A 56,987-nucleotide genomic window follows, 5' to 3' on the forward strand; every position below is an offset into this window, starting at 1 on the left:
GTGTAAATAATGGTTTTTTTCTCTATTTTTGGCCCAGCGTTAACCAGTCAAATCCACATGTCAGAACAAAGCCCTTCCGTATTGGATCAATTGAGTGCATCCGGCCATAAAAAGGTCGTTTTCTGCAATGATTCAGACTCAGGATTGAAGGCCATCATAGCCATTCACGACACCACCCTGGGCCCTGCGCTGGGCGGTACACGCATGTATAATTATGCGTCAGAGGCAGAGGCGCTTGAAGATGTGCTGCGCCTTTCGAAACGGATGACCTATAAATCTGCCATTACGGGCCTCAATCTCGGGGGCGGCAAGGGCGTCATTATCGGCGATTCGAGAAAAGACAAATCAGAAGCATTGATGCGCAGCTATGGCCGCTTCATCAAAAACCTGAACGGTGAATACATCACAGCAGAAGAGCTGGGTACCACCGCCCGCGACATGGAATACATCCGCATGGAGACCCAGTATGTAACGGGCGTTCCTGAATCACTTGGTGGAGCTGGCGATCCGGCTCCATTTTCAGCCCAGGGTGTTTACTACGGGATCAAAGCCTCGCTGAAGGAAGTTTATGGCTCAGACATGCTGGCCGGCAAAACGGTTGTAGTGCAAGGCATAGGAAAAGTGGGCGAGCACCTGGTATCCCTGCTCAGAAAAGAAAACGCCGTTGTGCTGATCAGCGACATCAATAAGGACCTGACCATGCACGTGGCATCGAAATACAAGGCGAAGCCCATAGATGCAGACAAAATCTTTGGCATTGAAGCCGATGTGTACGCACCCTGTGCACTGGGTGCTACCATCAACGACAAAACCATCGATAAAATGAAATTCGCAGTGATTGCGGGCTCTGCTAACAATCAGCTGGCCGATGATGAAAAACACGGGCGGGCATTGCTTGAAAAAGGGGTGGTCTTCGCACCCGACTACCTGATCAACGCCGGAGGTCTGATCAGCTGTTATTCGGAGCTGACCGGCCTGGGTAAGAAACGGACCATCCAGCTTACTGAACACATTTACGATGCCACACGCGAAGTGCTCAGAATGTCGAAAAAAGAAAACATACCTACATTGGAGGCTGCCAACAGGATCGCCGAGCAACGCATTGCTTCGATCAAAAAAATCAAGTCATCGTATTAATAAATTAAATAAACAGGTTTTTTAACCGAATCGTTCTTTTCATGTTAAACAGAAGACACCTTAGAATCAAAGCGCTGCAAACAATATTTGCATGGCAGATGGACAGCAAGAAAGACATCAGGGCTTTCGAGAAAATTTTGATGCAAAGTATAGACAGCGTGTATGAAATGTACATCTGGATGCTTTCCCTTATTCTCGATGTAACCGAGTATACAAGTAATGACGCTGCCGAACGTGCCAATAAATTCCTGCCCAGCGCTGAAGATCTGAACCCGAACCTGAAACTGCTGCACAATAAATTCGCAAATCTGCTCAAGCAGAACCCTGAATTTGCAGCTGCCGTAAAAAAATACAAGATAGACTGGGGTTTTGATCCTGAAATTACCAAGACTGCTTTCTCTGAACTGAAAAAGTCGGCGGAATATGCCGCTTATCTGAACGATGAGAACGATGACCTGGAGTCATCAAAAGATATTATCAAATACCTTTTCCGGAAAATTATCCTGAAAAACCCGAACATTGTACAGGTTTTCGAGGATAAATTTATCAACTGGCCGGTAGACCATGAGGTTATGAAAGGTATGGTAGCCAAAACACTGAAGAATTTTACTTTTGATGATCCGTTCAAGAACAAACTGACCGTTATTAGCCAGGATTGGGAAGAAGACAGCAAGTTTGTGCGCGACCTGTTTGTTTACACGCTGCAAAACGATGCGAAGTACAATGAATTGATAGCGGAACGTACAAAAAATTGGGAGTCTGAACGGATTGCGATCGTTGACACCATCCTGATGAAAATGGCGATCTGTGAATTGCTGAATTTTCCCTCTATTCCGGTCAAGGTAACCATTAATGAGTACCTCGATTTATCAAAAGATTACAGTACACCGAAAAGTAATTCATTCATAAACGGTATTTTAGATAAAATTCTCGCCGATCTTAAACGTACGAACAGCATTAAAAAGGCAGGCAGGGGTTTAATTGAAGACTAACGATAAAAAACACATGAAAAGGATCTTTTTAGCCGTGCTTCTTGCCGGCGCACTGGCTTCCTGCCAAAGCAACCAGAAGAATGAAACAAGCCAGGCCGAAACATCGGCTGTGGCGAACAATGCAGCAGACAACGGTTCTGCTGTACCTGATAAAGACGCGCCTGTTATTACCTGGGAGCGCGAGACCTTCGATTTTGGAACCATTAAACAAGGCGAAAAAGTTCAGCACGATTTCAAGTTCAAAAATACAGGCAAGACACCGCTGATCATCAGTAATGCATCTGCCAGCTGCGGCTGCACAGTACCAGAGCCGCCAAAAGAGCCGATCAAACCAGGTGCAGAAGGTGTTATCAAGGTTGTATTTGACAGCAACGGCAAAGAAGGAATGCAGGATAAAGGCATCACCATTACCTCAAATGCGAACCCGACCATGTCAGTGATCCGCCTGGTGGGCGAGATCAAAGCCAATTAGAATCAATTTTATATTAAATACAGCGTTAATGACAGCAGCAATTTTATTACAGGCTCAAGGCGGCGGGCTCGGAATGATCGTTCCGATGGTCCTGATCATGGTCGTGTTTTATTTCTTTATGATCCGGCCACAGGTTAGAAAAGCCAAAGAGCACAAAAAAATGATCGGCGAATTGAAAAAAGGCGATAAAGTCGTCACAACCGCAGGCATTCACGGTCGCATTGTTGATATGAACGAAACCACCTTCCTGCTCGAGGTAGAAGGCGGTACGAAAATCCGGTTTGATAAAACCGCAGTTTCTCTCGATGCTACAAAAGCTGCCCAGCCAAAGGCTTAAACAGGCAGATTTTTAATAAGATAGCGGGATGCAGCAGCGTCCCGCTTTTTTTTGCCGCCTTTGACCTTGGCGCTTTCTTTGTTACATTTGACCGGAAATAATCTCCATCACGTACATGCCCATCATCAAACTCACTAAAGTTGAAAGAAGGCGGTTTCTCACCTTCGTGTTGTGTTTGCTGCTGGCCCTTTCGGGCTGGATGTTTCTGGCGCTGAAAAATAAGTACGTTTACACAGCCAAAACTGTTCTTGTTTATAAGAACTTTCCTCAAAACAAAGCTTTTCACCCCCTGCAATCAGATACAGTCGATTTGCAGGTGGAAGGGACCGGCTGGCAGCTCTTGTTTGCGCGGCTGCGCATCAATCCCCAGTCTATTGCCGTAAGCCTGAATTCGCTCAACATCCGCAACTTTGTGGTGTTCAGCGATCAGCTGTACAACATCAATAAACAGCTGGAAACCTCGCAAAAGGTGATCAGCATTAAACCGGATACCCTTTATTTCGATTTTTCAAAGCGAACGGTTAAACGTGTACCGGTCAAACTCGTATCTGATCTTAAGTTTGTTAAACAGTATGAAGTCTCCGGACCAATAGAGGTTGTTCCCAGGTATGTGACCATATCCGGCCCGCAGGAGGAGATCGCAGGCATACGTGAGTGGCGTACAGATACCCTTTCCCTCGAGAAGATACGGCATACAACGATGGCCAAGGTCGCGATGGAGGCTAAAAAACAGAAAAACATCAATATTTTTCCAACAACTGCCGAAGTAAAAATACCGATAGATGAGTTTACCGAGAAAGAAGTAAGTGTGCCCCTGAAAATTATCAATAACCCGAAATACCTGGACGTATCCCTGTTTCCGAAAAAAGTTCGCGTGAAATTTATGGTGTCGCTGAGCGACTATGACGATATCAACGAAGACATGATGGAAGCGCGGGCCGACCTTTCTGAGTGGAGCCTGCTGCGCCACACCCAGTTGCGTGTACAGATGTCGCGTTTTCCTGAATATTGTAAACTGATCTCGGTAAGCCCGGATAAGGTCGATTTTATCATAGAACGCTGATGCTGAAGGTCGGAGTAACAGGTGGAATTGGCAGCGGCAAAACAACCGTATGCAGGATCTTTGAAGTGCTGGGTGTGCCGGTGTTTTATGCCGATGCCCAAGCGAAATCGCTGATGACGAGCGACCCGCTGCTTATTGCAGGCCTGCGCAATGCCTTCGGAGCTGAGAGTTATGATGCTAGCGGTGCGCTGAATAGTAAACACATTGCCGGCATAGTTTTTAACAGCGAGGCGGAACTGGCCAGGCTCAACGCACTTGTTCATCCGGCCGTTTTCAGGGCCTTTGAAAGCTGGGTGGCGAAAGTGGACCCGCAGGTTCCTTATGTGCTGAAAGAGGCGGCCCTGCTGTTTGAAAGCGGTTCCTACCGCCTGTGCGACCGCAACATCCTGGTCACGGCGCCGCTTGAAGTACGTATAGCGCGGGTTATGGCCAGGGACCTTTCCACCCGAGATGCCGTTCTGGCAAGGATTGCACGCCAACTTGACGATGCCTCAAAAGAAAAACTTGCCGATTTTGTTATCCGGAATGAGGAAGATACGCCGCTCATTGCCCAGGTCATGGAGCTTCATGGAAAATTTATCCAAATGGCGACATGATCCTTCAGGATTTTATCGTTTCTGTTAAAGGAGGCTTGTATTGCCGCTATGGCGACTTTTATCTGGACGCGCGGCAGCCGGCGCGTCTCGCCGTTATTTCACACGCCCATGCCGACCACGCTATTCCAGGAAACGGCAAAGTGTTTTGTACAGCAGCGACAAGGGCTTTTATGCAGCAGCGCTACGGGCCAATGGCGGCAGGCGCATTCAGTTGCCCTGCTTACCGCGAATCTTTCATGGTGGGGCCGGTGCGGGTATCCTTCCTGCCTGCGGGGCATATGCTTGGATCGGCAATGGTGCTGATGGAGTACGAAGGCGTACGTTACCTGTATACCGGCGATTTCAAAACACAGGCCGACCCGACCTGCGAGCCGCTTGAGACAGCCGAAGCTGATGTACTGATCACTGAAACCACCTTTGCCCGAAAAGACATGCTGCATCCTGATGCCGAAAAAGAGATGGTGAAATTGTCACAAACCAGGTACCCGATTCTGCTGGGCGCGTATGCGCTGGGAAAAAGCCAGCGACTGGTCAGGTTGCTGAATACCCATTGTCCGGAAAAAAGGATACTGGTACATCCGGGCATTGCGCCGTTCATGAAAATCTACACAGCGTTCGGCATTGATCTGGGAAATTGGGAACCCTATAACAAAAAGCTTCTTAAATCGGCAGAAAAAGACCTGGTATGTCTTGTAACTCCCTTATCTTATAACAGTTACGGCTACGCGCCGAACTTTGTACGTGTTTTTGCGAGCGGCTGGGAGCAGTTGCAGAATAAAAACGGGATTAAATTGTTTTTGTCAGATCATGCCGATTGGCAAGGTATTATCTTATTGATAAAAAGCGTGTCGCCAAAAGAAGTTTGGACAACACACGGCGAAGGGACAGACCTGAGCAATTTTTTTGCAGGAAAACTTGTCGTTAAAATTCTTGATTGATGCAGGAAGTAGAGGACTATTACTTCAATGAAGATGGCTTGATGGTTTTTACTAAAGCGTATCACCTCAAACGGGGATCTTGCTGCAAAAATAAGTGCCTTCACTGTCCCTGGCAGTATGGCCGGAAAAAAACCGGGCGACGCGAGAAAAAATAAAGTTTTATGAAGTCAATCAAAGAACCAGTATCAGGCGCACTCCGCCTGGAATGTGACCAGGCTTTAATTAACCTTTTATCTGCCGCCAGCCGGTGCAACCTCGAAATACGCGAAATGCTCAGAGGATTCCAGGTCACCTCCCAGCAATTTAACGTGCTACGGATCCTGCAGGGCCAATACCCTGCGGCGGCAACGATCAGTCTGCTCAAGCAGAAGATGATTGATAAGATGAGCGATATCTCCAGGATCATTGATCGCCTGCTACAGAAAAAATTTGTGGTCAGGCAGCCCGGCCATGCCGACCGTCGGACTGTCGATATCAAAATCAACGAAACGGGACTGGCACTGCTTGAGAAAATAGACCGCGCCGTCAGCCTTTCAAGCTTTATTTCTGAACGCTTGAGCCTGGATGAAGCAAAAACCCTGAACCGCCTTCTGGCTAAATTGCACACGACCGCTTAAAAGTGTCCGCCTGCAAGCGCGATCGATATACCCAGCAACACAGCGATCATTTTACGTTTGTTCACTTTGTGGTCAACGCTCGACTCGAACAGGATTGTCGTCGAAATGTGCAGGAAAATGCCGATCACCAGGCCCATGATCTTATTAAAATAAGATTCCACCCCGCCAATACTGCCATTGCTGAGGCCGAGGCTTACATAATAACCCAATGGCGCCATGAAGGCAAAAATGCCGACGCAAATCAGGAGCAGGGTGCCGCGATAATGGTTTTGCAGCAACATGCTGGCCAGGGCAAATGCAGCCGGAATGTGGTGCAGTGAAATGCCGAAAATGAGTTCGTTCTGGCGGTCCCGGGCCAGCGGCATGCCTTCCAGGAATGCATGCAGGCAGAGGCTGAACATAATGCCCCAGGGAAACTGCCTGCCTTCATGGTGCCTGTGAATGTGGCCATGTTCCACGCCGTGCGAAAATTGCTCGAGGAGCACCTGGAACAGGAAGCCCGCCAGGATAAAAATGCCGATCTGTTCAGAATCGCTGCCGCTATAGGCCTCAGGAATCAGGTGCAGCACCGTAATGGCGAAAAGATAAGCACCGCTGAAAGATAGAATGAGTTTAAGCAGCGCAGACTTGTCGCTTTTTACCAGGAATATGGCTGCGCCGCCCAGAAAGGCGCTGAAAAAGAGGATCAGGAACTTCCAGATTTCCATCAGAATTCAGGTTTCAAAGTTTTAAAGAGCTTCGATGTGAGCAGGCCAATGGTGCAGCCCAGGATTGTTCCGGTCATGACATCGACCGGATAATGTACACCAACGTAAATCTGAGCCAGGCTAATGCATACCGCCCAGGCCAGGCCGATTGGCAAAATGGGCTTCCATTTCGGATAAAAGACACAGATAATGAACACTGCCAGTGCAAAATGATTGGTGGCGTGCGCCGAAGGAAAACTGTACCCGCTGCCGCAGGGTACCCGGTGTATAATATCAAGCGCGAGCGTTGGCTCGTTGCAAGGCCTCAGCCGGGCTACGAAAGGTTTGATCAGACGCGAAGCTGTCAGGTCGCCGAGACCGAAGGTCAGCAGAAAAATGCCAAGCAGGTAATAGCCTGTTTTTTTATACTCCCTGATAAAAAAAACAATGATGAACAGATACAGCGGCGCCCAGAAATACCGGTTTCGAACCAGTGGAAAAAAGAAATCCAGAAAATCACTGCTCCACCCGCGGTGAATTTTCAGGAACAGGTCGGCGTCAAATTGCTGTATGCTTTCGATCATGCCTTTTTGCAGATAAAGATAAGCCGGTCTGATGTCGTTTCATGGTAAGGGCTGAGTGCATAGTCGCCGAAGGTAGCCGTTACCTCAAGCCCGCTCTTTTCAAACATGCGTTCAAAGTCATCGGGCATGAAAGCCTGCACCCGTTCCTCGAATGCGTAGGTCTTGTTCCTGTGCTCAAAGTTGATGTGCTTGATGATCTTGCCATCCTGCACAAACTTTTTAATATGGAACTCAATGCCCTCTACCGTCCTTGTTTCCATATGCGTCAGGTTGCTGAGAATTTTCCGGGTATTAAAATAATCAATGACCAGTGTGCCTCCATCGCGCAGCGACTTTTTAAAAGACTTCAGTGCGTTAACATGCTGCAGTTCGGTCTCAAAATAACCGAAGCTGGTAAACAAGTTCAGGGCAACATCGTAATAATTGATGTAGTGCAATTTACGCATATCATGCACAAAAAAATGCAGGGAGCGGTTTTCGAATTGCCGGGCAAACTTAATATTTTGTTCAGAGAGGTCAATCCCTGTCACGTCGAAGCCTTTTTTGTTCAGGTAAACGGCGTGGCGGCCCCGGCCGCAGGCAATGTCAAGAATGCGCTTTTCGTGTCCGGGTTTGAGGTAAGCGATCAGGTTATCAATCAGGAATTCAGCTTCAGCATCGTTCCTTTGATGATAAAGGATGTGGTAATAGGGGGAATTAAACCAGAATTGAAACCACTTTCGCTGCATAAATAGATCGCTTTTTCAGGATGCAAATATACTATTTTGACGGGTTCGGGCTACAACCTGTTGCAGCATTGCTGCATTTTGCGCTGACAGACAATAAAAACGGCTGAACCGGCGATGCTTAGCGGGGAATTTTTTATTTTTGGCGCTCACCAAATTCGTAAACCTTTGACACTTATCAAATCAATTTCCGGCATTCGCGGAACCATCGGCGGCCCTGCCGGTTCAGGACTAACGCCTATCGATATCGTAAAATTTACAGCTGCTTTCGGCGCCTGGGTCGTTGCCAAAAGCGGCACTAAAAAAATTGTCGTTGGGCGAGATGCCCGTATTTCCGGGTCTATGGTCAATAACCTGGTCCTGGGAACGCTGCAGGGACTGGGCATCGAGGTGATCGACCTCGGCTTGTCGACCACACCAACGGTCGAGATCGCCGTTCCCGGCGAAGCGGCAGGCGGTGGCATCATTCTTACGGCCAGCCACAATCCAAAACAGTGGAACGCGCTGAAACTGCTGAACGAAAAAGGTGAGTTTATCAGTGATGCCGATGGCAAGGAAGTACTTGACATGGCCGAACGCGCTGATTTTGCGTTTGCCGATGTAAACGACCTGGGTCAGATCGTTCAGAACGATACCTACCTGCAAAAACACATTGACAAAATCCTGGCGCTGCCGCTTGTAGACACAGCGGCGATTCGTCAGGCTGGTTTTCGCGTCGTGATCGATTGCGTAAACTCGACAGGAGGCATTTATGTTCCTGCGTTGCTCCGGGCACTGGGCGTAACAGAGATTACTGAACTCTACTGTGAGCCAAACGGCCATTTTCCGCACAATCCGGAGCCGCTGCCAGAAAACCTGACCGAAATATCTAAGGAGGTCCAGAAACGCAATGCACACTTCGGCATCGTCGTTGACCCCGATGTAGACCGCCTGTGTTTCGTCAATGAAGACGGCAGCATGTTCGGCGAAGAGTATACGCTCGTGGCGGTAGCCGATTTCATTCTGAAACATACCCCTGGCAATACCGTTTCGAACCTGTCATCGACCAGGGCCCTCCGCGATGTGACGGAGGCCGCCGGACAGGAATATCATGCAGCAGCTGTAGGCGAGGTGAACGTGGTTAACCAGATGAAGGCTGTGCAGGCGGTTATCGGCGGCGAAGGCAATGGCGGCATTATTTACCCCGAACTTCATTACGGCCGTGATGCACTGGTTGGCATTGCCCTTTTCCTGACGCACCTGGCCAGATTCGGTAAACCCATTTCAGTTTTACGCAGCAGCTACCCGGCCTATCACATTTCCAAGAACAAGATTACGCTTACAGACGATATGGATATTGACGGCCTGCTTGTCAGCGTGAAAGAAAAATACAGCAGCCAGCCGCTCAGCACAATTGACGGATTGAAAATAGAGTTTGACAAAAAATGGGTACATTTGCGGCGTTCAAATACTGAGCCGATCATTCGCATTTACAGCGAAGCGGAGAATGAAACCATTGCCGAAAACCTTGCTGCAAAGATCATCGCAGACATCAAGGAGATTCTCGGTACAAAATAATACGCCGGACATGGTCCGGAGGACGGCCACAAGCCGTCTGCACACCGGCCCGCCTGAAAGGGCAGGCTGGTTTACTAACTTATTAAATTCTGGAACATGCAAAGGGTTTACCTGGACAATGCCGCGACCACGCCGCTCGATAAGGAAGTTATCGCCGAAATGACAAACGTGATGGAGAATTTCTTCGGAAACCCGTCTGCCATTCATGCCCTTGGCCGCGAGGTCAGAACACTGGTTGAAAAAGCGAGAAAAACCGTTTCAGGAATCCTGAATGCGGCACCGTCAGAGATTTTCTTTACATCGGGCGGTACAGAAGCCGATAACATGGCCATTCGCTGCGGTATCGCCGCCTATGGCATCAGGCATGCCATTACCAGCAAAATCGAGCACCATGCGGTTGAACAGACCCTGCACAACTTGCTGCGGGACGGTGTAATTGACAAGCTGAGTTTTGTGGGGATCGATGAAAAAGGTAACGTCGATTACGATCATCTGGAAGAGCTGCTGCGCGAAAACGAACGGTCTTTTGTTTCCCTGATGCATGCCAACAACGAGCTCGGTACGCTGACCGACATGGAACGGGTCGGGGCAATCTGCGAAGCCTATCATGCGATTTACCATGCAGATACCGTGCAAACCATGGGACATTACGTGCATGATGTTAAAAAGCTGAAGGCCCATTTCCTGGTATGTGCTGCCCATAAGCTTCACGGACCGAAAGGAGCGGGTTTTCTGTATGTAAACAGCAAGATTAAGATTCCACCTATGATTTACGGCGGCGCCCAGGAGCGCAACATGCGCGGCGGCACCGAAAACGTGTACGGCATCGTCGGGCTGGCCAAGGCGCTGCAAATTGCCTATGCAGATATGGAGCGCCACCAGCAATACATCCAATCGTTGAAAGACTACCTGAAGAACCGGCTCGAAACAGAGGTTCCCGGGGTTACTTTCAATGGGGAAACCGATCCTGATAAAAGCCTGTATACGGTACTGAATGTGTCATTCCCGGAAATGGAAATGGCAGACATGCTGCTTTTTAACCTTGATATCAACGGTATCTGCGCCTCTGGCGGAAGCGCCTGTTCATCCGGCTCTAACATCGGGTCGCACGTTCTGAGCGGTATCGGGGCAGATCCCAACCGCCCCTCGGTGCGCTTTTCGTTCAGCAAATACAACACCCGGGAAGAACTGGATTATGTAGTGGAGAAAGTAAAACAGGTTGTACAGCAGAATGTGAATGCTTAGGCAGTCGGGCAGCCAGCTTTGAAACATTTACCGGTGGGGGCTGTTAGTCTTTTGAGTCCAGTTGTGAATCTAAAAGATAAAGACCATGAATTCAAGCACTAATCCAGACGGGCTGCATAACAGCAGCAACGAAGAACAGGAAAGATTAAATAGCCCCGGCAGCGGGGAGGGTACCGGGCAGGAAGAAAACCAGGAAAATGAAAAGCCGACCAATCCGGAAGGGATTGAATCACTGAATCAGGGCCACTTTTCGACCGGTCACACCCGGAGGCACAAGCCACTTGGTGATAGCCACGAACCGGGCACGGTTCCGGGCGCAGATACCCAACCCTAAAAAGTAAAAGGCCATTGCAATCGCAATGGCCTTTTTATGTCTGGTCTGCTCGATCAATCAGTTGATGTCTTTAACCTGGGTTTTCAGGTAATGGAAGTACTTTGGGTCTTCTGAGTCGAAAATTTCGCTTCCTTCCAACATATAGGCGCGCAGCAGGTGCTCAACCGCTGCATCATGGGCGCCAAGTTCGAACAGGGATTGTCCGAGGCGCAACTGCACAAACGGGTTGGTGATACCCTCTTCACAAACAAGCGCGGACTGTAACGCATCTGCCGCGTCATCATACCGGGCAGAGAGAAACGCCATGTCGCCAATACTGGCATACAACCAAAGGGCAGCCTCCCAGTCGGTATAAGGTTCGGGTAAGAGCGCAAGGGCCTCTTCAAATTTTGCCCTTGCACCGTTAAAATCGTCCTGGTCGGCAAGGGCATTTCCGATCTCAGAAAGTTCCAGGATCAGGTTATACGTTTCTTCTTTTAGCTCTTTTTGCATGTTGTGTATTTTGGCGCAAAATAGCTTTTTTTGGCCAAAACATGCCGGCATATTTTAGATTGATTCTAAATTACGCCAGGCGGCAAGGCTTCGTGCGGGTCGTTCGACTATCGGGAACAGGTATCCTATATTTGTTACAAATCTTAAATGCCCCGGTATATGGATGATTTTCTCGCCGCCCGTTCGCAAATGGCGCTCTCCCTCGGTTTTCACATTATTTATGCCTGTATAGGGATGGTCATGCCGTTCTTTATGGCTGTTTCCCATTACAAATGGTTGCGTACAGGCCGGCCGGTATATAAGGACCTGACAAAGGCCTGGAGTAAGGGTGTGGCGATTTTTTTTGCAACCGGTGCTGTTTCAGGAACGGTGCTGTCGTTCGAGCTGGGACTGCTCTGGCCTGAATTTATGAAACATGCCGGCCCGATCTTCGGAATGCCGTTCTCGCTTGAAGGTACCGCTTTTTTTATAGAGGCGATTGCGCTCGGATTTTTCCTGTACGGCTGGGAAAAACTGAACCGCTGGTTTCATTGGTTTACAGGTCTTGTCGTGGGTTTTAGCGGCTTAGCCTCTGGCATCTTGGTTGTTGCGGCCAATGCCTGGATGAACAGTCCGGCGGGTTTTGATTTTGTAGACGGCAAGTATCTGAACGTAGATCCCGTTGCTGCGATGTTTAACAAAGCCTGGTTCAGCCAGGCCCTGCACATGAGCCTGGCTGCTTTTGCTTCGACCGGCTTTGCAGTGGCGGGCGTGCACGCGCTGATGTTGCTGCGCAACAGGCAAAGTGAGTTTCATGCAAAGGCATTCCGCATTGCCGCTGTATTTGCCTGTATAGCCGCCCTGTTGCAGCCGCTAAGTGGTGACTTGTCTGCAAAAGACGTCGCTCAACGTCAGCCGGCAAAGCTGGCCGCAATGGAGGCCTTGTACCGGACCGAGCGCAGCGCGCCGCTAATCATTGGCGGTATACCTGACGACAAGACCGGACAGGTGCATGCAAAAATTGAAATACCCGGTTTGCTCAGCTACATGGCCCATGGCGAGTGGCAGGCAGAAGTAACCGGCCTGGATAAAATTGCTCCGGCCGACCGGCCGCCTGTAGCCGTTACCCATTATGCCTTTCAGATCATGGTCGGCATAGGAACCCTCCTCATGATCATTTCACTTGTTTATTTCATTGCACTGGCCAGAAAAAGGTCGTGGCTGGAAAAAAGCTGGTTCTTAAAATTGTTCGTATTTGCCATTCCGCTGGGTTACATTGCCCTGGAGGCAGGTTGGGTGGTAACGGAGGTGGGGAGACAGCCCTGGATTATTTACGGCGTGATGCGAACGGCCGACGCCGTAACGCCGATGCCGGGTATTGCCTGGTCTTTTTATCTCTTCTCGGCCATTTATTTGTCGCTTAGCCTTATTGTCATCTTTTTGTTGTACCGCCAGATTAAAATGGTGCCGGTGCTGTACAGCTCGGGCTCGTCTGATCTTAAAAAAACACACTAATGGAAGCTGTGGTCATCATCTTTTTTTGCGTATCTATTCTGCTTTACTTTTTGCTCGGTGGTGCCGATTTTGGGGCGGGTATCGTCGAGCTGCTTACCTCAAGGAAAAACCTGAGTAAAACGCGCAAGACCATGTACCATGCTATCGGGCCGGTATGGGAAGCGAACCACATGTGGCTTATTATTGCTGTGGTTATTCTGTTTGTCGGTTTCCCCTCCATTTACAGCGCCATGTCAGTTTACCTGCATATCCCGCTGGCCATAATGCTGATCGGCATCATCGCCCGCGGCACAGCCTTCGTTTTCAGGCATTATGATGCGGTAAAGGACCGGATGCAGCAGACATACAACCGGATATTTGTTTACAGCAGTTTTATCACGCCGCTGTTTCTGGGCATTATAGCGGGAAGCGTTATTTCCAGACATATTGATACCGGTGCCCGGAACTTTGCAGACGCCTATATCTGGGGCTGGCTGAACGGCTTTTCGATATCTGTCGGACTGTTCACGGTTGCTTTGTGCGGCTTTCTTGCTGCTATTTACCTGATCGGCGAGGCTGACGATGCTGCAGACCGGCAACGGTTTATCCGGAAGGCAAAACAGATGAACCTTGCTGCGGTAGCCAGCGGCTGTATTGTCTTTGTTTTTGCCGAGCAGGATGGTGTCCCGCTGCGAAGCTGGATTTTCGAGAATCCCGTCGGTTTATCGGCGATCACGGCTGCAACTTTGTCGCTGGTGGTTTTATGGTATCTGTTGCTGAGGGGAAAGACGAGAGTATTGCGCATCCTGGCAGGTTTCCAGGTTACCATGATCCTTGTGGCCATCAGTTATGCCCACTTTCCTTATTTTTTGCGCTTAAAGAACGGACAGGATTTATCGCTTTATGAACACATGGCACCTGAAAAGACGATCCAGACACTTGGTGTTGCATTGCTGGCCGGCAGCCTGCTCATCCTGCCGTTTCTTGGTTATCTTTTCTATAGCTTTCAGCGCAGCGCCGAAGACGATGGCACTGCCTAAGGGGAATGGCCAAACCATTTTGCAACCTTTTTCTTTAGCAGTTGGAAGGCTTCAATGGCTACAGCCAGGGCTCCTATGATCAGGGTATATTCCTCGAAGCTGTTCATATGATTGAGACATACTCAAGTCGCAAAGGTTACACTGCGCCGGCATAAATTTACAATCCGGTATTGGTGCGGAACAGTTTAATGGCAATGGCAAGCAGGATCACGCCAAAGGTCTTGCGCAAAACGTTCAGTCCGGATTTACCAAACAAACGTTCCAGCCTGGCTGTGTTTTTCAGTACGAAGTAAACAAACGTCATGTTCAGAATAATGCCGACCAGGATATTCTGGGTCGCGTATTCAGTTTTGAGCGAAAGAAGTGTGGTCATCGTTCCAGCCCCGGCTATCAGCGGGAAAGCAAGCGGGACGATCGAGACGGTTTCAAGTGCGTCTTCTTTAAAGATGGTCAGGCCAAGCACCATCTCCAGGGCAATGCAGAAGATAACAATCGAGCCTGCAATGGCAAAGGAAGCGACATCCAGGCCAATAACTCTAAGCAGCGACTCGCCTAGGAACAAAAACAGGATCATCAGCGAAAGGGCAACAAGCGAAGCCTTTTCAGACTGGATGTGTCCGGCCTTGCGGCGAAGTTCGATGATGATCGGAATTGATCCGAGAATATCGATGATCGCGAAGAGGATCATGGTCACAGAAAGTATCTGGCTGAAACTGAATTCCATTGCTTGTTTTTTGGGCAAAGATAAGCAATAATCGCCAGCGGGCACAGGCAGCCAGGCTCAGAAGACGCGGCATAAAAAAAGCCACACTTGCGGTGTGGCTTTTTGTCTTTTATTCTATTTATTTTTCAGCTAACTTTTCAGCTTCGTTCAGGCTGCGCACCTTGCTGTGGCGGCGGCCATAACCAAAGTAAATGGCTACACCCAGCGCCATCCAGATCACCAGGCGGATCCAGCTTTCTCCGGGCAGCGATGCCATTAGGTATACACAAACCACAATACCCATAATCGGTACGAAAGGCACGAGCGGCGTGCGGAAAGGCCGTACAGCGTCTGGCAGCGATTTCCGCATAACCAATACGCCGATACATACAAGTACGAACGCCAGCAGGGTACCGATACTCACCATATGGCCCAGGTCTGATACAGGCACAAACCCGGCGAAAAGGCTTACAAACACCATGAAAAACAGGTTCGTTTTGAAGGGTGTAGAAAACTTCGGATGCACTTTGCTGAAGAATTTCGGCAAAAGGCCGTCTTTAGACATGGTATAGAATACCCGCGACTGCCCCATCAGCATGACCAGGATCACCGAGGTGTAACCGGCCAGGATCGCGATAATCAGCGCATCCTGGAGGAAACCATAACCTGTAACGGCAAATGCGGTTGCTGCAGGTTTGGCGTCGCCTGCAAAGTCTTTATAATTTACAAGGCCGGTCATTACGTGGGCAAAAAGCACATACAGGATGGTACATACGATCAGTGAACCCAGGATACCGATCGGCATGCCTTTCTGCGGATTTTTAGCTTCCTGTGCAGCAGTAGAAACGGCGTCAAAGCCGATGAAGGCAAAGAACACGACCGCAGCGCCACGTGATATGCCGCTCCAGCCGAACTGTCCCGGACCTACGTTTTCAGGAATGTATGGCGTGTAATTGGCCTCGTTGATGTGGCCCCAGCCAAGTGCGATAAAGATCAGTACAACGGCAACTTTAAGAATAACCAGGAGGTTGTTCATGGTTGCAGATTCTTTTGTTCCGCGAATCAGGACAAGCGAGAGCAGGCTGACAATGAAAATAGCTGGCAGGTTGATGACACCACCGTCTATAATGGTACCGTCGCCCAGTTTAACAGTCTCCCAGGGCGATACGATCAGCTCATGCGGTAAGTGAATGTTGTACTTATGCAGCAGTTCCAGCAAGTACCGGGACCAGCTAACTGAAACGGTTGCAGCACCAAGGGCGTATTCCAGTACCAGGTCCCAGCCAATGATCCAGGCCATAAACTCGCCCATGGTTGCATAAGAATAGGTGTAGGCGCTCCCAGCAACAGGGATCATCGAAGCAAATTCTGCGTAACAGAGACCGGCAAAAGCACAGGCAACGGCTGCCAGAACGAACGAGATGGTTACCGCCGGACCGGCATTTTCGGCAGCAGCTATACCGGTTAACGAAAACAACCCCGCGCCGATAATGGCGCCAATTCCCAATGCAACAAGGTTCCAGCTGGAAAGTGACCGTTTCAGATTCCCCTCGCCACTTTGACCAGCTTCAAATAGAAGCTGCTCTATTGATTTCTTATGAAACATAGATTAGTTAAAATAATATTACGTTAGTTTGTTTATAGAAAGGCGTAAACCTAAAGAAAAATAATCTAAATAGAAAAGGGATTTATGCTAAATCCCTTTTTCAATGTGTTTTAAGTCGCTATGTTTTAAGGTTGTTGCAGTAGGGTAACCTTTTTGTCTGCAATTATTCTGTTTGCCGGTGTTTTGTGTGAGGTTTCTGACCTGCGCAGCTTCTTTGCCGCCTCGTTCTTTGCAGTCATGCTTTCTGTCGGCGAAACAGCAATATAAGGTGCTATGACAAGCGAAACGATCGACATCAGTTTGATCAGGATATTCATTGAAGGTCCGGAGGTGTCTTTGAAAGGATCGCCCACCGTATCGCCGGTAACCGAAGCTTTATGCGGTTCTGATTTTTTATAGTGCATTTCGCCATTAATTTCCACCCCTTTCTCGAACGATTTTTTAGCGTTGTCCCAGGCCCCGCCGGCATTACTCTGGAATATGCCCATCAGCACACCAGAGACGGTAACACCGGCCAGCAGGCCGCCAAGCACTTCGGGACCGAAGATGAACCCGACCACAACAGGCGTGATCAGCGCAATGCCACCTGGAAGCAGCATTTCGCGAATGGATGCCTTGGTTGAAATGGCTACGCATTTTTCATACTCGGGTTTCGCCTTGTATTCCATGATGCCGGGAATTTCCCTGAACTGGCGGCGTACTTCCTGCACCATGTCCATAGCCGCCCGGCCAACTGCCTGTATGCACAAAGCCGAAAAGACAAATGGGATCATGCCGCCCACGAACAGGCCGGCAAGTACAGGGGCTTTATAGATATCGATCGCGGTGATGCCTGCGATGCCTACAAAGGCGGCAAATAAAGCCAGCGAGGTCAGCGCTGCCGAAGCAATGGCGAAACCTTTACCTGTGGCCGCGGTTGTGTTGCCCACCGCATCGAGGTTGTCGGTGCGTTCGCGTACTTCCGGCGGAAGCTGGCTCATCTCGGCAATGCCCCCGGCGTTATCTGCGATCGGGCCAAAAGCATCAATGGCCAGCTGCATGGCTGTGGTTGCCATCATTCCGGCAGCGGCAATGGCCACACCGTACAATCCGGCAAAATGATAGGACGCCATGATACCTCCCGCCAGGACGAGAATGGGAATCACGGTCGATTTCATACCCACTGCGAGTCCGGCAATGATATTCGTTGCATGGCCTGTAGATGATTGCTGGATGATCGAATCGACAGGACCTTTGCCCATGGCGGTATAGTACTCGGTTACAATACTCATAATGGCGCCTACAACAAGACCAACCACGATGGCATAAAAGACATTCATGCTTGAGAATGCATAACCACGAAGCTCAAGGTTTTCGGGCAGCATCCATTTTACGACAAAAAAGGAAGCGATGCCGGTAATGATGATCGATGACCAGTTACCGAGGTTCAATGCGTTCTGAACATTTGACTGTTCGTTTTTAATGGTTACAAACCAGGTTCCCACGATGGAGAAGATGATACCGAGGCCGCTGATGAGCATAGGCAGCAAGATCGGCGACATACCGCCAAAGCTGTCGCCACTGGCGTCGATTTCCTGGCCAAGCACCATGGTAGCAAGCACTGTTGCCACATACGAGCCGAAAAGGTCGGCGCCCATGCCGGCAACATCGCCGACGTTGTCGCCCACGTTATCGGCAATGGTAGCAGGATTGCGCACATCATCTTCCGGGATGCCGGCTTCTACTTTACCTACCAGATCTGCACCTACATCGGCCGCCTTGGTGTAAATGCCACCGCCAACCCTGGCAAAAAGGGCAATGGACTCTGCCCCCAGCGAGAAGCCGGTCAGGACTTCGATTGCTGTTTTAACCTGGTTGGCACCAAGGTCTGCGAAAGCAGATAAAAACACGATAAAAAGGCCGCCGAGGCCGAAAATAGCCAGTCCGGCTACACCAAGCCCCATCACCGTGCCGCCGGTAAACGATACTTTGAGGGCTTTTTTAAGGCTTGAACGTGCCGCCTGCGTGGTTCTGACATTGGCTTTTGTGGCTACATTCATGCCGATATACCCGGCAAAGGCAGAAAATACCGCCCCGATCACAAAGGCAACAGAAATGATCCAGCTGGAATGGATGGCGCGGCCGTTTACTTCGTGAATCGTTCCCGAATAAGCCAGGAGCGCACCTGCAATGACGACAAAATAGCCCAGTATTTTCCATTCGGCCCTTAGAAAGGCCATTGCGCCATCGGCAATGTGTCCGGCCAGCGTGCGCATGTTCTCATCGCCCGCATCTTGCTTTGATACCCAGGCACTTTTTGTTAACATCACCAGGATGCCAACCAGGCCCAGGGCGGGGATCGCGTAGATCAGATTGTCTTGTAAAAAATTCATAGTTACTTACTCGTGTTTTGGTTTAGTTTTGACAGAAAGCAAGATAGGAATTTATTCCACATAGGCTAAAAAATGTTCAATGAAAATCGGTCCGTCATTTTGTAAAACAGAGGTTCTGTCTCATCAGCTGTGCTGCCACGGCTGGCCGCGGCACGGCTGCCGGCATATAGCCATTCGTAAATGCAATATTTTTAAATAAATTAGCGCCGACTAAACCAGGCAAATGGAAAATCAGGATCATTCTTTTAAACGCGAGCTCGGCCTTTTCGACGGTACCATGCTCGTAGTCGGGTCGATGATCGGCTCAGGCATCTTTATCGTCAGTTCAAATATGACACAGCACGTCGGCTCGACGGGCTGGCTGATCCTGATCTGGGTGTTGACAGCTCTGGTAACCATGATCGCGGCCGTCAGTTACGGGGAGCTGAGCGCCATGTTTCCCAAAGCCGGAGGGCAGTACGTTTACCTGAAAGAGGCCTACAATAAATTGTTTGCCTTCCTGTATGGCTGGAGCTTTTTTGCCGTCATCCAAACCGGTACGATTGCTGCCGTAGGCGTGGCCTTCTCCAAATTTGCTGCCTATCTTTATGAGCCGCTGAGCGACAAGAATGTGCTCTGGCAGCTGGGCAGCTTTAAACTCAACGCAGCGCAACTGGTCTCTATCGCCACTGTTATTCTCCTGACCTGGATAAACAGCCGGGGGGTCAAGAACAGCAAAACCTTGCAGACCTTCCTGACCATCATCAAGATCCTGTCGCTTTTCGGGTTGATTATTTTTGGTTTTATTCTCGGCGCAAAAGCTGAGGTCTGGAATGCAAACTGGGCAGATGCCTGGAATGCACAGGCCTGGAATGCAGATACGCAAAACTGGACGGCCATAGGCGGAACAACGTTGATGGCAGGAATTGCCGCCGCAATGGTCGGCTCTTTATTCAGTAGTGATGCCTGGAACGGCGTTACTTTTATAGCCGGCGAGATCAAGCGCCCGGAGCGGAATGTAGGTTTAAGCCTTTTCCTGGGTACGCTGATCGTAAGCATTATCTATATCATGGCCAATGTGATGTATGTAGCCGTGCTGCCGCTGCAGCAGATCGCGTTTGCCGACCAGGAACGCGTTGCCGTTGCGGCCGCTGAAGTGATCTTTGGAAATATCGGCACGAATATCATTGCCGTTATGATCATGATCTCCACCTTTGCCTGTAACAATGGCCTGATCATGGCCGGTGCCAGGGTTTATTATACCATGGCTAAAGATGGCTTGTTCTTCAAACAGGCGGGTACACTGAACCGTTTCGATGTGCCCGGTTGGTCGCTGTGGATCCAGGGCATCTGGACCTCCCTGCTTTGTCTGACCGGGAGGTACGGGGACCTGCTCGATTATGTCATTATTATTGTGTTGATCTTTTATATTCTCACCATTCTGGGTATTTTCATACTTCGTAAAAAGATGCCCCATGCCGAACGTCCGTACAAGGCCTTCGGTTACCCGGTATTGCCCGCACTGTATATTATCGTGGCTACAGTGATCAGTGTTTCGCTGCTGATTACCAAACCTGAGACCTGCGGCTGGGGCGTGCTGATCATGCTGGCCGGTATTCCCATATATTACCTGACCAAGCCAACTGCAGCACGGCAACGCTAGGCGCTTACAGTTATTAACCGTAACTTTGCGCTGAAATGGGTACGTTAATAGATCAGGGCATAAAGGGCTACAATAATTACGGGACATACCTGCGCCAGAAGTACCAGGGGCAGCGTGTATTTAAGGTAATTGTTGACGGAGGATTTACCTGTCCGAACCGGGACGGGAGCAAGGGGTATGGGGGCTGCACCTATTGCAATGTGGATTCCTTTACACCAGAACTTTCCCGCACCATGCCCACCATCAGGGAGCAGCTGCTTGCAGGTATGGAACGTGCCCGGGCGCAGTACCGTGCCGATAAATTTATCGTCTATTTTCAACCCAATACAAATACGTATGCGCCAGCACATTATTTGAAAATGATGTATGACGAGGCGCTGAGCATACAAACCGAAGATATCGTAGGGCTTTCGGTAGGTACAAGGCCAGATTGTATCGACGCCGAAAAGATCGCCTTGCTGGAAAGTTACACCGACCGTTTTGATGTAGACCTGGAAATGGGTATGGAGTCGATATATGACGACACGCTGTCGCAGATTAACCGCGGATGCACGCATGGCGAACTGGTGTCAGCGCTTCAGCTGGTTCGCAACAGCAAGCTCGACGTTTGCGTGCATACCATTTTCGGTTTCCCCTGGGAAACAAGGGAACAAATGCTGGCTTATGCGCACGAGATTAACCGGTTCCCGCAGATCAGGTTTGTTAAGTTTCATCACCTGCATATTGTAGAGGGCTCCATTATGGGCGTAAAATACAAGCGCGAGCCCTTTCAGCTGTTCAGCCTGGAAGCATATACTGATTTTCTGTGCGAGCTGATTCCGATGATCCGCCCGGATATCACCATTCAGCGGTTATTTGGCATTTCTGACTGGGATCTTCTTATTGCGCCCAACTGGGGGCTGAATAAATCTGCGATCCAAACCTATATGGACAAAGAAATTGAGCGCCGCGGTGTGGTGCAAGGCAGCGCATATACCGGGTCGGTATAAACAACTAATCATCGTTTTTTAATTTTCTGGCGCCGGTTTCGCGGCACCTGACCCGCCAATCGGGGTTAAGGCTGGGAATTATCCCTTGCCGCAGGCATGATCTGTTCGAGACCTTTGGTTGCGGCATTGCGCATCGTGGTGTTTTAATGTCAGGCCTGGTTTTCAATTTGTATCTGTGATTTCAGCTTTTTTTTGGAGAAATGCGTCTGTAAACTCATTTCTCATTGCCTGATTTGGTATTTTATGGTGTTTTTTCTATTTATTATTGATTTTTTGTCGGTTTTATAGATTGTTTCAGTAATAAATCGATAATTTAATGACGAAATTCCAATTAATATTTAATAAATGCATAAAAATATACATGTTTATGTATTTTTTATGATATTTTTATTCATAATTCAATACATTTGACTTGTTGTAAGTAAGAGTTACATCATTTTGTATTGATTTATAATTGAACAAACATATGAGTACAAGAAAAATTACCTTTAAACAGATTGCGCCTTTTATGGTGTTGGCTGTGGTGTCGGTCATGGCTATTTTTATACCATCGGCGCCCGCGTTCGCTGATTCGGCACAATACAATCCGGCTGATATTGCCTGGATTCTCGTCGCTGCTGCGCTGGTATTCCTCATGACGCCTGGCCTTGCTTTTTTTTATGGTGGCATGGTGCATCGAAAGAACGTATTGTCTACCATGATAAAAAGCGTGGTGGCTGCCGGTGTTGTTAGTGTGATTTGGGTAGTTGTTGGGTTTAGCCTTTGTTTCGGCGACACGATTGGTGGCTTTATCGGAAATCCGACGACATTTCTTTTCTTTAAAGGTGTAGCTTCAGGGGCGCCGGTGCTGCAGGGTGGCGCGCCAATGACCATTCCGCTGCTGTTGTTTTCGGTGTTTCAGCTCATGTTTGCTATCATAACCCCGGGCCTTGTGGTGGGTGCAGTTGCTGAGCGCATCCGCTTCACCTCATATATTCTGTTTACCGTTTTGTTTATCCTGTTCGTTTACGCGCCCTTGGCTCACTGGACCTGGCATCCGCAAGGCTTCCTCTTTAAGATGGGGGCGCTTGACTTTGCAGGTGGTACTGTTGTGCATATCTCTGCAGGTTGTGCGGCCCTGGTAGGCGCGCTGGTTTTGAAAAGGCGCAAGGCGCACCTGGAGCAACGGGAAATTCCGCCTGCCAACATACCTTATGTACTGATCGGAACCGGTTTGCTGTGGTTTGGCTGGTTCGGTTTTAATGGTGGTTCGGCACTTGGTGCAAATGCGCTGTCAGTATCGGCCTTTGCTACAACAAATATCGCTGCCGGCGCAGCCGGTTTGTCCTGGATGTTCTTTGATGTGATACGCGGAAAGAAACCTTCGGTGCTTGGTTTTTGCATTGGTGCGGTTGTCGGACTGGTTGCCATTACACCTGGCGCAGGGTTCGTGGCCATTCCACAAAGCATATTCATTGGTTTCCTGGCAGCAATCGTTTCTAACGGCGTTGCGCACTGGAAAGCGAAATCAACGTTGGATGATACCCTCGATGTGTTCCCTTGTCACGGTGTGGGCGGTATGGTAGGTATGTTGCTGACCGGTGTGTTCGCGACCAAAACCGTTAATGGTGCTGGTGCTGACGGTCTGCTCTTCGGAAATTTCGAATTTTTCTTTACACAGCTCAAAGCGATGCTTATCGCTGTAGGTTATAGCCTGGTCGTTTCGTTTGTTATCTTTAAGATTGTAGGCCTGGTCCAGCCGCTTCGCGTGTCTGATGAGGAAGAGGAGCTGGGACTTGATGAATCTCAGCACAACGAAAAATATACACAAGGCACGTTGATCGTTGCTGGTAAGGAAGTTGTTTATGTGGCCGATAGTACTATCGAAAAGGAATACCTCGAAGCAGGTGCGCTCGAAACCAGATAAGTTTACGTAACGATAAGATAAAGCCTTTCGCCATGCGGAGGGCTTTATTTTTTTATAAAAAGTTCGCTGATCTTGCGGCTGCGGTAGGCGAAGATGTTTTTAACACGTCTGTTTACCATAACGGCATCGGCAAATGCACCGGCTATACTCATGCCGACATCATAGTATAGGGTGTCTTTCATCAATACGCCGTCTTTGTTTTCTTCGAACTGGTGCAGGTGGTGCCAGAATGCAAAGGGCCCGATGCGTTGTTCGTCGATGAAATAGGACTTTTCCTGCATGTGTGTGATCTCGGTTACCCAATTCATCTTGATGTTTAAAACCGGCGCCACTTTATAGGTGATCAGCATGCCGGGGAACATTTTTGTGTGTTCATTGAAGTCTGAAGTGATGATGAACTGCATCTCTGCCGGCGTAATTTTTGCGAGGTTGACCGGCGAGGAAAAAAAGTTCCATACGGTCTCCAGGTCTGCAGGGATCTGCTCTGAAAACTGAAGTTGTTTTAAGCTCAATTTAATGTTTAGGGAAAAACAGGGCTTCTCTTATTTTGTTTTCGCGGCACGCTGCAATTCCTGGTCAATCAGGCTGATCAACTTGTTGAATTCATCCGGAGTATACCCGATTGACTGGTAGATGATCTTGCCTGAACGGTCTATGAGGATGTTCCTGGGTATGGATTGTGTGGCGAACTTGCTGAAAATGCCGCGGTCGGCATCAGGCAGGATAGGGAACGTGAAACCCCGCTGTTTTTTATAGGGATTCAGCTTGTTCCAGTTTTCCTCGCGCCCGAATACGAACAGTGCGAAATCCGGGTTGTCTTTGTGTTTGTTCCAGATGCGGGTCTGCATGTCGGGGAGTTCTGTGTTGCAGGGCGGACACCACGTTGCAAAAAGATTGACCAATACAAGTCTGCCTTTATAATCTGACAATTTTTCTGTTTTGCCCGGAGCGGTATGAAATCCGAAATCGGGAGCAGATTGTCCAACTTTTGTGAGGTGCCGTCGGTCTGAGCCAAAACGGCTGCCGGAATGACCAGGGTTAAAAGGAAAAAGAGAATTTTCATGGTGTTATTCGATCAATCAAAGTTACGGATGATTTTTCGATCTGAACTAGTCTGTTTTTTCTGTTTAAAAACTTGAATCCGATGCGATTTATGTATTTATTCGAGGGATTCTCTGTATTTTTTTAAGATAATACGTGAAAAAGCAATAAAATGGCCGTGATTATTTAAAAATTAATTTTTAAAATTCCATTTAACAAGTGTTTAGCAGGTAATCATATTTAAAAAATTGGATTTTTTAAATGATGTTTTGGTCAATTTTATAAAAATTAAGGTTTTACACATAATAATGATGTATAAAATAATATAGTTTTGATGTTTTGAGTATTTTAGTTGTGTTATAACCATAAAAAACAAACTAAAATTCTTAATTATGAACAAAACGTCTTTAAAATCGCTTTTGCCGTTCAGTATTTTGGCGATCGTAGCGATAATTTCGATTTTTATTCCCGTTTTTCCCAATTTTGATGTTGGTAAATACAATTCAGCAGATATAGCGTGGGTAATTGTCGCAGTTGCGCTTGTGTTTATCATGACCCCGGGCCTGGCTTTTTTTTATGGAGGTATGGTTCACCGGAAGAATGTGATTTCGACGATGATCAAAAGTGTGGTGGCCGCGGGCGTTGTCAGCGTCTTATGGGTTCTTGTCACATTTAGCCTTGCATTTGGCGAAACGGTGAACGGTCTTATTGGTAACCCGACTACTTTCTTGTTCTTTAAGGGGGTCAATTCCGGTGAAGCCTGGAGCCTTGCTCCAACCATCCCGCTTACGCTGTTTGCCTTGTTTCAGCTCATGTTTGCCATCATTACCCCGGGACTTGTTGTCGGTGCCGTAGCCGAGCGGATCCGATTTACCTCGTATATTCTTTTCATTCTGCTTTTCGCAATTTTTGTGTATTCACCGCTGGCACACTGGACCTGGCATCCGGAAGGGATTCTTTTTAAAATGGGGGTGCTTGATTTTGCCGGTGGTACGGTTGTGCATATATCGGCCGGTATGGCGGCACTGGCAGGAGCGCTTGTGTTGAAACGAAGAAACTCACACCTGGAGCGACAGGAGATTCCGCCCGCTAACATTCCGTATGTACTGATTGGCACTGGCCTGTTGTGGTTTGGCTGGTTCGGTTTTAACGGAGGATCTGCATTGGGTGCCAATTCGCTCTCGGTTTCGGCATTTGCTACGACAAACATGGCTGCCGCTGCCGCAGGTCTGTCCTGGATGTTTTTTGATGTGCTTAGGGGCAAAAAACCTTCTGTACTTGGCTTCTGCATTGGTGCCGTTGTGGGTCTGGTAGCCATTACACCGGGCGCAGGTTTTGTGGCCATTCCTCAAAGTATTTTTATTGGTGTTGCTGCTGCGATTGTATCCAACCTGGTCGTTTACTGGAAATCAAAAACCGCCCTCGACGATACGCTCGATGTATTCCCATGTCATGGCGTGGGTGGTATCGTGGGCATGCTGCTCACCGGTGTATTCGCTACGAAAACAGTAAACAGTGCCGGCGCAGATGGCTTGCTGTATGGTAATCCTGCATTTTTCTTTACCCAACTGAAGGGTGTGCTCATCGTGGTGGCTTTCAGCTTTGCGGTTTCGTTCATCATTTTTAAACTGGTTAATCTGATTCAGCCCATTCGCGTAAGCCGGGAAGAAGAGGAAGAAGGCCTGGACGCGAGCCAGCACAATGAAAAGTACATGCAGGGAACGCTCGTCGTGTCTACGCCCTCCGGAGAAGCCGGGCGCCCTGCAGCGCACTAATGGCCTGAACCTGCCATTTTTTTATTTACTCACTCAACCAAACTAAAATGAAAATAAGAAACCTATTACTCTCTTTATTCGTATGTGCAGCAACGAGCGTTTCTGCCCAAGACTCAACCGCTGTAAACCCTCTTGTCATCAGCGGCTCGGTCGATACTTACTTTAAGTATGATTTCTCCAAACGGTCAAATATTCAAACCAGTTTTGCGACCGACCACAACTCCGTTTCGCTCGGTATGGTTAATCTCACCATGAAAAAAAGTGTTGGTAAGGCTTCATTCGTGGGCGATTTGTCGTTCGGTCCGCGGGGACAGGGACAATCCATTCTCAATGCGGCCGAAGCGTACAGCGAAACTTCAGCAAACAGCTTTCATATCCAGAATCTGTATGTCAGTTATGCCTTTACTGATAAATTTTCAATGACAGCAGGCTTCATGGGTACGTTCGTAGGTTATGAGGTCATTTCGCCGGTAGGCAATTTCAATTACTCCACTTCCTATCTTTTCTCGAGCGGTCCTTTTCAAAATGCCGGTATCAAGGCAAATTATTCATTTTCAGACCGGGTCGGCATCATGGTGGGGCTTTTTAACGACTGGAATAAATATCAGGATTTTAATGGTGTTTCAGATTTCGGCGCGCAACTGATGGTCTCGCCTGTTGATGGGTGGACGGCCTATTTAAATGTCATTACAGGTTATCCCTCGGGCACCGAATTTGACCTGACAACCTCCTACCAGATCAGCAACAAGTTCAAACTTGGACTGAATGCGGCAGATTATACCATGCCGGATAAAGCAGGCGGTTTTAGTGGGGCAGCGCTATACCCGCAATATGCGTTTACCGACGCATTTGCACTTGGTTTACGCGGCGAGTACTTTAAGGCAAAAAGCGGAACAGCTATTTATAATGTAGCGGCCGGCTCAGCGGTCACGGCCCTCACACTTTCTGCTAACATTAAAGCGGGTCCCCTGACCCTGATCCCGGAACTGCGTTTCGATAATGGTGAACAGGAGATCTTTTACCGGGGCCGAAACAGCGCTGCATTTGATACGAAACAGGCTTCGCAGTTTTCGCTTGCAGCAGTTTACAGCTTTTAATTTCCATCATTCTGTTCTTGACCATCCGTGCACAACACGGATGGTTTTCTTAAATTTCAGCTTATGTTTTTACGCCTGCAGTTGTGTGGTAAACCAGTTTTCCTGCTGTGTTATCTAGTATGTATCTGTAGTACGCTGGCCGGACAAACGTCTTCGGCAGGCAGGTTTTCAAAAGATGAAAACGACAAGTTTACCTGGTACGAGGTGGTTCATGAGCCGCTTCCGAGCGATACGCTTTTTTCGCGGATGCAGGGGTTTCTGGCGGCTGAGGGCATAAAAGTCCTGCAGTCTGGACAGGAAATGGGCGGGGAAGGCCTGTTTCGGATCAGCAGGAGCGCGCTGGTTTCGGCACATCCGGCTGCACGCATCAGTTTCAGTTTTCACATGGAATGGAAGGAAGGAAAGTACCGGTACTGGTTAACAAATTTTACCAGCACACCATTTAAGCGCAACCGCTACGGGCAGTTCGAACTTCAGCAGGGTATCAGCACACCGCTGGAGGAAGAACCGGGATCACTGAACAGGAAAAACTGGGAGGCGGACCTTAAATCGGTTGAGGGGGCCGCGCGCCGGTTTTCGGTACGCATGCGGCTCGCGATGGCCAGGAGTGCGCCAGCACAGGCTTCGCAGCCGCGCGTGGTGAAAGGCTCTGACTGGTAATCGGTCTAGTGAACCATTTTGTCAGCGCATGCTGAGCTTGCAAAGGCTTCGGGCTTGGCCTTGAAAATAAAGCCCATGCTTAGAATGTATCCCATTGCGTCATTTAAGGCCTTGTTCGATTTGAACATGGGGCTGGTGTTGATGTCTGCATGGACTTCCAGCGCGACATCATAAATATCTAGCAAGTCACAGATTGAATAAGCTGTCTCGATTGATTTCTGCACTTCGGTGAGCATTCTCTCCTTGATGCCAAGACGCTGGGTACTGCGTTCCTGGCGAATGTACATGAAGCCGCCGTGGTGTTCTCTGAGCAAGACGATGACGGTGGCGAAGTCGGTGACCGGCCCCTTAACCTGCGAGTCGGTACCAATGCAGACCTTTAGCTTGTAGCCAGCCCCGGTTTCCCTCAGAATGGCTTTCTCTACTTCGTCGAGTATCGTCGACTGAATGGGTTCGCCGCTAAATTTTTTCCAATTCATAGGTGTTGAATTTGTGCCTGAAGCTTTCCATAAATTTAAGGGTTACCAGGTTAAGCTGATGTTAACCTTTGCCGGCATTTTTACACAGAACACTGGTTATCAACAATTTGTTACAGACTGGCTGACCAAATCAGGTTCAAATTCAAAAAAAACAAAACAATCTTCTTTGCAGGGGCCTTATTTGTTAGAACTGCGGAGAATGTGAATGAGTAAAACTATAATTATATCTAACCGATTACCTATCAAGATCACCGAAGAAAACGGTGAATATCAATTGAGCCGCAGCGAAGGTGGCCTTGCTACCGGCCTGGGCTCTATTTATAAAAACGGGCACAACATCTGGATCGGGTGGCCAGGAATCGAAGTGCCGCCTGAACGCCAGGAAAACGTGCGTGCCCAGTTGGAAGCGCTTAATCTTTTCCCGGTATTTCTTACCCAGGAAGAAATCAACCTGTTTTACGAAGGCTTTTCAAACGAAGTATTGTGGCCTGTGTTTCATTATGCTGTAACTTATGCCAAGTTTGAGCAGGCCTATTGGGACTGTTACCGGCAGGTAAATGGCAAATTCCGGGACGCCGTGACACAGGTGGCAGAAGAAAACGACAGGATATGGGTACATGACTATCAATTGCTGCTGCTCCCCGAAATGATCAGGGTGGAGCGCCCTGCCTGTACAATCGGCTTTTTTCAGCACATCCCTTTTCCGTCTTACGAGATTTTCAGGCTGATTCCCTGGCGCACCGAACTGATCAATGGCGTATTGGGTGCCGATCTGATCGGTTTTCATACCTATGACGACGTGCGGCATTTTATGAGTACGGCAACCCGACTGCTCCCGGTTAACAGCTCAGCCAATATGGTGGTAAAAAAAGACCGCCAGATCCTGGTCGAATCGTTCGCCATGGGTATAGATTTCTCATTGTTTGAGTCGCTGCCGGCAACAGATGCCGTCAGGGAACACGTTGCGGCCTTAAAAGAAAGCATTGGAAACGAACAAAAGATCATCCTGTCCATAGACCGGCTCGATTACAGCAAAGGCATCATCCAGCGCCTGCAGGCTGTAGAGCTGCTGCTGCAGGAACATCCGGAATATGCCGGGCAGTTTTCGCTGTATATGATCGTCGTTCCATCGCGCGATACCGTGCCGCAATACCGTGAGCTGAGGGAACAAATTGACCAATTGGTCGGCAATATCAATGCGCATTACCGTACGCTCAACTGGTCGCCTGTACATTATTATTACCGCTCTTTCCCGATGGATTTCCTGTCGGCATTGTATGCTACCGCAGACATTTGCCTGGTTACACCCATGCGCGACGGGATGAACCTGGTCAGCAAAGAGTATGTCGCATCGCGTACCAGCAACACCGGTGTGCTGATCCTGAGCGAAATGGCCGGCGCATCTAAGGAACTGAACGATGCTTTAATTGTTAACCCCAACAACATCGGTGACATCATGCAGGCTATTGTGACCGGCCTCACCATGCCGGCAGAAGAACAGCAGGCCCGCATGCAGTCGATGCGCGACCTGGTCAAAAAATTCAATATCCACCATTGGGTCAGGCTCTTCATGCAGCGGTTGGCAGAGGCCAAGAAAATGCAGCAAGACCTGCTGACCAAGTATGCCGGCGCAGCCATTCGAACCAACATCACGGGGATGTACCAGCGAAGCGGGGAACGCTGTATTTTTCTGGATTATGATGGCACGCTCATGGGCTTTAGCGGCGACATTGATAAAGTTTCGCCAGACCCTGAGTTATACAGTCTGTTGGAAACATTAACCAGCGACCCGGCAAATCGTGTCGTTATCATTAGCGGCCGGCGCCATGAAACCCTTGAGCAGTGGTTTGGGCATATGAAACTTGATCTCATCGCCGAACATGGTGCCTGGCAAAAGACCGGCGATCATTGGCACAGCCTCCCACTGCTTACACAGCAGTGGAAAAGCGAAATACGTCCGGTACTTGAAACCTATACCGACCGGACGCCGGGCTCGTTCATCGAGGAAAAAAGTTATTCGCTTGTCTGGCATTACCGCAAGGCAGACACCGGACTGGGTGATCTGCGTGCCGGCGAGATTGTTAATCACCTGAAACCTTTGGCGGCAGATAAGGGCCTTCAGGTCATGCCCGGAAACAAGGTGATTGAATTTAAAAACATTGAAGTAAATAAAGGGAAGTCGGCTTCAAACCTGATCCACGACAAAACTTACGATTTTATTCTTGCGCTTGGCGATGACCATACTGACGAGGATATCTTTAAAGCGTTGCCAGCCTCGGCACTTACCATCAAGGTTGGCAGCAATATTTCTGCAGCAAGATTTTATCTCAACGATTTCCGCGAGGTGCGGCGCTTGCTTGCAGACCTTGCCGAACAATCTGAGAAAACAGATGGCGTACGCTTAAAGGCTATTTGATAAAAAGGCGACTGCCAGACAGCAGCCGCTTTATGACAAACTTTTTGATCAGGCGTGCCTGAGGTGCGACATGACCTCATCGATATTGACATTCAGTCCACGTGCAACGCCCATACCCAGTTCGGCATTTGCGCGGAAAAAATGACACAACTGCCTGTTGATGATCTCTTCCCGTTTCGGACCTTCAATTCCACTCATGGCACCTACAATATTCGATACCAGGTTATGCCGGTCATAATCATTCATAGCCTTTGTATACAATAGCCCAGGCTGGGTATAATGGTCGTTGTCTCCGGCGCCGTTGCGATCGAACCAATCGGCCACACCCGTGCCCAGATCCCAGGCCGGCTCTTTGTAGGTCTGGTCAGCGACGATATCATCGAAGCTGTTTGGAAAGTAGTTCGGGCTGTCATCGCCATTTCCGTCTACACGCATGGCGCCATCGCGTTCATAGTTGCTGACCATATACGGACACCTGTTTACAGGGATCTGCTCATAATTTACACCAAGCCGGTAGCGCTGCGCATCAGGATAGGACAACAATCGTCCCTGCAGCATTTTGTCGGGACTGTAGCCGATCCCGTCTATGACATGGGCCGGCGCAAATGCCGACTGTTCGACCTGGGCAAAATAGTTTTTAGGGATCTGGTTCAGCTCGAGTACGCCCACATCGATAAGCGGAAAATCGGCATGGGGCCATACTTTAGTCAGGTCAAACGGGTTGAAAGGAAACTGCTCTGCCTGTTCGGTGGTCATCACCTGGATCTTCATGTCCCATTTTGGGAAGTTTTTGCTGTCAATGGCCTCGATAAGATCCCGTTGTGCAAAGTCCAGGTCTCTGCTCTTCATTTCCGCTGCTTCGCTGTCGGTGAAGTTCTTGATTCCCTGACGTGTCTTGAAATGGAATTTGACCCACACGCGCTCGTTTTCAGCGTTGATCATACTAAAGGTATGTGATCCAAAACCGTCCATGTGGCGGTAGCTGTGAGGCGTTCCGCGGTCGCTCATGAGAATGAGCACCTGGTGCAGACTTTCAGGGTTCAGGCTCCAGAAATCCCACATCATGGTAGGGCTTTTCAGATTGGTGCGCGGGTCGCGTTTTTGGGTATGGATAAAGTCGCTGAATTTTTTTGGGTCTTTTACAAAAAAGACCGGCGTATTGTTGCCAACCAGGTCCCAGTTCCCGTCTTCTGTGTAAAATTTAATGGCGAAACCGCGCGGGTCCCGTTCCGTGTCAGCGCTTCCTTTTTCCCCGCCAACGGTGCTGAAGCGCAGGAAGAGGTTTGTTTCCTTGCCGATCTTGTTAAATATCTTTGCTTTCGTATAGCGGCTAATGTCATGCGTGACAGTAAACTTTCCGAATGCACCTGAGCCCTTTGCATGAACAACCCGTTCGGGAATACGCTCGCGGTTGAAGTGCGCCATCTTCTCATGAAGGACAAAATCCTGCAGCAAGAGGGGGCCCCGCGCGCCTACACTCTGGCTATTTTCATTTTCAGCATAGGGTGTTCCCGATGCGGTGGTCAGTTTTCTTTCGTTGCTCATGACTGTAACTATTTAAATTTCTTTCTGTAAAGATGAAGAACTTGAGTTTCCAGGGCAAACTGTTATTTTCTATGGCAATATAGAGGAAACTGATAGGTCGAAAAAAAAACTCCCGGCTGGCGGGAGTTCTTCTGTTATCGCATGGGCTTATTAATTCTTGCCAGAGTAACCGGTGACGGTTACCGGCTTCAAATCCGACTGGCTGCGCGGACGAACGGCTTTCGCCGGTTTCGCACCGGGTCCGCCCGCACCATGACCGACTATAACCACTTCTTTTAGAGTAGATTGGCTGCGCGCCGGTTGGTCTGCGCTGGCCTTTTCAACCTGCGCCGTATTATTTGCGGCCTCGCGACGGGCCTTGGCCTCGGCCGGCGTGATGGTGATGGAATATCTAGGTGCCTGGTCTTGCGAGGCTATGGTTTTTGCACGAAATTCCGGATCGGTCAACTGACCGGCATCAACTTTGGCCGCATCAAAATCTACGCTTTTTGGTGGGGCAGGAGCCGCAGGAGGTGGGGGTGGAAGCGGTTTACTTTTCGATTCCGGGCCTGCTTTGGGTGCAGGAAAGCGCACTGTACGCCCTTGCGCTGCCGATTTTGGCTCAGCGGGTGGCGGTGGCGGAAAACGCATTTTGCTTTTTGCCGGAGGTGCCGGAGCGGGTGGAGGGGCAACAGGGTAGCCAAGTACCCGGGCGTTTTCACCGCTGATGACTACGGCGCCATATTGTCCTTTGTCGCCAAATCGCCTGGTCGCCTCGGCAGCACTCAGTGTCTGGACTTGCGAAGCATTTATGACACCCCCGGTCTCGCCAGTCTTGAGCGGTTTGCCGTTCAGAACGATTAACCGCTTATCTGTCGGGTGAGGTTTCCCATCAGCTCCTTTAACATAGTTAATGAAAAAATTCTTTCGCCCGGGTTGATTAGGTCCGGATAACCGAATTGTTTTCACCGTGTCCTGCGACATCATGCGGATCTTCATGGGCTCGGCAGGTGCGAGGTCGACTTTTTTGTAGCCCGCGTTCGTGAATGCCGTCGTCGAGACGACAAGCAGGGACAGGCCGATGGGTACGGCAAGCAGGTACCGGAAGCGGGCGCTGCCGCTGCTCTGTTTTTTGTTTAACATGTTGATTCTCCTTTTTAATATTGATTGATTGAATATGTGATTGGTGAGTTGAAAATCAGGAAGCCCGTACGTGCTTTTTATCAGGAAAAGGGCATAGTCGTATCGCTTGTCTGAAGGAGCAGTCCTTTCATCGGCCTCAAATTCATGCAGCAGCCTCATGTCGCGGCACAGGAGGTAGACACAGGGATTGAACCAACAGGCAATCCTGACACATTCAAAAAATACCACATCATAACTATGTTTTCGCCTGATGTGTACCAGTTCATGCCTGATGATGGTTTCGCGGTTCGGGGCCTGGGCCGATATAAATAAGGTATTGAAAAATGAAAACCCGGGATGTTTCGTGTCGTCCAGCTCCACAATCCGGACGCCTTTCCGGTAGCAATTGCGCTTGTTTCTACCCAGCTGAGCGATCTTGTAAAGGGAAAGGATCAGTTTTACGGCGAAAAGGCATAGACCTGCCATGTACACGAGCCAGAGGGCCTGACCCGACCAACCGTCATACCATCCATTTTCGGTGCTGGCTGCGGCAACCGGGGCATCCAAAATCATGTAGGTCGCAACGTCCTGCTGACCGCTGAGTAAAGCCGGTAACCTCCCTGCCTGAAAGAAGGGCAGAACAAAAGAAAACATGACTGTTGATAGCAGGTACAACCGGTTGAGGCTGTAAAATGTCTGCCCGTGCAGGGCCAGTCGGTAAAAACCGTAAAACGCGCTGATATAGAGATTCACCTCCAGCAAATAGGTCAGGGCTTCCATCAGCGTGTGTTTTTAAGTTGTTCAGCGAGACGAATCAGCTCATCCAGTTCTCCCGGATTGAGGTTTTTTTCCTTTACCAGGAAGGACACAAGGCTTTCGTACGAGTTTTCGAAGTAGTTGTTCATGACTTTATCGAAAGCAAAGTGTTTGTACTTGGCCTCGCTCACCACCGGAAAATAGATGTGCGTATTGCCGATTGCTTTGTGGTCTACAAACCCTTTCCCTTCCAATACCCTGACCACTGTTGATACGGTATTGTAAGCAGGTTTTGGTTCAGGCATGCGTTCCAGGATATCCTTAACAAGCGCTTCGCCCATTTCCCATAAAATAAGCATGACCTGCTCCTCTGCTTTCGTTAGTTCTTTCATGAATTTGTGATGTTTTACTAAAGGTATTACTATTTTTATAGTTTGCAAACTATTTTTATAGTTATTCAATTTTTTTTTAGCTGGGATTGGGACGTGACTGCTTGATTTGTTGACTAATTTGAAAGAAAGCATAGGAAATATTCTTTAAATAAATATTAATTTAATTATTATTATTTAATTTGTATATTGGTTTTTAAATTTCGTTAATAGTTAATTTGATGTATGTTACACCAGTTGGCTTTAGGTTTTACTCCTTATATCGGGCCGGTCAGCACGAAAGCACTGATCAGGCACTGCGGTACTGCAGAGGCAGTCTTTCGTGCTTCTTCAGGGCAGTTGCTTGGCATTCCGGGTATACACCAAAGAATTGTGTCTGGTTTGAAAGATCCGGTCATCATGAAGCGCGCAGAAGAAGAGCTTAAATTCATCGAGCGGCACCAGGTCGAGGTGTTGTTCTATGGAGACCGTGACTACCCGGGGCGGCTCATGAACTGCTGCGATGCGCCGCCTTTACTCTATTACAAAGGCACAGCCGATCTGAATGCCCCCAGGCTGGTCGCCATTGTAGGAACGCGCAAAATGACCAGTTATGGTCAGCGGTTGTGTGAGCAACTGGTCGCCGATCTTGGCGGCTACGGTGTCGTCACCATCAGCGGGCTGGCGTACGGAGTAGATGCGGCCGTGCACCGCACCAGTGTATTGCAGGGTATTCCAACCGTAGGCGTGCTGGGGCACGGCCTTGATACGCTTTATCCCAGAAGCCATCTTGATCTTTCAAGGAAAATGGCATGTGCCGGGGGGCTGCTTACTGAGTTTCCAACGGGTACGCTTCCAGACCGGAGCAATTTTCCCATGAGAAACCGGATCATTGCCGGCATGGCAGATGCTGTTGTTGTCGTCGAGGCTTCCAAAAAAGGCGGGGCACTGATCACAGCAGATCTGGCTAACTCTTACAGCCGAGATGTGTTTGCTTTTCCCGGCCGTGCCTCTGATGAGTTTTCTGAGGGTTGTAATTTCCTGATCAAAAGCAACAGGGCAGCACTGATCAGCAGCGCAGCAGATCTCATCCAAGCGCTGAACTGGGGCAGCAAGGAGCAGGTCTGCGCCACGCAAATCAGCCTGCCGCTGGCTTTAACCGACGAAGAACGCCTTGTAACCGAATGCCTCAGCGAAGGTCCGCTATCTGTCGATGCCCTGTGCTGCCACCTGAATATGCCGCAGAGCCGGCTTTCGGTGCTGTTGCTCAATCTCGAACTACAGGGGATCCTGATTGCACTGCCTGGAAAAAGCTACAGGCTGGCCTGATCCCTTCCGAGCGCAGGCAAATTATTAGTATATATGATCTACGTTATTACTAGTTATTAGTATAAAATTTTCACTCAGTGCCGTAGACAAAATAAAATTCTGAACTGAAAGTTATTCTTAGAATACTTGCATAGATTGCCTAATTTTGTAAGATGTGGTACAGCAATATTCTTGAAACCATTGGCAATACGCCACTGGTTAAACTAAACACGATTACCAAGGGCGTGCCTGGCACCATCCTGGCTAAAATTGAAACGACCAATCCGGGCAATTCGATCAAGGACCGCATGGCCGTTAAGATGATCGAAGATGCTGAAAAGAGCGGTAAGCTCAAACCGGGCGGCACCATAATAGAAGGAACCTCTGGCAATACCGGAATGGGCCTGGCAATGGCGGCGATCATTAAGGGTTACAAGTGCATCTTTACCACAACAGATAAACAATCAAAAGAAAAAGTCGATGCCTTACGGGCCTTTGGTGCAGAAGTAATCGTTTGCCCCACTAATGTTGAGCCCGAAGACCCACGGTCGTACTATTCGGTCTCGTCTCGGCTGGAACGCGAAGTACCCAACTCCTGGAAGCCGAATCAATATGACAACCTTGCAAATTCTCAGGCACACTACGAACAGACCGGTCCGGAAATATGGGAACAAACCGAAGGCAAAATCACACACCTGGTTGTAGGTGTGGGAACTGGCGGTACCATTTCTGGCACCGGGAAGTACCTGAAAGAAAAAAATCCGGGTATTCAAATCTGGGGTATTGACACGTATGGTTCTGTTTTTAAGAAATACAAGGAAACAGGCATATTTGATAAAAACGAGATTTACCCCTATATCACCGAAGGCATTGGAGAAGATTTTTTACCCGCCAATGTTAACTTCGACGTGATCGACTTGTTTGAAAAAGTGACTGATAAAGATGCAGCCCTGACCACCCGCGACATTGCCCGCAAAGAAGGAATTTTTATCGGCAATTCTGCCGGCGCTGCAGTAGCCGGTTTGCTGCAGCTCAAACACCTGCTGAAACCGGAAGACGTTGTCGTTGTTATCTTTCACGACCATGGCAGCCGTTATATGGGCAAAATGTACAACGAAGACTGGCTGCGCGAACGTGGTTTTCTCAAAGATGAAAAGCTGACGGCAAAAACTATTCTTCAGAAAAAAGAGCAGAAAGAAATCATTACGATCGATTCTGAAAAATCGGTTTTTGAAGCGATCAATACCATGAAATCGCTGAATATCTCGCAGATCCCGGTAACACAGCAGGGCATGGTTGTGGGCAAAATTGCCGAGAGCGATATCCTCAACGCGTTGCTGGAACGGCCCGGACTTAAATCGGCTCCAATCCATGAAATCATGACCGCAGGATTCCCGTTCGTCGACCTGAACACATCGATCGACAAGATTTCGGCACTCATTAATAAAGAAAATGCGGCGGTGCTCGTGGAGGACGAAGCCGGAGAAATCGAAATTATAACGCAGTACGACATCATTAATGCCATATCAGCGTGATCTGAACACGAAATAGCCGGAGGGGAATGCCTCCGGCTATTTTACTTTTATACGGGTGGTTGACTGCTGAATAGTCTTTTTACCTGATCTCCGCCGCAGCCAGCGCTTTTGCCGGGTTCATGATCCAGGTGCGTACGGTGTCGTCTTGAAGCAGTTCGACAATCCGGAATCCCTTGTAGTTTGTTCCCCAGTCGCCCCCAAAGTGTGCATCAAATACGAATTTGAGGTTATCCCGCGTTTTTATGCCTTCTTCGTCATGGTCATGACCGTTAAAAATGCAGCGCAGGTTGGGATAACGGGAAAGCAGTTCTAAAAAATCCGGACAGTTAATCCCGTGCACGGTGAGCTTAGCAGGATTAATGTGTACAAATACAAAAAGATTTTTTTTGCTCCTGTGCTGTTCCAGCTTTTCTGCAAACCAGGTCAGATCCGGGCAAATGTATTCGCCTTTCTCATTTGAGGTTGTCCCGACTATGAACGCTGTATCGCCGATCACAAAATCGTAGTTGACCGGCATGCCCCAGACATCGTTCCATTCTGCAGCATTTACATGGTCGTGATTTCCCTGGCTTACATACATTTTTGGCCGGAGTCCTGATAGTGCTTTCTTTACCGCTGGATAAAGGTTCTTGTCGTTGTGGATAATGTCTCCATTGATGAGACAAAATGCGAAAGGCGTTTTTTTATGCGCAGCGTTAATATGCGAGACAATGTCGGCGAAGTTTTGCTCAAAGGGAGTTCCTGGCTGGCCGTAGTGCCCGTCTGAGGCAACGGCAAAACGCAGTTTAACCTTTTGCCCGGAATGACCATAAGCACGCAGCACATCGCCGTTTGCAAGCAGCAGAATGGCCGGCAAGGTAATTCCGAGAAATTCTTTTCGTTTCATGAAGAGGATAGTTTTCCTAAAAATAGGGTTTCTCCTGTAAACAAAAAAGGAAGCCTGTGAAGCTTCCTTTTTATGATCAGGCCATTCTAATGTCCCGGACCGGCGGCGTCTACCCGTCTGATCTTGGCTCCCAGCGCCCGCAGGCGGGTGTCAATATCCTGGTAGCCACGCTCGATCTGTTCAATGTTAAATATGGTTGATTTGCCTTCGGCCGACAGGGCTGCAATAAGCAGCGATACGCCCGCCCGGATATCGGGCGAGGTCATGCTGATGCCGCGCAGCTTATATTTTTTATCAATCCCGTTCACGGTTGCACGGTGCGGGTCGCAAAGTATGATCTGTGCGCCCATATCAATCAGCTTGTCGACAAAAAATAAGCGGCTTTCAAACATTTTCTGGTGTATCAGTACCGAACCGCGGGCTTGTGTGGCAACGACCAGCACAATGCTCAGCAGGTCGGGCGTAAAGCCGGGCCAGGGCGCATCGGCGATGGTCAGGATCGACCCGTCAATAAACGTATCGATGACGTAATTTTTTTGAGAGGGGATGTAAATATCGTCGCCGCGCAGTTCGAACTGGATGCCCAGGCGTTTGAAAACGTTTGGTATGACGCCCAGTTCGTTGTAGCAGACATTTTTAATTGTTATTTCGGACTCTGTCATGGCGGCCAGGCCGATAAAAGACCCGATCTCGATCATGTCTGGCAGCATGCGGTGTTCGGTTCCGCCAAGCTTAGTTACTCCTTCAATGGTTAACAGGTTTGAACCAATGCCAGAGATCTTTGCACCCATCCGGTTCAGCATTTTGCAAAGCTGCTGCAAATAAGGCTCGCAGGCCGCATTGTAAATGGTTGTTGTGCCTTTTGCCAGCACAGCGGCCATCACGATATTGGCTGTTCCGGTCACTGAAGCTTCATCAAGTAGAATGTAGGTGCCTTTTAAGTTGGTGGCATCGACATTGAAAAATTCCTCTTTTGTGTCGTAAACAAATTTGGCGCCCAGTTTCTCAAAGCCGAGAAAATGGGTGTCCAGTCGCCGGCGACCGATCTTATCGCCCCCCGGTTTGGGAATGGCTGCTTTGCCAAACCGCGCCAGCAAGGGCCCGACAATCATGATCGAGCCGCGCAGGCCGCCGCCTTTTGCTTTGAACGTTTCAGACTGGAAAAAATTCAGGTCAATGTTTCGTGCCTCGAAGCTGTAGGTATCTTTCGATATGCGTTCAACAACAACGCCGAGGTCGCCGAGGAGTTCGATCAGTTTATTGACGTCCTTAATATCGGGGATGTTGCTGATGGTTACTTTCTCTGCGGTCAGCAAAACAGCCGAGATGATCTGCAGCGCTTCGTTTTTCGCGCCTTGCGGGGTAATCTCGCCTTTAAGCTTTACACCGCCGGTAATTTCAAATGCATTCATGCTGAGGCCTAGTGTCTTTGTTTATTGTTGTTATTATTATTGTTGTTGTTGTTGTTACTGCGCTGGCGGTTCTGGTTGTTGTTTTGCCGGTTCTTGTTGTTGCCGTTATTCTGGTTGTTGTTCTGGCGGCGGTTTTGATTCTGGTTGTTGTTGTTTTGGCGCGGATTAACCGGTCTGAATTCCACTTTATTCAGATTCACATTTTCCTGCAGCTGCAGGTTGCCTCCAGAAAGGTCGTGCAGGTCTTTCAGGATGGTTTCATCAGATACATTGTCCTTGTTCCAGGTTACATAAGCCATTTTCATAAAATTGGCAATGCTCTGAACCATCGCTGCCTTGCGCTCCGGATCGTCAATTTCCCTGGCGCGTTCGATCAGGGTTTCGACTGTTTTGCCATAATGCTTATAAGTGATGCGCTGCTGCGGGTAACCTATGTGGTCCGGCCTGATGTTTTCATTTTCGGGCAGGGGCTTGGGGTACGGACTGTCTACATCGATCTTGTAACCGGAAATGATATGCAGGTGATCCCAAAGTTTGTGTTTGAAATCGGCCACATCCCGAAGATGCGGATTTAAAAATCCCATCAGGTCGATAACTGCCTGGGCGTATCTATTGCGTTCTTCTATGGTGGGAAGTTCGCAAATATATTTCACCATGTTTTGAACGTTGCGGCCATACTCAGATAATATCAGGTGGCTGCGCGTGGTATTGTAATCGAAATTCATTGTTTATGTGCAGACAGCACGAAACTGCCTTAATTTTAAGGGTAAGTAATTTTGCTGCTGATAATTTCTTGAGAAAAGACAGCGATACCGGCGGGAATTGCCGGCTGCTTCAACTGATCAGCCAGACAAATATAACAACTTACCGGCAGCGAACAAATCAGCGAGGGCTAATCTTTTTTGATCATCAGTTTGGCAAACTTCAGCAGCAGCTGTTTGTTGCCCAGCCCCGGGAAAAACACCGTTGCCTTCACGTCTGGCAGGCTTCCTTCCAGGTTAATGATCTTCCCGAATCCGAATTTCTCGTGCTCAACTTCCATGCCGGTCTGGAAAGCAGATGGCTGGTCGGGGGCAAAACCTGGAGTAGGAATGTGCGCCTTTGGCAGAATCGACGTGGTTTTGGGTGCGGTGGCAGATTTGGGTTTGCTGAAAACTTCGCGCTGCGGCGAAGAAGTCCAGGTGCGGCGTTCATCATCAAAATTCCCTTCAAGCAGGCTGCTTTTTGCAGGCTTCATGTCCAGCTCCAGGTACCGGGGATTGATCTCATTGATGAAGCGGCTTGGCTCGCAGGTGGTCAACGTGCCCCAGCGGTATCTTGATGTTGCATAGGTCAGCGTCAGCTTTTTCTCGGCACGCGTAATGGCAACGTAAAACAGGCGGCGTTCTTCTTCCAGGTCGGTCCGTGAGCTGAGCGACAGCTGCGAAGGGAAAAGGTTTTCTTCGAGTCCGACCACAAATACGTTTTTAAATTCTAGCCCTTTTGCCGAGTGGATCGTCATAAGCGATACGGTGTCGCGGTTCTTGTCTTTTTCGTTGTCGTCGTTGGTTAGGAGGGCGACATCCTGCATGAAGACAGCCAGGCCCTTGTCTTCGATATCTTCGCGTTCGGCAAATTCCTTGATGCCGTTCAGCAGCTCCTGGATATTCTCGTAACGTGCGCGCCCTTCAATGCTGTCGTCGTTATAGAGTTCTTTCAGAATGCCGGTATGCTGGGCTATATAAAGGGCTGTTTCGTAGGCATCATTCTTTTTTGCTTCGGCCTGGAAACTCTGGATCAGGGTAGCAAAATCTTTGAGTGGTGCGGCCACCCGGCCTTCCAGGTACATGTGCGGGTGACAGATCACCTCCCACATGGTCTTGTCATGCTGGTCTGCGGCCACAACAATCCGGTCTACCGAGGTGTCGCCAATTCCCCGCTTGGGATAATTGATCACCCTTTTCAGGGCCTCCTCATCACTCGGGTTAAATGTAAGCCTGAAATAGGCAATCAGGTCCTTGATCTCCTTACGCTGATAGAAGGAAAGACCGCCGTAAATCTTGTAAGGAACATTGAGTTTACGCAGGGCCTCCTCCATGGCCCTGGACTGGGCGTTGGTGCGGTAAAGTATGGCGAAATCGTGAAATAGCAAGCCCTTCAGGCTGCGTTCCTGAACAATGGCCTCGGCAACAAGTTTGCCTTCCTCATTGTCGGTAAAGGCCCGCTGCACTTTGATCCTGTCTCCGGGTTCGTTGTCTGAAAAAACGTTCTTTTCGAGCTGGTTCTTGTTGTTTGCAATGATGCTGTTGGCCACCTCAACAATGTTCTGGGTGGAGCGGTAATTCTGCTCAAGTTTATACACCTTGAGATCCGGATAGTCGCGCTCGAAATTCAGGATATTCTGGATGTTTGCACCTCGGAAAGCATAGATACTCTGGGCATCATCGCCCACCACACAGATGTTCTGGTATGCTGCCGCCAGTTTTTTAACGATGGTGTATTGTGAAAAGTTCGTATCCTGGTACTCATCAACCATCAGGTACCGGAATTTTTGCTGGTACTTGTTCAGTACATCGGGGTGGTTTTTCAGCAGCACATTCGTCTTGAAAAGCAAGTCGTCAAAATCCATTGCCCCGGCCTTGAAACAACGTTTGGTGTAGGTTTCATAGATCTGACCGAGCATGGGGCGTTTGTTCGAGGCGTCTTCGGCCTGGATCTGGTCATTGTTTATATACTCTGAAACCGATATCAGGTTGTTCTTTGCAGAAGAAATGCGGTTGTAAACAAAGTTTGCATTGTACAGTTTATCATCCAGCTGCATTTCTTTCAGGATGGCGCGGATTAAGCTTTTGCTGTCGTCGGTATCGTATATCGTAAAGTTAGAAGGGTAGCCGATCTTGTCGGCTTCTACACGAAGAATCTTTGCAAATACAGAGTGGAAGGTGCCCATCCAGATGTTTTTGGCCTCGGCGCCTACAACTTTGGTGATTCGCTCGCGCATCTCTTTCGCTGCCTTGTTCGTAAAGGTCAGTACAAGGATGTTGAACGGATCGGTCCCTGTACGGATCAGGTGCGCTACCCGGTAGGTAATTACACGCGTTTTACCCGATCCCGCACCTGCAACGATCATAACCGGCCCGATCGTATTTTCTACTGCTGCCCTCTGTTGTGGATTAAGTCCTTCTAGGTAATTCAAAATGCAAAAAAATTGGACTGCAAAATTACGAAAATAAGGCCTAAACCCGGCGATTTGTGTAAAACTAATGCACGACAATGAATTTTTTTACAGCCTGGTGCACACCTGATTCTGTGGTGACCCGAAAAATATAAACGGCCGGCTGCAGCGTACTTACATTGACTTCAAGGGTGTGTTTGCCGTTGTTCAGGTATTCGTTCAGAACGGTGCGTACCACACGGCCATGCAGGTCATAAATGCGGATCAAAACTTTGTCGGCTTCTGGCAGGACCAGGTCGATCCGCGTGATGTCGTTTGCGGGGTTCGGATAATTCTGTGTAACCGTAAAGGCCAGGAAACGCTCAGAAATGGCCCGGTTAATGGCATCGAAAATGATAAAACTGATGAGCCGGTACCCGCGTGCGTTTGGGTGGATGGCATCCTGGTACAGGGAAAAATCGCGGCGCAGCACAATATTGATATCGGCCAGGTAAATTTTGTATTCCCTGGCCAGGTTGCGGTAAGCGGTATTCAGGGTACGTACGTGTACGTTGACCCGCGCATTGAAGCCGCTGTTGCGGTCGTCGAAATTCTGCAGCGTTCCGATTACCGGTACCAGCCCTGCACGCAGGCAGCGTTCAATGATCTGCCGCATGTTCGCGATGGTCTCGGCTGTCGTTCCCCTGCCGCCGGCAATTTGCAGGGCATCGTTAGCACCCATCATAATGAATATAAAACCGGTGCGGTTGGCAATGGCCTGGTCCAGGCGCGCCAGGCCCTGAGCGGTCGTTTGTCCGCTGATCCCCTCATTGGTAATGTTGATGCTCTTGCCTGCGTAACACCGCAAAAAATGCTGTTCCAGGTAAGATTGAAAGTTAAACCCGTTAATACCCTGCACTGTACTGGCGCCGAAGGTTACCACATTGATGCTGTCTTTTGCGTAAAACTGTGCAGCTTCAGGACAGCTTGCCGGAGTGGTTTGAGCGGCGGCATAAAAAGAAGACAACAGGGAAAGAATAATGCTTAGCGTTAAAACTTTAATCGTCATCTTCAGCCGGTATCTTTTGCTCTTTCTGAGGTATCTGCAAAGATATCAGAATATTTTATTTTTAACAGGCAGGCAGCAGACTGTGCAAAAATGTCTTTTATGATCGCTGCCTTTCATCCCTTGCCCGGCAAAACCTATATTTGTCCAAAACAGAATTGTTATGCAAGCAATTAAAAAATATATCGAAGACAACAAGCAGCGATTCCTGGATGAGCTGTTTGAACTGCTTCGTTTTCAATCGGTCAGTGCTGACCCCAAATACAAGGCAGAGGTGCTTAAAACCGCCGACTATGTGGCTCAGAAACTTCGCGAGGCCGGCGCCGATCAGGTAGAGATCTGTGAAACTGCGGGTTATCCGATCGTGTATGGAGAAAAGATCATTGACCCTGCATTGCCTACGGTCCTGATTTACGGCCATTATGATGTGCAGCCGCCCGATCCGCTCGAACTGTGGCATACGCCGCCGTTTGAGCCGACCGTTCGTGACGGCAAGATCTATGCCCGCGGTGCCTGCGATGATAAAGGACAGTTTTACATGCATGTAAAAGCATTCGAACTGATGATGCAGACAGGAACGCTGGCCTGCAACGTTAAATTTATGATCGAAGGCGAGGAAGAGGTTGGGTCTGCCAACCTGGGAATTTTTGTCAGGGCGAACCAGGAACGTTTAAAAGCAGATGTGGTACTCATTTCTGATACATCGATGATCAGTATGGAGCATCCCTCGATCGAAACAGGCCTTCGTGGCCTGGCTTACCTTGAAGTGGAGGTTACCGGGCCGAATCGAGACCTGCATTCGGGTGTGTACGGCGGTGCGGTAGCCAACCCGATCACCATGTTGTGCAAAATGATCGCCAGTCTGCATGATGAGGAAAACCACATCACCATTCCTGAATTTTACGATAAGGTGGCTGAGCTTTCGCAAGACGAGCGCGATGCGCTGAATGCAGCGCCTTACGATGAAGAGGAATACAAGAAAGACCTGGACATTGCCGAGGTCTGGGGAGAGCAAGGGTATTCGACGCTTGAGCGTACCGGTACACGCCCTACACTGGAAGTAAACGGAATCTGGGGCGGTTATATTGGCGAAGGGGCCAAAACCGTTCTGCCGTCAAAGGCCTACGCCAAGATATCGATGCGCCTGGTTCCGCACCAGAGTTCAGAAGAAATTACGGCAATCTTTACACGTCATTTTGAAAGCATTGCGCCTGCCGGCGTCACGGTACAGGTCAGGCCGCACCATGGCGGGGAGCCGGTCGTAACGCCTACAGACAGCATCGCCTACCGCGCAGCTGAGAAAGCAATTGAAACAGCCTTTGGAAAACAAGCGATCCCTACCCGCGGTGGCGGCAGCATTCCGATTGTGGCGCTTTTTGAAGAGGTGCTCGGGATCAAAACGGTGCTGCTCGGCTTTGGCCTGGACAGCGATGCGCTCCATTCGCCGAACGAAAAGTACGACATATTCAACTATTACAAGGGCATTGAAACCCTGCCGCTTTTTCACCGGTACTACGCCGAACTTAGCGCACAATAGACCAGATCCCCTTCAAAACGAAGGGGATTTTTTATGCCGCTTCTTTGACGTCCATCCAGTTTTTTCCTTCAGAGAAGCGTGCCACCAACATGGCCGCAACTGTATCGCCGGTCGAGTTGAGCAGCGTGGCAAGCGGATCTACAAGTGTGCCGATGATCATGGCCGGTGGAAGGGCTTCCGGCGGAAAGCCGTAGGCAGAGATGAACAGCAATTCGCCGACATAACCGCCATTGGGAATCCCGCCCTCCACAATACTCACCAACACGGTCATACCCAGCGCCAGTAGAATGGCGTCAGCACTGTTGAAATCACGACCAAAAAGGGCAAAGACCACGGCCATTTTGACAATGGAAGAAATGCTGGAGCCATCTTTATGCAGGGTTGCACCCAGCGGAATGGTTACATTGGTGATGTAATCAGGTACACCGATTTTTTTTGCGGCATTCAGGTTGGCCGGAATGTTGGCAATGCTGCTGCAGGTGCCAATTGCAGTAGCCGATGGAATGATGTTGTTAGCCCAGTAGCGTTTAAAGCCGCGTATGCCGCCTGCCACAAATGCGTAAACGCTGAACAGGGCGAAAAAATAAAAAATACCGAAGCCGTAATACAGGCCGAGCGATTTGGCGTAGGCGCCGAATAGCTGCGGTCCGAAAACGCCAACCTGGTAGGCAAAATAGGCACCCAGCCCGATCGGGCCCAATTTCATGATCAGGATAAATACGTGTTTGAAGACTTCGTTCCCCTCGTTCAGAAACCTGACAAAACCACTTGCCTTTTCGCGCGCGCGCAGCGTGGCAAAACCGATCAGAACGGAGAAAATAATCATGGCCAGCATACTCCGGCGGGATAACAACTGGTAAAACTCATCAGTTGTGAACAGTTGGGTAAGCTGATCTGCCAGCGGTTTGTCTTCGATCTTTTCAGTTATTTTAAGCGCCTGCAGCTGCTCGTGGATGGGGAAAAGCCTGACGGCCATAATGGTCAAAAAGGCCGAAATCAACACCGTAGCCAGGAACACGATGACCATAATGCCCATCATACGGCTCAGCTTGTTTGTCTTGCTGATGCCTGCAATTGCTGAAGCCACAGAAAAGAATACCAGCGGAATAACGGCAGTAAAAAGCAGGTTCAGGAAGATGTCTCCAATGGGTTTCAGCGCCACCACATCCTTGCCAAAGACAAGGCCGGCTATACTTCCCAGTATGATACCGCCCAGCAGGAGGATGATACCGCTATAATTCTTGTAGAAGTTATTCATAGCCGAAGATAAGAAAAGACGGTTAAAAACAGGCCGGCCACCACAGGCCTGTACAAATGCAGTGGCCGGCTGTTCTTAGCAGTTGGTGCCGCCGTCTATTGTGAACTCGGCGCCGGTAATATAGGCGCTTTCCGGACCAGCAAGAAAAGCAACGAGTGCCCCGATGTCTGCGGCAGATCCGAAATGGTCGAGCGCCATCAGCTGGATCTGGCCGCCGGCCATGGTGCCGCTGGCAGGATTCATATCGGTATCAATCGGACCAGGATGCACCACGTTCACTGTGATCTTTCGCGGACCCAGGTCTCTTGCCATGCCTTTGGTCAGCCCGATCAGGGCGCTTTTGCTCATGGCGTACAGCGACCCGCCGGCATGGGGCATGCGGTTGGCCTGGCAGCTGCCAATGTGGATGATCCGTCCGCCGGCAGGCATCGCATCAACGGCTGCCTGCGATGCAACAAATACCCCGCGCATGTTCACAGCCGAGATCTGATCGAACTGCTCAATGCTCAGCTGCTGAAAGTCATCATAAAAAGCAATGCCGGCGTTGTTGACCAGGATGTCGATACGGCCGAGGTCGGCGGTCACCCTGCCGATCGCGGCGCGGATCGAAGCAGGGTCGCCGCTGTCTGCCTGAACAGCCAGTGCGCGGACGCCAAGCTCGCGGAATGTAGCTGCCTGCGTTTCTGCCGCTTCGGCCGAACGCAGGTAAGTAATGGCAACATCTGCGCCTCCCTGAGCCAGACGAAGCGCTATGCCGGCACCGATACCACGGCTTCCGCCGGTAACCAGTGCAATTTTGTTTTCAAGTGTTTTCATACTCAAAAATACCGGCCAATTCCTACTTTTGTAAGTACTGATCAAATTGTTAGGTACTTACAAAAGGGGAAGAAATGCGAAAAGAGACGTCAACAAACAGTTTAAACCGATCTATCTTAAACCGAAACTGTGGAATGGTCAATGCACTGAGTATGGTTGGCGGCCGCTGGAAGCCTGCAATCCTGTACAGCCTTGCCGAAGGGCGGCAGCGGTACAGTGAACTGCGAAACGGGATACCCCAGGTTTCTGAACGCATGCTGGTCAAACAGCTGCGGGAACTGGAACACGACAGATTGGTTGCCCGCATTGTGCATCCCGAGGTGCCGCCACGGGTGGAGTACGAACTGACAGAACGCAGCAAAGAGTTGCTCCCCGTGTTAAACCTCCTGTCAGACTGGGGACGCAAAAATTTATAGGCATATATTAAACAAGATAAGATGGATATTACACTCAGACCGGCAGAACTGGCAGACCTCGATATGCTGCTTGAATTTGCGCGGGATATATTTTACTCGACATTTATTGTACAGAACGATGAAGCAGATATGCGCGCTTACATGGAGCAGGCATTTACGCAGGAGCGGTGGCGCAATGAACTGGAAGCTCCTGATTCTGTATTTTACCTCGCTTTAGCAGGCACGGACCTGGCGGGCTACATGAAGCTGAATCTCGGCGAAGCACAGACAGAGCTGAAAGAACAGTATGCGCTCGAAATTGAGCGTATTTATGTTGCTGCTGCGTACCAGGGCAGGTCGCTGGCCTCCCGATTGATGGACCATACACTGAAGATTGCAGCGCATATCAGGCCTGAATTTGTCTGGCTGGGTGTCTGGGAACACAATGCGCGGGCCATCCGTTTTTATGAGAAAAACGGGTTTTCGACGTTTGACCGGCATGTTTTTATGTTGGGGAAACAGCAGCAAACTGACCTGATGATGAAAAAAGAACCGGAATGGAAGCCTGAAAAAGCCTTTTCAGGTCAATCATTCAAAGCCATGTTGCGCGAAGCCGGTCTTTGAAAACCGGCTTTGAGCAAGTTCTGACTTAACGTTTCCGCAGATAAAGTTCCAGCACATCTTTGCGCACACCCTGAGATGTGGTGCGGCTTTCCTCGCTAACAAGTGTAAGGTCTGTATCGTTTAGAGTCCTGATGGCGAAAAGGTAAGTCTGCCCGTCAAACTTCATGGTGATGTGTTCTTCGGCAAGTACCCAGGAAAGCGGCGTTTCGTCGTCGCCTCCGTACACCACGCGGCCGCCGCCATTGGCAGCAAAATCAAAAACGAGATCCTCGTTATTATCCTCAGACCGGTCAGTCTCCTTGTCGTTCAGGTATTCAATCTGTACATAATTTTCAACTGCCCACTGCCCGATCAGGCGGTCTTTGTTGTTGGCAATGTCGTCTTTCTTGCATCCGAAGGCCAGGGTTCCCAAGGCGAGCAGGATAAGCAGTGTAAATTTTCTGGTCATATTTTAAGTTTTAATGCCAAACAGCGTTTGCCCATGAATGTTTGATTTTTATCCTGAAATCTGGCAACGCAGAGCGATGTCCGGTTTAAATGGAGCGTGGAATCATAGCCATGTTTGGGAGTGGAAAGCAACTGGCAGAACAGCCGGGAATTTTAAGGCATAAAAAAGAGCGCATTGTTACTGACGCGCTCTTTCTTGTGCTCCCGAAGGGATTCGAACCCCTATCATCAGAACCGGAATCTGACATTCTATCCATTGAACTACGGAAGCAGGCGTGCAAATATATAAAATTGCAGATCGTTACAACGAAAATTTGATGAAAATACCTTCAGCAGGTTGTTTACGCATGTTTCAGGATATTTTTTAACTGCCGGTGACACTCAAACTGCATGTCGGGCAATTCACCCGCAACGGAACAGTTACCAGCTCAGGCTGTGCGAACCGCCGCCGTCAAATGTGAGGGTGGCAGTGTTGCCGCCCGTAAATCTGAGCGAACCGCTGTAGCTGAATTTATTGCCGGTTGCCGTGCTGCCGTTAACCGTCAGGCGGCCAGTACCGTCCAGTATTTGTCCGCTTAGTTTGCTAATGCGGATATTTGTGGTCTCCATATTCAGCACGCTGTTCAGCAGGAGGGTTTGGCTGGCCCGGATCCGCTGTGTACCCTTTTGCTCGATGCGTTGACTCAGCGTGTACTCCCGGCTTGCGGCATCAAGGCCCAGCACGGTGGCGGTGCCTGAAACCTGCCCGTCGGCAGTTAAATTAGGCCCCTCGAACAGCGTTGTCCCGTTGAAGCTGTGATCAAATTTAAGCGGTACACGGCTGCTGCTGCAGGTAAGTTGCCGGCTCCAGTTTAGGTCGTATCCATGTGTGCCGTCTGCACCGGTAGCCCGTGCCTTAAGAACAGTATCCTGCTTCAAGCCGCAGTTGGCCGCCTTTGCCTGGCTGGCCGAAAGCACGATCGCCATTCCGGTCTGCATGGCCAGGCCGCCGTTATCAGAGCGAAAGGCGCGTGAGATAATTTCAATCGCTTCCTGTTCGCTCGCTTTCCATTCTGCGGGGTTTTCTTTACAGCCGTATATGGTGCCAAATACAAAAAGCAGGAGGGTTAAACGGACTGCGGTTTCCCTGACCGGCAGTTTTAAACGGTTTATCATGATGGCTAAATTTATTGCCGGCCACTGCACAAAGCTCAGCACACTGATCCGGACACAAAAGTGCGAAATATTTCCCGCAGGTCTACAATAAAAATAGGGTTCTAAACAAGGGTTCATTGGCTTTTTAAAAATAAAAGCTCACTTTTGCAGTCGAAAAACAATTCAGGGTATCATCATGTAAATCAGGAGGGCAAAATATGGAAGCGTATGTAGTAGATGAGATTCAGGCACTGATCGATGGAGACAACGACAGGGCCCTGAAGCGATACCTTGACGAAATGAACATTTCTGACGTCGAGGAACTCATCGACGAACTTCCGCAGTATGCCGCCCGCTTTATTGAAACCCTTAGCCTTAACCGCGCCATCAATGTTTTCCGCATCCTGGATTTTCCCACACAGGAACGTATCATTAAAAAGCTTTCCGGAAACAAACTCAACCAGATCGTTAAAGATTTGCCGCCCGATGACCGTACAGCGCTGTTCGCCGAACTGAAAGCAGACGAGGTCAAAAAAATGATCGCATCGTTGCCGGCAAATGAACGCGAAGAGGCGCTGAACCTGCTGGGTTATGAAGATTACAGTGTGGGCCGGCTCATGACGCCCGACTACATTGCCGTCAAGCCCGACTGGACAATTGCCCGGGTGCTGAACCACATCAGGCGATACGGTAAAAATTCTGAAACCATCGATGTTGTGTACGTGATTGATAAAGAAGGCATCCTGCTCGACGACATCCGGATCAGGGAGATCCTCCTGGCAGATCCCGAATCGAGGATAAGCGACCACATGGATACACGCTTCATTGCGCTCGATGCAAATGCCCCGCAGGAAGAGGCCATCAATGTTTTCAGGATGAACAACCGGGTCGCGCTTCCTGTGGTCGATGAGCACAATGTACTGCTGGGTATCGTTACCGTAGACGATATTCTCTGGATTGCCAATGAGGAATATACTGAAGACATGCAAAAGATCGGGGGTACCGAGGCACTCGATGAGCCCTACCTAGATATCCCGATTCTCCGGCTGGTAAAAAAACGTGCAGGCTGGCTGATCGTGCTGTTTCTGGGCGAAATGCTCACCGCAACCGCCATGCAACATTTTGAAGTGGAGCTTCACAAAGCGATCGTGCTGTCGTTATTTATTCCGCTGATCATGAGCAGTGGCGGCAACAGTGGTTCGCAGGCCTCTACACTGATCATCCAGGCCATGGCACTGGGCGAGGTGACCATCTCCGCCTGGTGGCAGGTCATGCGCCGCGAACTGGTATCCGGCCTGCTGCTCGGCATCATTCTCGGTACGATCGGTTTTGTACGCATCCTGCTGTGGCAGAACCTGCACCTGTATGATTATGGCGAACACGCTTTCCTGATTGCCACAACAATATTTTTTACCCTGCTGGGGATCGTACTTTGGGGCAGCCTGATCGGCTCTATGATGCCGATCATCATGAAGCGGCTGCGCCTGGACCCGGCAACATCGTCGGCGCCTTTTGTGGCCACCATGGTCGATGTTACCGGGATCCTGATCTATTTTTCGGTTGCAGTGCTTGTGCTGAAAGGCGTACTCCTGTAAACTAGAGGAAAATCGGTTTGTCCAGTTTCATTGAAATCCGGTAAGCAGCATTCATGAGCCCGACATGGCTGTAAGCCTGCGGGAAATTGCCCCACTGACTGCCGTCCTTTTCGTCAACATCTTCGCTGAATAGCCTGAGGTGGTTGGCATACTTCAGGAGCGACTCAAATTCCCTGATGGCATCCTCGACCCGGCCTACACAGGCCAGCGCTTCGACGTACCAGAACGCACAAATGAGGAACGTGGCTTTTGGTTTTCCAAAGTCGTCGTCGTGCAGGTACCTGTAAAACAGCCCGTTTTCTGTTTTTAGTTGCTGTTCAAGAGCGATCAGGTGGTCTTTGGCCCGCTGTGAGTCATGCGGCAGGTAATTCATGATGATAAGCTGCAGCGTGCTGGCGTCCAGGTAGGGGCTGCCGATGGCGTTTGTATAGACTTTTCGCTCTGCATCATAACAGGCTTCGATATACCCCGCAGCTTTGTCGATCAGTGCCTGGGCGCGTGTTTCAAAATCCTTATTGCCAATGGTTTTTGCCATTTTCAGTGCAGCATTGGCTCCGGCCCATTGGAACAGGTTGGTGTAACAGTGCCGGTTGGCTATGTTGCGGAACTCCCAGATCCCTGCGTCCTTCTCGTCAATCGTATTTTCGATTTTGCCAAGCAAATAGTTCAACCAGCGCGGCGAGTCTTTACGCTCATCGAAAATAAAGCGGTGATCGGTGTAAAGAGGCAGCATGGAAATAAGCACCTGTCCGTAAATATCGTTTTGTATATGTTCATATGCCTGGTTGCCGATCCGTACGGGTTGGTTGCCCATGTAGCCGTCCAGGTGGCCGAGCTGTTGCTCTACCAGTTCTTTTTCGCCGCCAATGCCGTACAGCGGCTGGTAGCGGATCTCGTCGTCAAAAGAGATGTTGGTAATGTAATTAAAGTACTTTTCCATCTCCTCGAAATGCCCGATGTGGTTGAGCGAGGTGAGTACATAATAGGTATCGCGCATCCAGCAGTAACGGTAATCCCAGTTGCGTGTACTGCCCGGCGATTCGGGAAGGCTGGTTGTGCTGGCGGCGATAATGGCCCCCGTGTCTTCATACTGGTGTATCTTTAAAACCAGCGACGAGCGGATGACGTGCTGCTGGAAGAAGTGGGCAATGGAAGAATGTTTCACCCAGTTGCGCCAATAGCGGGTGGTCTCCTGCAGAAAACGTTCGGCCGTGCTGCTGATCGGCGCATGGAACTCCTGATCGAACGTGAGGATGAGGTATTTGTCTTCGTTAAGTACAAAATGTTTCTGATCGAGGATATACGTCAGCGAAATGGTCGTGCTGAGCCTGATTTTTTCGTCAGCACCCGAATAATCGATATGGTTGCTGCCCCGGCCTGCTTTAAGTGCGTGTTCACCGTAACGGCCCACCGGTGTGCAGGTTACACAGACACGCGGGTTACCGGCAAGCGGCTCGATCTTTCTGATCAGCATAAGCGGTTTAAAATACCGTTCATTCATCTGAAACCTGGGGGCGAAATCGGTGACCCGGTATTTTCCGCTTGCTGTCGTAATTTCTGTACAAAGTACATTGGTATTTTCCAGGTAATACTGGGTGCTGAAGTATTCTTCGTCAGGAAGTACGGAGAACTCGCCGCCCTTCTGCTTGTCGAGCAGGCCGCCGAAAACAAAAGAGCTGTCAAAACGCGGCCAGCAGAGCCAGTCGATATTCGTATTTTGATTGATGTGGGCGAGGTAAGCGCAATTTCCTATAATTCCCGTATTGTAAGTGTGTCTGTTTATTGTATCCATTAGGGGAGGCATATTATATTCGTAGTAACAACATTATCGCAATTATGTTGCCTCTTCTGAAAAGAAATCATGACATGATGGATTCTTTTGTTCGCACAAACTTTTTCCGGCAACCACTCGTTGTAAAGAAAGAAATATAGATCTGATACTATGGAAGCACATCTTTATAACGAAATGCTTTTGCTTCAACAAAGCAGGGCAGGAGGGAATATCGATTTCAGAGACCAGTTGAACGAAGTTCCGGAGATGATCCAGGAACGGGTATCAAGGCCGGTACGGCGTTTAAAACGTTGGTTTAACCGCAGGGGGCAGATGCTGTACCGCATGGAACGTTACCGCAAATTCTTTAGCCGTCATTTTCTGCGGTAGGAGAGGTATGACAGAAACTGCTACCTTTGCTCATGGAGTTTAAGGAAGCACTCGCCCGGCTGGGCATTCAAAAACTGAATAACCTTCAGGAGCAGGCGCTCGCTGCCTTTCCGGGCGGCAAGGACCTGCTCGTGCTGTCTCCGACCGGCTCGGGGAAAACCTTATGTTTTCTGCTGCCGCTGATCAGGCTGCTCGCTCCGGAACAGGCGGGTGTTCAGGCGTTGGTACTTGTGCCCTCGCGCGAGCTGGCCCTGCAGATCACCGATGTATTCCGCAGCCTGCAGACAGGATACAAGGTGGCGGCTTTTTATGGCGGCCATGCCGTCACAACCGAAACAAACACCCTCCGTGAACCGCCGGCGCTGGTCATTGGCACACCGGGGCGTATTGCCTTTCATTTTCGCGAATGCCACATCAACGCCCAAAACCTGCACACTCTTGTACTCGATGAATTTGACAAGTCGCTGGAGCTTGGTTTCAGGGATGAAATGGCTGCTATAATCGCAAGCCTGCCCAACTTGCGCCAGCGTTTCCTGACCTCTGCAACGGCAGGGAGTGACATCCCCGCATTTGCGGGTTTTCGTTCCGGGCACATTCTGAACTTTTTGGCCGCCTCAGCCGTTCAGCCAGACCTGCAGTACCGCCTGGTCTCGGCCGCGCCGGAAGACAAGATGGAGGCACTGTATGATTTGCTGTGCCTGATTGGCCGTGAACCAGTCCTGGTTTTTGTAAACCACCGGGAAATGGCCGTCAAGGTAAGCGAATGGCTGATTGATGCTGCTGTGCCCCACGGTATTTTTCACGGAAAATTGGAACAGCAGGAGCGTGAACTGAACCTGGCCAGGTTCAGAAACGGCTCGGTCCGCATCCTGGTAACGACTGACCTGGCAGCCCGGGGGCTCGATATTCCTGAAGTTGGTGCCGTTGTGCACTACCAGATGCCGGTAAATCGCGAAGCTTTTACACACCGCAACGGGCGCACAGCCAGGATGAGCGCTTCGGGCACCGTTTACCTCGTTTGCACCGGCGCAGAACTGCCTGAATGGATCGATGTCGCGGCCGAGCCGCTCGAACGCAGCAGTCTGCCGCCCCTGCCGCCGCCCGAATGGGAAACGGTCTATGCGTCGGCAGGAAAAAAAGATAAACTGAGTAAGACTGACCTGGTCGGTTTTTTTATCAGTAAAGGCGGGCTGTCCCGGGAAGATATCGGCCTGATCGAAGTCAAAGACCAAATGTCATTTGTTGCCATTAAAAGGAATAAAGTTTCTAAATTGCTGCAATCGGTAGGAAATGAAAAAATCAAAAACAAGCGGGTACGCTTCGAAATAGCACATTAACGACCGGGCCGCAGGCTATTGTGCGGTCTGAAAAATATAGCCGATACTATAACTATCAGAATATGAGTAATAATGATATCCTGAAAAAATTGCGGGTAGCGTTATCGCTGACCACAGACGATATTGTCCATATCCTCTCGCTCGTTAACTTTAAGGCGACGAAGGCAGAGCTGGGCGATATGTTCAGGAACGACGACCATCCGAACTTCAAACCCTGTAAAGACCAGATTTTGCGCAATTTTCTGAACGGCCTGGTTATTTACAAGCGGGGTCCCCGTCCGGAGAGAAAACAGGAATAACCTCGCAGCCAAAAGCGAATGCCGATAAGAATCGAGTTTTACGGCTACACCTTTTTGCCGAACGCCTTTTGGCTTTCGCTGGCTGTGCTGTGCCTGAGCGCGTTGAGCGTTCAGGCACAGAGCGTTCACCGCTTAAGCGGCAGCCTGATCGACTCCCTCAAAAACCCCGTGCCGGGGGCGAACGTGAAGATCATCTCCGGGCGAGACACCCTGACAGGTGTTACCGATAATGATGGCGAATTCAGTATCAAGGGAATTGGCACGCAGACAATCGGACTGATCTTCGAAAGCATCGGTTACCGCATTCTCAAGGCAGCTTATACATTTAAGGAAGGCGAGCGACATGTCACCCTTAACCCGATCGTGCTCCAAAACAAGTTTACCCAGTTAAAGGATGTGGAGGTCAAGGCCCGGTTAAACCCCATTCGCATCATGAAAGACACGATCGAGTACAATGCCGCTGCTTATACGGTCCGCGAGAATGATGTTGTCGAAGACCTGCTCAAACAAATGCAGGGCATTCGGGTCGATGAGCACGGCAATGTGACAGCCATGGGTCAGCCAATGACGCGCCTGCGGGTAAATGGGGAAGATTTTTTTACAAATGACGTCAAGGAGTTTATCAGGCAACTGCCTGCGGCCATCGTGGCACGCGTACAGGTTATCGAGGACTATGGAGACGAAGCGAACTTTACAGGGGTAAAAACAGGCGAGCCCGTAAAATTGCTGAACCTGGTTACCAAACCGAACCTGAACAAAGGAAATTTTGGCAATATCAACAGCGCGGGCGGTACGAACAGGCAGCTTGCGCTAAATGCAAGCGGCAACCTCTGGCAAGACGATAAACAGATCGGTATCAATGGCGCGGTGAGCAGCACCGACAACCGCACGGGCTTCAATGAAAATAACCAGCTGGGGCTTAATATGCGCAACAAGATTAAGGAGGGGCTGAGTGCGAGCGCCAACTACCGGTACAACGAGAGCAACAACAAAACCCGCCAGGAAACCTATGTAGAAACGGTAAATACGATCGGAACGATCATCAACGAAAGTGGAAACCAGATGCAGTCTGAGGCCGACACCCACAACCTGAATATCAACGTTCAGTCGGTAACCAAGATGGCCTATTTCCAGTCTTCAGTGAATGGATCGTTTGTAGACCGCGATAACAACACCACGTTGAATTCCATGCAGCGGGGAATTATCAGGCAGGATCTCTTTACTGACAACACGGGTAATTTCAGATCGCCGAACGTAAACGGCAGCATGACCTGGGCCCGTCGCACCCGTGTTCCGGGCC

General features: G+C 49.5%; 53 protein-coding genes, 1 tRNA gene and 1 pseudogene (1 of these 55 only partly in view). 31 read left to right on the forward strand and 24 right to left on the reverse strand.

Translation table 11 applies throughout. The annotated features are described in order from the left end of the window. The first annotated feature begins 57 nt into the window (after positions 1-57). From C7T94_RS17285 to C7T94_RS17320, 9 genes are all read left to right on the forward strand, one after another. Complete coding sequence (locus C7T94_RS17285; RefSeq protein ID WP_107217152.1) at positions 58-1,137, forward strand: Glu/Leu/Phe/Val family dehydrogenase; 1,080 nt, start codon at positions 58-60, stop codon at positions 1,135-1,137. A gap of 41 nt (positions 1,138-1,178) precedes the next feature. Continuing rightward, positions 1,179-2,129 (forward strand): transcription antitermination factor NusB, encoded by a 951-nt coding sequence (gene nusB / locus C7T94_RS17290; protein WP_107216989.1) that lies wholly within the window; start codon positions 1,179-1,181, stop codon positions 2,127-2,129. 13 nt (positions 2,130-2,142) lie between these two features. Beyond that, positions 2,143-2,601 (forward strand): DUF1573 domain-containing protein, encoded by a 459-nt coding sequence (locus C7T94_RS17295; RefSeq protein ID WP_107216991.1) that lies wholly within the window; start codon positions 2,143-2,145, stop codon positions 2,599-2,601. A 28-nt stretch (positions 2,602-2,629) separates the two neighbouring features. Further along, on the forward strand, positions 2,630-2,938 hold the full coding sequence (gene yajC / locus C7T94_RS17300; protein ID WP_107216993.1) for a preprotein translocase subunit YajC: 309 nt from the start codon (positions 2,630-2,632) through the stop codon (positions 2,936-2,938). Positions 2,939-3,053: 115 nt separating this feature from the next. Beyond that, a complete protein-coding gene (locus C7T94_RS17305) occupies positions 3,054-4,001 on the forward strand; it encodes a YbbR-like domain-containing protein (protein ID WP_107216995.1) in 948 nt (315 codons plus the stop codon). Continuing rightward, positions 4,001-4,597 carry a dephospho-CoA kinase gene (coaE, locus tag C7T94_RS17310; protein WP_107216997.1) on the forward strand — a complete coding sequence of 199 codons (597 nt, stop codon included), beginning with the start codon at positions 4,001-4,003 and terminating at the stop codon, positions 4,595-4,597. Before C7T94_RS17305 ends, coaE begins: the two co-directional genes overlap by 1 nt. Beyond that, positions 4,594-5,535 (forward strand): exonuclease, encoded by a 942-nt coding sequence (locus C7T94_RS17315; protein ID WP_107216999.1) that lies wholly within the window; start codon positions 4,594-4,596, stop codon positions 5,533-5,535. Before coaE ends, C7T94_RS17315 begins: the two co-directional genes overlap by 4 nt. Further along, positions 5,535-5,690, forward strand: a complete 156-nt coding sequence (locus C7T94_RS19445) for a DUF5522 domain-containing protein (RefSeq protein WP_162618752.1) — start codon at positions 5,535-5,537, stop codon at positions 5,688-5,690. The genes C7T94_RS17315 and C7T94_RS19445 overlap by 1 nt, the downstream gene beginning before the upstream one ends. A 6-nt stretch (positions 5,691-5,696) precedes the next feature. Next, a complete protein-coding gene (locus C7T94_RS17320) occupies positions 5,697-6,152 on the forward strand; it encodes a MarR family winged helix-turn-helix transcriptional regulator (RefSeq protein WP_107217001.1) in 456 nt (151 codons plus the stop codon). Here the strand turns inward: C7T94_RS17320 and C7T94_RS17325 are convergent. The 3 genes from C7T94_RS17325 to C7T94_RS17335 are packed head-to-tail and all read right to left on the reverse strand — an operon-like array spanning position 6,149 to position 8,150. Next, positions 6,149-6,859, reverse strand: coding sequence for a ZIP family metal transporter (locus C7T94_RS17325; RefSeq protein ID WP_107217003.1), 711 nt, complete (start codon positions 6,857-6,859; stop codon positions 6,149-6,151). The two genes, C7T94_RS17320 and C7T94_RS17325, sit on opposite strands and share 4 nt — an antisense overlap. Beyond that, positions 6,859-7,422: a phosphatase PAP2 family protein gene (locus C7T94_RS17330; RefSeq protein WP_107217005.1), complete on the reverse strand. Its 564-nt coding sequence runs from the start codon at positions 7,420-7,422 to the stop codon at positions 6,859-6,861. The genes C7T94_RS17325 and C7T94_RS17330 overlap by 1 nt, the downstream gene beginning before the upstream one ends. Then, positions 7,419-8,150: a class I SAM-dependent methyltransferase gene (locus C7T94_RS17335; RefSeq protein ID WP_107217006.1), complete on the reverse strand. Its 732-nt coding sequence runs from the start codon at positions 8,148-8,150 to the stop codon at positions 7,419-7,421. Before C7T94_RS17335 ends, C7T94_RS17330 begins: the two co-directional genes overlap by 4 nt. A gap of 165 nt (positions 8,151-8,315) precedes the next feature. Here C7T94_RS17335 and glmM point away from each other — a divergent pair, with 165 nt between their 5' ends. From glmM to C7T94_RS17350, 3 genes are all read left to right on the forward strand, one after another. Continuing rightward, positions 8,316-9,704 (forward strand): phosphoglucosamine mutase, encoded by a 1,389-nt coding sequence (gene glmM, locus C7T94_RS17340; protein WP_107217154.1) that lies wholly within the window; start codon positions 8,316-8,318, stop codon positions 9,702-9,704. Positions 9,705-9,800: 96 nt separating this feature from the next. Beyond that, a complete protein-coding gene (locus C7T94_RS17345) occupies positions 9,801-10,949 on the forward strand; it encodes a cysteine desulfurase family protein (protein WP_107217007.1) in 1,149 nt (382 codons plus the stop codon). A gap of 85 nt (positions 10,950-11,034) precedes the next feature. Continuing rightward, positions 11,035-11,283: a hypothetical protein gene (locus tag C7T94_RS17350; RefSeq protein WP_107217010.1), complete on the forward strand. Its 249-nt coding sequence runs from the start codon at positions 11,035-11,037 to the stop codon at positions 11,281-11,283. A gap of 57 nt (positions 11,284-11,340) precedes the next feature. Here the strand turns inward: C7T94_RS17350 and C7T94_RS17355 are convergent, their stop codons facing one another. Further along, positions 11,341-11,775: a tetratricopeptide repeat protein gene (locus C7T94_RS17355; protein ID WP_107217012.1), complete on the reverse strand. Its 435-nt coding sequence runs from the start codon at positions 11,773-11,775 to the stop codon at positions 11,341-11,343. A 159-nt stretch (positions 11,776-11,934) separates the two neighbouring features. Here C7T94_RS17355 and C7T94_RS17360 point away from each other — a divergent pair, with 159 nt between their 5' ends. Continuing rightward, entirely contained in the window at positions 11,935-13,269 is a 1,335-nt protein-coding gene (locus tag C7T94_RS17360) for a cytochrome ubiquinol oxidase subunit I (RefSeq protein WP_107217014.1), read from the forward strand. Then, positions 13,269-14,288 (forward strand): cytochrome d ubiquinol oxidase subunit II, encoded by a 1,020-nt coding sequence (locus tag C7T94_RS17365; RefSeq protein WP_107217016.1) that lies wholly within the window; start codon positions 13,269-13,271, stop codon positions 14,286-14,288. The genes C7T94_RS17360 and C7T94_RS17365 overlap by 1 nt, the downstream gene beginning before the upstream one ends. Positions 14,289-14,445: 157 nt before the next feature. Here the strand turns inward: C7T94_RS17365 and C7T94_RS17370 are convergent, their stop codons facing one another. The 3 genes from C7T94_RS17370 to C7T94_RS17380 all read right to left on the reverse strand — a co-directional run bounded on the left by C7T94_RS17370 (position 14,446) and on the right by C7T94_RS17380 (position 18,969). Further along, on the reverse strand, positions 14,446-15,012 hold the full coding sequence (locus C7T94_RS17370) for a MarC family protein (protein WP_107217018.1): 567 nt from the start codon (positions 15,010-15,012) through the stop codon (positions 14,446-14,448). 118 nt (positions 15,013-15,130) lie between these two features. Continuing rightward, positions 15,131-16,597: an amino acid permease gene (locus C7T94_RS17375; RefSeq protein ID WP_107217020.1), complete on the reverse strand. Its 1,467-nt coding sequence runs from the start codon at positions 16,595-16,597 to the stop codon at positions 15,131-15,133. A gap of 125 nt (positions 16,598-16,722) precedes the next feature. Then, positions 16,723-18,969 (reverse strand): sodium-translocating pyrophosphatase, encoded by a 2,247-nt coding sequence (locus C7T94_RS17380; protein ID WP_107217022.1) that lies wholly within the window; start codon positions 18,967-18,969, stop codon positions 16,723-16,725. Between the two features lie 223 nt (positions 18,970-19,192). Here C7T94_RS17380 and C7T94_RS17385 point away from each other — a divergent pair, with 223 nt between their 5' ends. From C7T94_RS17385 to C7T94_RS17395, 3 genes are all read left to right on the forward strand, one after another. Beyond that, positions 19,193-20,611, forward strand: a complete 1,419-nt coding sequence (locus tag C7T94_RS17385) for an APC family permease (protein WP_107217024.1) — start codon at positions 19,193-19,195, stop codon at positions 20,609-20,611. A gap of 35 nt (positions 20,612-20,646) precedes the next feature. Then, positions 20,647-21,600, forward strand: coding sequence for a tRNA modification radical SAM protein MnmL/YtqA (locus C7T94_RS17390; RefSeq protein WP_107217026.1), 954 nt, complete (start codon positions 20,647-20,649; stop codon positions 21,598-21,600). A gap of 466 nt (positions 21,601-22,066) precedes the next feature. Beyond that, complete coding sequence (locus C7T94_RS17395; RefSeq protein ID WP_107217028.1) at positions 22,067-23,506, forward strand: ammonium transporter; 1,440 nt, start codon at positions 22,067-22,069, stop codon at positions 23,504-23,506. 44 nt (positions 23,507-23,550) lie between these two features. Here C7T94_RS17395 and C7T94_RS17400 read toward each other — a convergent pair whose 3' ends face one another. Beyond that, the gene (locus C7T94_RS17400; RefSeq protein WP_239495059.1) at positions 23,551-24,018 is read right to left on the reverse strand and encodes an SRPBCC family protein; all 468 of its coding nucleotides are present in this window, start codon (positions 24,016-24,018) and stop codon (positions 23,551-23,553) included. A 30-nt stretch (positions 24,019-24,048) separates the two neighbouring features. Continuing rightward, positions 24,049-24,483, reverse strand: a pseudogene (locus C7T94_RS17405) (TlpA family protein disulfide reductase); the annotation flags it as partial. 456 nt (positions 24,484-24,939) lie between these two features. On the opposite strand from C7T94_RS17405, the gene C7T94_RS17410 reads away from it, so the two are divergent. The 3 genes from C7T94_RS17410 to C7T94_RS17420 all read left to right on the forward strand — a co-directional run bounded on the left by C7T94_RS17410 (position 24,940) and on the right by C7T94_RS17420 (position 28,079). Further along, entirely contained in the window at positions 24,940-26,322 is a 1,383-nt protein-coding gene (locus C7T94_RS17410) for an ammonium transporter (protein ID WP_107217030.1), read from the forward strand. Between the two features lie 47 nt (positions 26,323-26,369). Continuing rightward, positions 26,370-27,419 (forward strand): porin, encoded by a 1,050-nt coding sequence (locus C7T94_RS17415; RefSeq protein ID WP_107217031.1) that lies wholly within the window; start codon positions 26,370-26,372, stop codon positions 27,417-27,419. A 63-nt stretch (positions 27,420-27,482) separates the two neighbouring features. Then, the gene (locus tag C7T94_RS17420) at positions 27,483-28,079 is read left to right on the forward strand and encodes a hypothetical protein (protein ID WP_107217033.1); all 597 of its coding nucleotides are present in this window, start codon (positions 27,483-27,485) and stop codon (positions 28,077-28,079) included. Positions 28,080-28,084: 5 nt separating this feature from the next. Here C7T94_RS17420 and C7T94_RS17425 read toward each other — a convergent pair whose 3' ends face one another. Beyond that, complete coding sequence (locus tag C7T94_RS17425; protein WP_107217035.1) at positions 28,085-28,558, reverse strand: ribonuclease H-like YkuK family protein; 474 nt, start codon at positions 28,556-28,558, stop codon at positions 28,085-28,087. Positions 28,559-28,763: 205 nt separating this feature from the next. Between C7T94_RS17425 and C7T94_RS17435 the strand changes: the two genes are divergently transcribed. Further along, entirely contained in the window at positions 28,764-30,974 is a 2,211-nt protein-coding gene (locus C7T94_RS17435; protein WP_107217039.1) for a bifunctional alpha,alpha-trehalose-phosphate synthase (UDP-forming)/trehalose-phosphatase, read from the forward strand. A 48-nt stretch (positions 30,975-31,022) separates the two neighbouring features. Here the strand turns inward: C7T94_RS17435 and C7T94_RS17440 are convergent, their stop codons facing one another. From C7T94_RS17440 to C7T94_RS17450, 3 genes are all read right to left on the reverse strand, one after another. Beyond that, positions 31,023-32,519 (reverse strand): catalase, encoded by a 1,497-nt coding sequence (locus tag C7T94_RS17440; RefSeq protein ID WP_107217041.1) that lies wholly within the window; start codon positions 32,517-32,519, stop codon positions 31,023-31,025. Positions 32,520-32,669: 150 nt separating this feature from the next. Beyond that, on the reverse strand, positions 32,670-34,400 hold the full coding sequence (locus tag C7T94_RS17445; protein WP_107217042.1) for a M56 family metallopeptidase: 1,731 nt from the start codon (positions 34,398-34,400) through the stop codon (positions 32,670-32,672). Then, complete coding sequence (locus tag C7T94_RS17450; protein WP_107217044.1) at positions 34,400-34,768, reverse strand: BlaI/MecI/CopY family transcriptional regulator; 369 nt, start codon at positions 34,766-34,768, stop codon at positions 34,400-34,402. Before C7T94_RS17450 ends, C7T94_RS17445 begins: the two co-directional genes overlap by 1 nt. 222 nt (positions 34,769-34,990) lie before the next feature. Between C7T94_RS17450 and dprA the strand changes: the two genes are divergently transcribed. Next, positions 34,991-36,073 (forward strand): DNA-processing protein DprA, encoded by a 1,083-nt coding sequence (dprA, locus tag C7T94_RS17455; RefSeq protein ID WP_107217046.1) that lies wholly within the window; start codon positions 34,991-34,993, stop codon positions 36,071-36,073. A gap of 152 nt (positions 36,074-36,225) precedes the next feature. Continuing rightward, positions 36,226-37,587: a pyridoxal-phosphate dependent enzyme gene (locus C7T94_RS17460; protein ID WP_107217048.1), complete on the forward strand. Its 1,362-nt coding sequence runs from the start codon at positions 36,226-36,228 to the stop codon at positions 37,585-37,587. Between the two features lie 79 nt (positions 37,588-37,666). On the opposite strand, the gene C7T94_RS17465 is transcribed toward C7T94_RS17460, so the two are convergent. From C7T94_RS17465 to C7T94_RS17485, 5 genes are all read right to left on the reverse strand, one after another. Beyond that, positions 37,667-38,473 carry a metallophosphoesterase family protein gene (locus C7T94_RS17465; protein ID WP_107217050.1) on the reverse strand — a complete coding sequence of 269 codons (807 nt, stop codon included), beginning with the start codon at positions 38,471-38,473 and terminating at the stop codon, positions 37,667-37,669. A gap of 86 nt (positions 38,474-38,559) precedes the next feature. Then, on the reverse strand, positions 38,560-39,885 hold the full coding sequence (murA, locus tag C7T94_RS17470) for a UDP-N-acetylglucosamine 1-carboxyvinyltransferase (protein ID WP_107217052.1): 1,326 nt from the start codon (positions 39,883-39,885) through the stop codon (positions 38,560-38,562). Between the two features lie 8 nt (positions 39,886-39,893). Then, positions 39,894-40,610 carry a DUF4290 domain-containing protein gene (locus tag C7T94_RS17475; protein ID WP_107217054.1) on the reverse strand — a complete coding sequence of 239 codons (717 nt, stop codon included), beginning with the start codon at positions 40,608-40,610 and terminating at the stop codon, positions 39,894-39,896. A gap of 167 nt (positions 40,611-40,777) precedes the next feature. Continuing rightward, positions 40,778-43,060: an ATP-dependent helicase gene (locus tag C7T94_RS17480; RefSeq protein ID WP_107217056.1), complete on the reverse strand. Its 2,283-nt coding sequence runs from the start codon at positions 43,058-43,060 to the stop codon at positions 40,778-40,780. Positions 43,061-43,124: 64 nt separating this feature from the next. Further along, positions 43,125-44,087 carry a GDSL-type esterase/lipase family protein gene (locus C7T94_RS17485; protein WP_107217058.1) on the reverse strand — a complete coding sequence of 321 codons (963 nt, stop codon included), beginning with the start codon at positions 44,085-44,087 and terminating at the stop codon, positions 43,125-43,127. A gap of 160 nt (positions 44,088-44,247) precedes the next feature. Between C7T94_RS17485 and C7T94_RS17490 the strand changes: the two genes are divergently transcribed. Continuing rightward, positions 44,248-45,621 (forward strand): dipeptidase, encoded by a 1,374-nt coding sequence (locus C7T94_RS17490; RefSeq protein ID WP_107217060.1) that lies wholly within the window; start codon positions 44,248-44,250, stop codon positions 45,619-45,621. 31 nt (positions 45,622-45,652) lie between these two features. Here C7T94_RS17490 and C7T94_RS17495 read toward each other — a convergent pair whose 3' ends face one another. Next, on the reverse strand, positions 45,653-46,879 hold the full coding sequence (locus C7T94_RS17495) for a dicarboxylate/amino acid:cation symporter (protein ID WP_107217062.1): 1,227 nt from the start codon (positions 46,877-46,879) through the stop codon (positions 45,653-45,655). 75 nt (positions 46,880-46,954) lie between these two features. After that, positions 46,955-47,695: a 3-oxoacyl-ACP reductase family protein gene (locus C7T94_RS17500; protein ID WP_107217064.1), complete on the reverse strand. Its 741-nt coding sequence runs from the start codon at positions 47,693-47,695 to the stop codon at positions 46,955-46,957. Between the two features lie 134 nt (positions 47,696-47,829). Between C7T94_RS17500 and C7T94_RS17505 the strand changes: the two genes are divergently transcribed. Continuing rightward, entirely contained in the window at positions 47,830-48,111 is a 282-nt protein-coding gene (locus C7T94_RS17505) for a winged helix-turn-helix transcriptional regulator (RefSeq protein WP_239495061.1), read from the forward strand. 21 nt (positions 48,112-48,132) lie between these two features. After that, on the forward strand, positions 48,133-48,714 hold the full coding sequence (locus C7T94_RS17510) for a GNAT family N-acetyltransferase (protein WP_107217068.1): 582 nt from the start codon (positions 48,133-48,135) through the stop codon (positions 48,712-48,714). Positions 48,715-48,739: 25 nt separating this feature from the next. Here the strand turns inward: C7T94_RS17510 and C7T94_RS17515 are convergent, their stop codons facing one another. From C7T94_RS17515 to C7T94_RS17525, 3 genes are all read right to left on the reverse strand, one after another. Continuing rightward, the gene (locus C7T94_RS17515; RefSeq protein ID WP_107217070.1) at positions 48,740-49,162 is read right to left on the reverse strand and encodes a hypothetical protein; all 423 of its coding nucleotides are present in this window, start codon (positions 49,160-49,162) and stop codon (positions 48,740-48,742) included. A 198-nt stretch (positions 49,163-49,360) separates the two neighbouring features. Further along, positions 49,361-49,432: transfer RNA gene (locus C7T94_RS17520), tRNA-Arg, on the reverse strand. A 149-nt stretch (positions 49,433-49,581) separates the two neighbouring features. Next, positions 49,582-50,316, reverse strand: a complete 735-nt coding sequence (locus C7T94_RS17525; RefSeq protein ID WP_107217072.1) for a hypothetical protein — start codon at positions 50,314-50,316, stop codon at positions 49,582-49,584. Between the two features lie 197 nt (positions 50,317-50,513). On the opposite strand from C7T94_RS17525, the gene mgtE reads away from it, so the two are divergent. Further along, positions 50,514-51,890: a magnesium transporter gene (mgtE, locus tag C7T94_RS17530; RefSeq protein WP_107217074.1), complete on the forward strand. Its 1,377-nt coding sequence runs from the start codon at positions 50,514-50,516 to the stop codon at positions 51,888-51,890. A 1-nt stretch (position 51,891) separates the two neighbouring features. Here mgtE and C7T94_RS17535 read toward each other — a convergent pair whose 3' ends face one another. After that, positions 51,892-53,682 carry a glycoside hydrolase family 15 protein gene (locus tag C7T94_RS17535; protein WP_107217076.1) on the reverse strand — a complete coding sequence of 597 codons (1,791 nt, stop codon included), beginning with the start codon at positions 53,680-53,682 and terminating at the stop codon, positions 51,892-51,894. Positions 53,683-53,832: 150 nt separating this feature from the next. Between C7T94_RS17535 and C7T94_RS17540 the strand changes: the two genes are divergently transcribed. The 4 genes from C7T94_RS17540 to C7T94_RS17555 all read left to right on the forward strand — a co-directional run. Then, entirely contained in the window at positions 53,833-54,051 is a 219-nt protein-coding gene (locus C7T94_RS17540) for a hypothetical protein (RefSeq protein WP_107217078.1), read from the forward strand. Positions 54,052-54,083: 32 nt separating this feature from the next. After that, positions 54,084-55,388 (forward strand): DEAD/DEAH box helicase, encoded by a 1,305-nt coding sequence (locus C7T94_RS17545; RefSeq protein ID WP_107217080.1) that lies wholly within the window; start codon positions 54,084-54,086, stop codon positions 55,386-55,388. Positions 55,389-55,450: 62 nt separating this feature from the next. After that, complete coding sequence (locus C7T94_RS17550; protein WP_107217082.1) at positions 55,451-55,687, forward strand: DUF1456 family protein; 237 nt, start codon at positions 55,451-55,453, stop codon at positions 55,685-55,687. Positions 55,688-55,705: 18 nt separating this feature from the next. Beyond that, positions 55,706-56,987, forward strand: the 5' end (the start) of a protein-coding gene (locus C7T94_RS17555; protein ID WP_107217084.1) for an outer membrane beta-barrel protein. The gene runs 1,406 nt beyond the window's last position; the window shows 1,282 of its 2,688 coding nt (coding positions 1-1,282); the start codon lies at positions 55,706-55,708; the stop codon falls past the right edge of the window.

Origin of the sequence: Pedobacter yulinensis (genome assembly GCF_003029735.1) — a bacterium.
Classification (GTDB): Bacteria; Bacteroidota; Bacteroidia; order Sphingobacteriales; family Sphingobacteriaceae; genus Pedobacter; species Pedobacter yulinensis.

Excerpts from the sequence above, each read along its gene's own strand:
- C7T94_RS17285 (WP_107217152.1), top strand. The coding sequence starts at position 58 with ATGTCAGAACAAAGCCCTTCCGTATTGGATCAATTGAGTGCATCCGGC.
- nusB (WP_107216989.1), top strand. The coding sequence starts at position 1,179 with ATGTTAAACAGAAGACACCTTAGAATCAAAGCGCTGCAAACAATATTT.
- C7T94_RS17295 (WP_107216991.1), top strand. The coding sequence starts at position 2,143 with ATGAAAAGGATCTTTTTAGCCGTGCTTCTTGCCGGCGCACTGGCTTCC.
- yajC (WP_107216993.1), top strand. The coding sequence starts at position 2,630 with ATGACAGCAGCAATTTTATTACAGGCTCAAGGCGGCGGGCTCGGAATG.
- C7T94_RS17305 (WP_107216995.1), top strand. The coding sequence starts at position 3,054 with ATGCCCATCATCAAACTCACTAAAGTTGAAAGAAGGCGGTTTCTCACC.
- coaE (WP_107216997.1), top strand. The coding sequence starts at position 4,001 with ATGCTGAAGGTCGGAGTAACAGGTGGAATTGGCAGCGGCAAAACAACC.
- C7T94_RS17315 (WP_107216999.1), top strand. The coding sequence starts at position 4,594 with ATGATCCTTCAGGATTTTATCGTTTCTGTTAAAGGAGGCTTGTATTGC.
- C7T94_RS19445 (WP_162618752.1), top strand. The coding sequence starts at position 5,535 with ATGCAGGAAGTAGAGGACTATTACTTCAATGAAGATGGCTTGATGGTT.
- C7T94_RS17320 (WP_107217001.1), top strand. The coding sequence starts at position 5,697 with ATGAAGTCAATCAAAGAACCAGTATCAGGCGCACTCCGCCTGGAATGT.
- C7T94_RS17325 (WP_107217003.1), bottom strand. The coding sequence starts at position 6,859 with ATGGAAATCTGGAAGTTCCTGATCCTCTTTTTCAGCGCCTTTCTGGGC.
- C7T94_RS17330 (WP_107217005.1), bottom strand. The coding sequence starts at position 7,422 with ATGATCGAAAGCATACAGCAATTTGACGCCGACCTGTTCCTGAAAATT.
- C7T94_RS17335 (WP_107217006.1), bottom strand. The coding sequence starts at position 8,150 with ATGCAGCGAAAGTGGTTTCAATTCTGGTTTAATTCCCCCTATTACCAC.
- C7T94_RS17345 (WP_107217007.1), top strand. The coding sequence starts at position 9,801 with ATGCAAAGGGTTTACCTGGACAATGCCGCGACCACGCCGCTCGATAAG.
- C7T94_RS17350 (WP_107217010.1), top strand. The coding sequence starts at position 11,035 with ATGAATTCAAGCACTAATCCAGACGGGCTGCATAACAGCAGCAACGAA.
- C7T94_RS17355 (WP_107217012.1), bottom strand. The coding sequence starts at position 11,775 with ATGCAAAAAGAGCTAAAAGAAGAAACGTATAACCTGATCCTGGAACTT.
- C7T94_RS17360 (WP_107217014.1), top strand. The coding sequence starts at position 11,935 with ATGGATGATTTTCTCGCCGCCCGTTCGCAAATGGCGCTCTCCCTCGGT.
- C7T94_RS17365 (WP_107217016.1), top strand. The coding sequence starts at position 13,269 with ATGGAAGCTGTGGTCATCATCTTTTTTTGCGTATCTATTCTGCTTTAC.
- C7T94_RS17370 (WP_107217018.1), bottom strand. The coding sequence starts at position 15,012 with ATGGAATTCAGTTTCAGCCAGATACTTTCTGTGACCATGATCCTCTTC.
- C7T94_RS17375 (WP_107217020.1), bottom strand. The coding sequence starts at position 16,597 with ATGTTTCATAAGAAATCAATAGAGCAGCTTCTATTTGAAGCTGGTCAA.
- C7T94_RS17380 (WP_107217022.1), bottom strand. The coding sequence starts at position 18,969 with ATGAATTTTTTACAAGACAATCTGATCTACGCGATCCCCGCCCTGGGC.
- C7T94_RS17385 (WP_107217024.1), top strand. The coding sequence starts at position 19,193 with ATGGAAAATCAGGATCATTCTTTTAAACGCGAGCTCGGCCTTTTCGAC.
- C7T94_RS17390 (WP_107217026.1), top strand. The coding sequence starts at position 20,647 with ATGGGTACGTTAATAGATCAGGGCATAAAGGGCTACAATAATTACGGG.
- C7T94_RS17395 (WP_107217028.1), top strand. The coding sequence starts at position 22,067 with ATGAGTACAAGAAAAATTACCTTTAAACAGATTGCGCCTTTTATGGTG.
- C7T94_RS17410 (WP_107217030.1), top strand. The coding sequence starts at position 24,940 with ATGAACAAAACGTCTTTAAAATCGCTTTTGCCGTTCAGTATTTTGGCG.
- C7T94_RS17415 (WP_107217031.1), top strand. The coding sequence starts at position 26,370 with ATGAAAATAAGAAACCTATTACTCTCTTTATTCGTATGTGCAGCAACG.
- C7T94_RS17420 (WP_107217033.1), top strand. The coding sequence starts at position 27,483 with ATGTTTTTACGCCTGCAGTTGTGTGGTAAACCAGTTTTCCTGCTGTGT.
- C7T94_RS17425 (WP_107217035.1), bottom strand. The coding sequence starts at position 28,558 with ATGAATTGGAAAAAATTTAGCGGCGAACCCATTCAGTCGACGATACTC.
- C7T94_RS17435 (WP_107217039.1), top strand. The coding sequence starts at position 28,764 with ATGAGTAAAACTATAATTATATCTAACCGATTACCTATCAAGATCACC.
- C7T94_RS17440 (WP_107217041.1), bottom strand. The coding sequence starts at position 32,519 with ATGAGCAACGAAAGAAAACTGACCACCGCATCGGGAACACCCTATGCT.
- C7T94_RS17445 (WP_107217042.1), bottom strand. The coding sequence starts at position 34,400 with ATGGAAGCCCTGACCTATTTGCTGGAGGTGAATCTCTATATCAGCGCG.
- C7T94_RS17450 (WP_107217044.1), bottom strand. The coding sequence starts at position 34,768 with ATGAAAGAACTAACGAAAGCAGAGGAGCAGGTCATGCTTATTTTATGG.
- dprA (WP_107217046.1), top strand. The coding sequence starts at position 34,991 with ATGTTACACCAGTTGGCTTTAGGTTTTACTCCTTATATCGGGCCGGTC.
- C7T94_RS17460 (WP_107217048.1), top strand. The coding sequence starts at position 36,226 with ATGTGGTACAGCAATATTCTTGAAACCATTGGCAATACGCCACTGGTT.
- C7T94_RS17465 (WP_107217050.1), bottom strand. The coding sequence starts at position 38,473 with ATGAAACGAAAAGAATTTCTCGGAATTACCTTGCCGGCCATTCTGCTG.
- murA (WP_107217052.1), bottom strand. The coding sequence starts at position 39,885 with ATGAATGCATTTGAAATTACCGGCGGTGTAAAGCTTAAAGGCGAGATT.
- C7T94_RS17475 (WP_107217054.1), bottom strand. The coding sequence starts at position 40,610 with ATGAATTTCGATTACAATACCACGCGCAGCCACCTGATATTATCTGAG.
- C7T94_RS17485 (WP_107217058.1), bottom strand. The coding sequence starts at position 44,087 with ATGACGATTAAAGTTTTAACGCTAAGCATTATTCTTTCCCTGTTGTCT.
- C7T94_RS17490 (WP_107217060.1), top strand. The coding sequence starts at position 44,248 with ATGCAAGCAATTAAAAAATATATCGAAGACAACAAGCAGCGATTCCTG.
- C7T94_RS17495 (WP_107217062.1), bottom strand. The coding sequence starts at position 46,879 with ATGAATAACTTCTACAAGAATTATAGCGGTATCATCCTCCTGCTGGGC.
- C7T94_RS17500 (WP_107217064.1), bottom strand. The coding sequence starts at position 47,695 with ATGAAAACACTTGAAAACAAAATTGCACTGGTTACCGGCGGAAGCCGT.
- C7T94_RS17505 (WP_239495061.1), top strand. The coding sequence starts at position 47,830 with ATGGTCAATGCACTGAGTATGGTTGGCGGCCGCTGGAAGCCTGCAATC.
- C7T94_RS17510 (WP_107217068.1), top strand. The coding sequence starts at position 48,133 with ATGGATATTACACTCAGACCGGCAGAACTGGCAGACCTCGATATGCTG.
- C7T94_RS17515 (WP_107217070.1), bottom strand. The coding sequence starts at position 49,162 with ATGACCAGAAAATTTACACTGCTTATCCTGCTCGCCTTGGGAACCCTG.
- C7T94_RS17525 (WP_107217072.1), bottom strand. The coding sequence starts at position 50,316 with ATGATAAACCGTTTAAAACTGCCGGTCAGGGAAACCGCAGTCCGTTTA.
- mgtE (WP_107217074.1), top strand. The coding sequence starts at position 50,514 with ATGGAAGCGTATGTAGTAGATGAGATTCAGGCACTGATCGATGGAGAC.
- C7T94_RS17535 (WP_107217076.1), bottom strand. The coding sequence starts at position 53,682 with ATGGATACAATAAACAGACACACTTACAATACGGGAATTATAGGAAAT.
- C7T94_RS17540 (WP_107217078.1), top strand. The coding sequence starts at position 53,833 with ATGGAAGCACATCTTTATAACGAAATGCTTTTGCTTCAACAAAGCAGG.
- C7T94_RS17545 (WP_107217080.1), top strand. The coding sequence starts at position 54,084 with ATGGAGTTTAAGGAAGCACTCGCCCGGCTGGGCATTCAAAAACTGAAT.
- C7T94_RS17550 (WP_107217082.1), top strand. The coding sequence starts at position 55,451 with ATGAGTAATAATGATATCCTGAAAAAATTGCGGGTAGCGTTATCGCTG.